This is a genomic window from Peribacillus sp. TH27 (assembly GCF_016650915.1).
Taxonomy (GTDB): domain Bacteria; phylum Bacillota; class Bacilli; order Bacillales; family DSM-1321; genus Peribacillus; species Peribacillus butanolivorans.
In genome coordinates this window covers 4915316-4972986 of record NZ_JAEKEV010000002.1, presented here as the reverse complement: position 1 = coordinate 4972986, position 57671 = coordinate 4915316, and the positions used below count along the sequence as shown (strand labels likewise).

63 protein-coding genes and 2 riboswitches (2 of these 65 running past the window's edge) are annotated in these 57671 nt (G+C 38.6%); of the genes, 15 read left to right on the top strand and 48 right to left on the bottom strand.

All coding sequences use genetic code 11. The annotated features are described in order from the left end of the window. The 3 genes in view from gcvPB to gcvT are tightly spaced (at most 18 nt apart) and all read right to left on the bottom strand, a layout consistent with a single transcriptional unit that may run on beyond the window. Positions 1-618 carry the 5' end (the start) of an aminomethyl-transferring glycine dehydrogenase subunit GcvPB gene (gene gcvPB / locus JFU24_RS25370; RefSeq protein ID WP_201223658.1) on the bottom strand. 840 nt of this gene lie to the left of the window's left edge, so the window shows 618 of its 1458 coding nt (coding positions 1-618); its start codon is at positions 616-618; its stop codon lies beyond the left edge, outside the window. Next, entirely contained in the window at positions 611-1957 is a 1347-nt protein-coding gene (gene gcvPA, locus JFU24_RS25365; protein ID WP_201185789.1) for an aminomethyl-transferring glycine dehydrogenase subunit GcvPA, read from the bottom strand. The genes gcvPB and gcvPA overlap by 8 nt, the downstream gene beginning before the upstream one ends. Before the next feature lie 18 nt (positions 1958-1975). Beyond that, the gene (gene gcvT / locus JFU24_RS25360) at positions 1976-3082 is read right to left on the bottom strand and encodes a glycine cleavage system aminomethyltransferase GcvT (RefSeq protein ID WP_201250675.1); all 1107 of its coding nucleotides are present in this window, start codon (positions 3080-3082) and stop codon (positions 1976-1978) included. A gap of 153 nt (positions 3083-3235) precedes the next feature. Continuing rightward, positions 3236-3319, bottom strand: a riboswitch (glycine riboswitch). 3 nt (positions 3320-3322) lie between these two features. Beyond that, a riboswitch (glycine riboswitch) is annotated at positions 3323-3410 on the bottom strand. 370 nt (positions 3411-3780) lie between these two features. Between gcvT and JFU24_RS25355 the strand changes: the two genes are divergently transcribed. Together JFU24_RS25355 and JFU24_RS25350 are read left to right on the top strand one after the other, a co-directional pair. After that, positions 3781-5469 (top strand): DEAD/DEAH box helicase, encoded by a 1689-nt coding sequence (locus JFU24_RS25355; RefSeq protein WP_190271218.1) that lies wholly within the window; start codon positions 3781-3783, stop codon positions 5467-5469. Next, positions 5447-6244, top strand: a complete 798-nt coding sequence (locus JFU24_RS25350; protein WP_201223654.1) for a YqhG family protein — start codon at positions 5447-5449, stop codon at positions 6242-6244. The genes JFU24_RS25355 and JFU24_RS25350 overlap by 23 nt, the downstream gene beginning before the upstream one ends. Positions 6245-6335: 91 nt before the next feature. Here JFU24_RS25350 and JFU24_RS25345 read toward each other — a convergent pair whose 3' ends face one another. The 9 genes from JFU24_RS25345 to JFU24_RS25305 all read right to left on the bottom strand — a co-directional run bounded on the left by JFU24_RS25345 (position 6336) and on the right by JFU24_RS25305 (position 11355). Continuing rightward, positions 6336-6536 carry a YqzE family protein gene (locus JFU24_RS25345; RefSeq protein ID WP_053346940.1) on the bottom strand — a complete coding sequence of 67 codons (201 nt, stop codon included), beginning with the start codon at positions 6534-6536 and terminating at the stop codon, positions 6336-6338. 231 nt (positions 6537-6767) lie between these two features. After that, entirely contained in the window at positions 6768-7154 is a 387-nt protein-coding gene (gene comGG, locus JFU24_RS25340) for a competence type IV pilus minor pilin ComGG (RefSeq protein WP_056526035.1), read from the bottom strand. After that, positions 7147-7626, bottom strand: a complete 480-nt coding sequence (comGF, locus tag JFU24_RS25335; RefSeq protein WP_116820708.1) for a competence type IV pilus minor pilin ComGF — start codon at positions 7624-7626, stop codon at positions 7147-7149. The genes comGG and comGF overlap by 8 nt, the downstream gene beginning before the upstream one ends. Next, on the bottom strand, positions 7574-7912 hold the full coding sequence (locus JFU24_RS25330) for a hypothetical protein (RefSeq protein WP_056526040.1): 339 nt from the start codon (positions 7910-7912) through the stop codon (positions 7574-7576). The genes comGF and JFU24_RS25330 overlap by 53 nt, the downstream gene beginning before the upstream one ends. Beyond that, complete coding sequence (gene comGD / locus JFU24_RS25325; RefSeq protein ID WP_201250674.1) at positions 7899-8357, bottom strand: competence type IV pilus minor pilin ComGD; 459 nt, start codon at positions 8355-8357, stop codon at positions 7899-7901. The genes JFU24_RS25330 and comGD overlap by 14 nt, the downstream gene beginning before the upstream one ends. Next, entirely contained in the window at positions 8350-8658 is a 309-nt protein-coding gene (gene comGC / locus JFU24_RS25320; protein WP_053346945.1) for a competence type IV pilus major pilin ComGC, read from the bottom strand. Before comGC ends, comGD begins: the two co-directional genes overlap by 8 nt. A 108-nt stretch (positions 8659-8766) precedes the next feature. Next, positions 8767-9825 carry a competence type IV pilus assembly protein ComGB gene (gene comGB / locus JFU24_RS25315; protein ID WP_201250673.1) on the bottom strand — a complete coding sequence of 353 codons (1059 nt, stop codon included), beginning with the start codon at positions 9823-9825 and terminating at the stop codon, positions 8767-8769. After that, positions 9785-10870: a competence type IV pilus ATPase ComGA gene (gene comGA, locus JFU24_RS25310; protein ID WP_053346947.1), complete on the bottom strand. Its 1086-nt coding sequence runs from the start codon at positions 10868-10870 to the stop codon at positions 9785-9787. The genes comGB and comGA overlap by 41 nt, the downstream gene beginning before the upstream one ends. A 122-nt stretch (positions 10871-10992) precedes the next feature. After that, positions 10993-11355, bottom strand: a complete 363-nt coding sequence (locus tag JFU24_RS25305; protein WP_201185796.1) for a Spx/MgsR family RNA polymerase-binding regulatory protein — start codon at positions 11353-11355, stop codon at positions 10993-10995. Between the two features lie 216 nt (positions 11356-11571). On the opposite strand from JFU24_RS25305, the gene JFU24_RS25300 reads away from it, so the two are divergent. Together JFU24_RS25300 and JFU24_RS25295 are read left to right on the top strand one after the other, a co-directional pair. Continuing rightward, on the top strand, positions 11572-12273 hold the full coding sequence (locus JFU24_RS25300; RefSeq protein WP_201250672.1) for a helix-turn-helix transcriptional regulator: 702 nt from the start codon (positions 11572-11574) through the stop codon (positions 12271-12273). 85 nt (positions 12274-12358) lie between these two features. Continuing rightward, positions 12359-12601: a DUF2626 domain-containing protein gene (locus JFU24_RS25295; protein ID WP_053346950.1), complete on the top strand. Its 243-nt coding sequence runs from the start codon at positions 12359-12361 to the stop codon at positions 12599-12601. Positions 12602-12657: 56 nt separating this feature from the next. Here JFU24_RS25295 and JFU24_RS25290 read toward each other — a convergent pair whose 3' ends face one another. The 3 genes from JFU24_RS25290 to JFU24_RS25280 all read right to left on the bottom strand — a co-directional run bounded on the left by JFU24_RS25290 (position 12658) and on the right by JFU24_RS25280 (position 15847). Next, positions 12658-13755, bottom strand: a complete 1098-nt coding sequence (locus JFU24_RS25290) for a class I SAM-dependent methyltransferase (RefSeq protein WP_201250671.1) — start codon at positions 13753-13755, stop codon at positions 12658-12660. 118 nt (positions 13756-13873) lie between these two features. Then, the gene (locus JFU24_RS25285; RefSeq protein WP_201250974.1) at positions 13874-15046 is read right to left on the bottom strand and encodes an amidohydrolase; all 1173 of its coding nucleotides are present in this window, start codon (positions 15044-15046) and stop codon (positions 13874-13876) included. 174 nt (positions 15047-15220) lie between these two features. Beyond that, positions 15221-15847: an MBL fold metallo-hydrolase gene (locus tag JFU24_RS25280; RefSeq protein ID WP_201185800.1), complete on the bottom strand. Its 627-nt coding sequence runs from the start codon at positions 15845-15847 to the stop codon at positions 15221-15223. Positions 15848-16080: 233 nt separating this feature from the next. Between JFU24_RS25280 and JFU24_RS25275 the strand changes: the two genes are divergently transcribed. Further along, positions 16081-16254: a DUF2759 domain-containing protein gene (locus JFU24_RS25275; RefSeq protein ID WP_082527590.1), complete on the top strand. Its 174-nt coding sequence runs from the start codon at positions 16081-16083 to the stop codon at positions 16252-16254. 41 nt (positions 16255-16295) lie between these two features. Here JFU24_RS25275 and JFU24_RS25270 read toward each other — a convergent pair whose 3' ends face one another. The 5 genes from JFU24_RS25270 to JFU24_RS25250 form a co-directional block, all read right to left on the bottom strand. Further along, complete coding sequence (locus tag JFU24_RS25270) at positions 16296-17468, bottom strand: YqgU-like beta propeller domain-containing protein (protein ID WP_201185802.1); 1173 nt, start codon at positions 17466-17468, stop codon at positions 16296-16298. 170 nt (positions 17469-17638) lie between these two features. Continuing rightward, the gene (locus JFU24_RS25265; RefSeq protein ID WP_201250670.1) at positions 17639-18805 is read right to left on the bottom strand and encodes a M14 family metallopeptidase; all 1167 of its coding nucleotides are present in this window, start codon (positions 18803-18805) and stop codon (positions 17639-17641) included. Between the two features lie 155 nt (positions 18806-18960). Continuing rightward, positions 18961-20811 (bottom strand): LTA synthase family protein, encoded by a 1851-nt coding sequence (locus JFU24_RS25260; RefSeq protein WP_201223649.1) that lies wholly within the window; start codon positions 20809-20811, stop codon positions 18961-18963. A 225-nt stretch (positions 20812-21036) separates the two neighbouring features. Next, positions 21037-22008, bottom strand: coding sequence for an ROK family glucokinase (locus JFU24_RS25255; RefSeq protein WP_201250669.1), 972 nt, complete (start codon positions 22006-22008; stop codon positions 21037-21039). A gap of 13 nt (positions 22009-22021) precedes the next feature. Then, on the bottom strand, positions 22022-22231 hold the full coding sequence (locus JFU24_RS25250; protein WP_053346956.1) for a YqgQ family protein: 210 nt from the start codon (positions 22229-22231) through the stop codon (positions 22022-22024). Between the two features lie 238 nt (positions 22232-22469). Here JFU24_RS25250 and JFU24_RS25245 point away from each other — a divergent pair, with 238 nt between their 5' ends. After that, complete coding sequence (locus JFU24_RS25245; protein WP_201223647.1) at positions 22470-23327, top strand: hypothetical protein; 858 nt, start codon at positions 22470-22472, stop codon at positions 23325-23327. On the opposite strand, the gene JFU24_RS25240 is transcribed toward JFU24_RS25245, so the two are convergent. From JFU24_RS25240 to JFU24_RS25220, 5 genes are all read right to left on the bottom strand, one after another. Then, positions 23322-24857 carry a rhomboid family intramembrane serine protease gene (locus tag JFU24_RS25240; protein ID WP_201250668.1) on the bottom strand — a complete coding sequence of 512 codons (1536 nt, stop codon included), beginning with the start codon at positions 24855-24857 and terminating at the stop codon, positions 23322-23324. The genes JFU24_RS25245 and JFU24_RS25240 overlap by 6 nt on opposite strands. A 176-nt stretch (positions 24858-25033) precedes the next feature. Next, complete coding sequence (locus tag JFU24_RS25235) at positions 25034-25222, bottom strand: hypothetical protein (protein WP_053346959.1); 189 nt, start codon at positions 25220-25222, stop codon at positions 25034-25036. Positions 25223-25300: 78 nt separating this feature from the next. Beyond that, a complete protein-coding gene (locus JFU24_RS25230) occupies positions 25301-25873 on the bottom strand; it encodes a 5-formyltetrahydrofolate cyclo-ligase (RefSeq protein ID WP_053346960.1) in 573 nt (190 codons plus the stop codon). 202 nt (positions 25874-26075) lie between these two features. Further along, complete coding sequence (gene rpmG / locus JFU24_RS25225; RefSeq protein WP_028391797.1) at positions 26076-26225, bottom strand: 50S ribosomal protein L33; 150 nt, start codon at positions 26223-26225, stop codon at positions 26076-26078. Positions 26226-26334: 109 nt separating this feature from the next. Further along, a complete protein-coding gene (locus JFU24_RS25220; RefSeq protein WP_201185815.1) occupies positions 26335-26949 on the bottom strand; it encodes a hypothetical protein in 615 nt (204 codons plus the stop codon). A 429-nt stretch (positions 26950-27378) separates the two neighbouring features. On the opposite strand from JFU24_RS25220, the gene JFU24_RS25215 reads away from it, so the two are divergent. Further along, the gene (locus JFU24_RS25215; RefSeq protein WP_201223643.1) at positions 27379-27771 is read left to right on the top strand and encodes a hypothetical protein; all 393 of its coding nucleotides are present in this window, start codon (positions 27379-27381) and stop codon (positions 27769-27771) included. Then, the gene (locus JFU24_RS25210; RefSeq protein ID WP_201250667.1) at positions 27764-28255 is read left to right on the top strand and encodes a hypothetical protein; all 492 of its coding nucleotides are present in this window, start codon (positions 27764-27766) and stop codon (positions 28253-28255) included. Before JFU24_RS25215 ends, JFU24_RS25210 begins: the two co-directional genes overlap by 8 nt. Positions 28256-28325: 70 nt before the next feature. Here the strand turns inward: JFU24_RS25210 and phoU are convergent, their stop codons facing one another. From phoU to JFU24_RS25165, 9 genes are all read right to left on the bottom strand, one after another. Then, complete coding sequence (gene phoU, locus JFU24_RS25205; protein WP_053346964.1) at positions 28326-28979, bottom strand: phosphate signaling complex protein PhoU; 654 nt, start codon at positions 28977-28979, stop codon at positions 28326-28328. A 19-nt stretch (positions 28980-28998) separates the two neighbouring features. Continuing rightward, positions 28999-29832 carry a phosphate ABC transporter ATP-binding protein PstB gene (gene pstB / locus JFU24_RS25200; protein ID WP_053346965.1) on the bottom strand — a complete coding sequence of 278 codons (834 nt, stop codon included), beginning with the start codon at positions 29830-29832 and terminating at the stop codon, positions 28999-29001. Positions 29833-29848: 16 nt separating this feature from the next. Further along, positions 29849-30727 (bottom strand): phosphate ABC transporter permease PstA, encoded by an 879-nt coding sequence (gene pstA, locus JFU24_RS25195; protein ID WP_201223641.1) that lies wholly within the window; start codon positions 30725-30727, stop codon positions 29849-29851. Between the two features lie 3 nt (positions 30728-30730). Then, positions 30731-31669 carry a phosphate ABC transporter permease subunit PstC gene (gene pstC / locus JFU24_RS25190; RefSeq protein ID WP_376181771.1) on the bottom strand — a complete coding sequence of 313 codons (939 nt, stop codon included), beginning with the start codon at positions 31667-31669 and terminating at the stop codon, positions 30731-30733. Positions 31670-31757: 88 nt separating this feature from the next. After that, on the bottom strand, positions 31758-32723 hold the full coding sequence (locus tag JFU24_RS25185) for a PstS family phosphate ABC transporter substrate-binding protein (RefSeq protein ID WP_053346968.1): 966 nt from the start codon (positions 32721-32723) through the stop codon (positions 31758-31760). Positions 32724-33079: 356 nt separating this feature from the next. After that, a complete protein-coding gene (locus tag JFU24_RS25180) occupies positions 33080-35248 on the bottom strand; it encodes a peptidoglycan D,D-transpeptidase FtsI family protein (protein WP_201185825.1) in 2169 nt (722 codons plus the stop codon). A gap of 198 nt (positions 35249-35446) precedes the next feature. Further along, positions 35447-36661: an MFS transporter gene (locus JFU24_RS25175; RefSeq protein WP_201250666.1), complete on the bottom strand. Its 1215-nt coding sequence runs from the start codon at positions 36659-36661 to the stop codon at positions 35447-35449. A 415-nt stretch (positions 36662-37076) separates the two neighbouring features. Next, complete coding sequence (gene sodA, locus JFU24_RS25170; RefSeq protein ID WP_053346971.1) at positions 37077-37685, bottom strand: superoxide dismutase SodA; 609 nt, start codon at positions 37683-37685, stop codon at positions 37077-37079. Between the two features lie 141 nt (positions 37686-37826). After that, positions 37827-38312, bottom strand: a complete 486-nt coding sequence (locus JFU24_RS25165; protein WP_056528682.1) for a DUF456 domain-containing protein — start codon at positions 38310-38312, stop codon at positions 37827-37829. 163 nt (positions 38313-38475) lie between these two features. On the opposite strand from JFU24_RS25165, the gene JFU24_RS25160 reads away from it, so the two are divergent. The 3 genes from JFU24_RS25160 (at position 38476) to ispG (ending at position 41224) form a co-directional block, all read left to right on the top strand. Continuing rightward, positions 38476-39237 (top strand): DUF1189 domain-containing protein, encoded by a 762-nt coding sequence (locus tag JFU24_RS25160; RefSeq protein WP_201185827.1) that lies wholly within the window; start codon positions 38476-38478, stop codon positions 39235-39237. 332 nt (positions 39238-39569) lie between these two features. Continuing rightward, the gene (locus JFU24_RS25155) at positions 39570-39902 is read left to right on the top strand and encodes a LysM peptidoglycan-binding domain-containing protein (protein ID WP_201185828.1); all 333 of its coding nucleotides are present in this window, start codon (positions 39570-39572) and stop codon (positions 39900-39902) included. A 209-nt stretch (positions 39903-40111) separates the two neighbouring features. Next, the gene (gene ispG / locus JFU24_RS25150) at positions 40112-41224 is read left to right on the top strand and encodes a flavodoxin-dependent (E)-4-hydroxy-3-methylbut-2-enyl-diphosphate synthase (RefSeq protein ID WP_201225126.1); all 1113 of its coding nucleotides are present in this window, start codon (positions 40112-40114) and stop codon (positions 41222-41224) included. A gap of 183 nt (positions 41225-41407) precedes the next feature. Here the strand turns inward: ispG and JFU24_RS25145 are convergent, their stop codons facing one another. Next, the gene (locus tag JFU24_RS25145) at positions 41408-41863 is read right to left on the bottom strand and encodes a DUF308 domain-containing protein (protein WP_201185829.1); all 456 of its coding nucleotides are present in this window, start codon (positions 41861-41863) and stop codon (positions 41408-41410) included. Positions 41864-42031: 168 nt separating this feature from the next. Here JFU24_RS25145 and JFU24_RS25140 point away from each other — a divergent pair, with 168 nt between their 5' ends. Then, entirely contained in the window at positions 42032-42616 is a 585-nt protein-coding gene (locus tag JFU24_RS25140; RefSeq protein WP_056528677.1) for a 5' nucleotidase, NT5C type, read from the top strand. A gap of 33 nt (positions 42617-42649) precedes the next feature. Here JFU24_RS25140 and JFU24_RS25135 read toward each other — a convergent pair whose 3' ends face one another. Genes JFU24_RS25135 through JFU24_RS25125 form a run of 3 tightly spaced genes read right to left on the bottom strand, consistent with a single transcriptional unit; the run spans position 42650 to position 44708 of the window. Then, on the bottom strand, positions 42650-43075 hold the full coding sequence (locus JFU24_RS25135) for a Fur family transcriptional regulator (protein WP_201250665.1): 426 nt from the start codon (positions 43073-43075) through the stop codon (positions 42650-42652). Positions 43076-43088: 13 nt separating this feature from the next. Further along, complete coding sequence (locus JFU24_RS25130; RefSeq protein ID WP_053346978.1) at positions 43089-43922, bottom strand: metal ABC transporter permease; 834 nt, start codon at positions 43920-43922, stop codon at positions 43089-43091. A 21-nt stretch (positions 43923-43943) separates the two neighbouring features. Continuing rightward, positions 43944-44708, bottom strand: coding sequence for a metal ABC transporter ATP-binding protein (locus JFU24_RS25125; RefSeq protein ID WP_116820721.1), 765 nt, complete (start codon positions 44706-44708; stop codon positions 43944-43946). A 214-nt stretch (positions 44709-44922) separates the two neighbouring features. On the opposite strand from JFU24_RS25125, the gene JFU24_RS25120 reads away from it, so the two are divergent. Next, positions 44923-45183 (top strand): DUF2624 family protein, encoded by a 261-nt coding sequence (locus JFU24_RS25120; protein WP_053346980.1) that lies wholly within the window; start codon positions 44923-44925, stop codon positions 45181-45183. A gap of 107 nt (positions 45184-45290) precedes the next feature. Here JFU24_RS25120 and JFU24_RS25115 read toward each other — a convergent pair whose 3' ends face one another. Next, entirely contained in the window at positions 45291-46187 is an 897-nt protein-coding gene (locus tag JFU24_RS25115) for a deoxyribonuclease IV (RefSeq protein WP_098176713.1), read from the bottom strand. 15 nt (positions 46188-46202) lie between these two features. Continuing rightward, positions 46203-47516, bottom strand: a complete 1314-nt coding sequence (locus JFU24_RS25110) for a DEAD/DEAH box helicase (RefSeq protein ID WP_201185830.1) — start codon at positions 47514-47516, stop codon at positions 46203-46205. A 546-nt stretch (positions 47517-48062) separates the two neighbouring features. Here JFU24_RS25110 and vrrA point away from each other — a divergent pair. Together vrrA and JFU24_RS25100 are read left to right on the top strand one after the other, a co-directional pair. Beyond that, positions 48063-48755, top strand: coding sequence for a VrrA/YqfQ family protein (vrrA, locus tag JFU24_RS25105; protein WP_201185832.1), 693 nt, complete (start codon positions 48063-48065; stop codon positions 48753-48755). A gap of 115 nt (positions 48756-48870) precedes the next feature. Next, the gene (locus JFU24_RS25100) at positions 48871-49815 is read left to right on the top strand and encodes a 4-hydroxy-3-methylbut-2-enyl diphosphate reductase (protein WP_201223637.1); all 945 of its coding nucleotides are present in this window, start codon (positions 48871-48873) and stop codon (positions 49813-49815) included. Positions 49816-49860: 45 nt separating this feature from the next. Here JFU24_RS25100 and JFU24_RS25095 read toward each other — a convergent pair whose 3' ends face one another. From JFU24_RS25095 to JFU24_RS25060, 8 genes are all read right to left on the bottom strand, one after another. Then, positions 49861-50979 carry a Nif3-like dinuclear metal center hexameric protein gene (locus JFU24_RS25095; RefSeq protein ID WP_201185842.1) on the bottom strand — a complete coding sequence of 373 codons (1119 nt, stop codon included), beginning with the start codon at positions 50977-50979 and terminating at the stop codon, positions 49861-49863. Next, the gene (locus JFU24_RS25090) at positions 50976-51683 is read right to left on the bottom strand and encodes a tRNA (adenine(22)-N(1))-methyltransferase (protein ID WP_201185846.1); all 708 of its coding nucleotides are present in this window, start codon (positions 51681-51683) and stop codon (positions 50976-50978) included. Before JFU24_RS25090 ends, JFU24_RS25095 begins: the two co-directional genes overlap by 4 nt. A gap of 222 nt (positions 51684-51905) precedes the next feature. Further along, on the bottom strand, positions 51906-52271 hold the full coding sequence (cccA, locus tag JFU24_RS25085) for a cytochrome c550 (protein WP_098177900.1): 366 nt from the start codon (positions 52269-52271) through the stop codon (positions 51906-51908). 234 nt (positions 52272-52505) lie between these two features. Continuing rightward, complete coding sequence (locus JFU24_RS25080) at positions 52506-53036, bottom strand: hypothetical protein (protein WP_201185847.1); 531 nt, start codon at positions 53034-53036, stop codon at positions 52506-52508. A 289-nt stretch (positions 53037-53325) separates the two neighbouring features. Beyond that, on the bottom strand, positions 53326-54459 hold the full coding sequence (gene rpoD, locus JFU24_RS25075; protein WP_053346989.1) for an RNA polymerase sigma factor RpoD: 1134 nt from the start codon (positions 54457-54459) through the stop codon (positions 53326-53328). A 39-nt stretch (positions 54460-54498) separates the two neighbouring features. Continuing rightward, entirely contained in the window at positions 54499-56307 is a 1809-nt protein-coding gene (gene dnaG / locus JFU24_RS25070; RefSeq protein ID WP_053346990.1) for a DNA primase, read from the bottom strand. A 48-nt stretch (positions 56308-56355) separates the two neighbouring features. After that, positions 56356-56811: a YaiI/YqxD family protein gene (locus JFU24_RS25065; protein WP_056528775.1), complete on the bottom strand. Its 456-nt coding sequence runs from the start codon at positions 56809-56811 to the stop codon at positions 56356-56358. 532 nt (positions 56812-57343) lie between these two features. Next, on the bottom strand, positions 57344-57671 hold the 3' end of the coding sequence (locus JFU24_RS25060; RefSeq protein ID WP_235566106.1) for a pyruvate, water dikinase regulatory protein. It continues 494 nt past the right edge of the window; the window shows 328 of its 822 coding nt (coding positions 495-822); the start codon falls outside the window, past its right edge; it ends in the stop codon at positions 57344-57346.

The window sequence follows — 57671 nt, the reverse complement described above, 5'->3', positions numbered from 1 at the left end:
CACGCGCTTTAAATCTTCAAGGTCAACTAAGCCATTTTCATCTGATTTTACCGTAATCGTTTCGAGCCCCGCAACAGTGGCGGAAGCTGGATTCGTACCGTGTGCCGAATCAGGAACTATCACTTTCGTCCGTGCTGTATCGCCGTTTGCTTCATGGAAGGCACGAATCATCATTAATCCTGTCCATTCACCATGTGCACCTGCTGCTGGCTGTAAGGTCACTTGATCCATCCCTGTGATTTCTGTTAAATGTTCTTGCAAGTCAAATAATAGTTCCAAGGCTCCCTGTACAGTCGCCGGATCTTGATATGGATGGATATGGGCGAAACCGTTAAAACGCGCCACATTTTCATTTATCTTCGGGTTATACTTCATCGTACAAGAACCGAGTGGATAAAAGCCCGAATCCACCCCGTGATTCCGTTTGGAAAGAGCTGTATAATGACGCATGATATCTAATTCCGATACTTCTGGAAGCTCAGCCTCTTCTTGACGGATGTATTCGGCAGGAAAAATCTCTTCAAGTGAAATTTCTTCAACATCCATTTCCGGTAGACTGTACCCTATTCGACCGGACGTACTGATTTCAAAAATGAGTGATTGATCTTGATTATTCATGTTGATCCCCCAATTCCTGCGCAAGTGCATCAATTTCTTCTTTTGTTCTAAGTTCTGTTACAGCCACAAGCATATGGTCTTTCAGCTGTGGATAAACAGTCCCTAAGTCGAAGCCGCCGATAATTTCTTTTTCAAAAAGACTTTGATTAATTTCTTGGTAAGATGCCGGCAGTTTAATGACAAATTCATTAAACGATGGTCCCTCAAACACCACTTCTATTCCTTTTTCCTTTATAGCTTTTTTCGCATAATAGGCTTTTTGAATATTATTCACTGCCATTTCTTTGACACCCTTTTTCCCAAGTGCGGTCATCGCAACAGAAGCTGCCAAAGCATTTAACGCCTGATTGGAACAAATATTGGATGTGGCCTTGTCACGACGAATGTGTTGCTCACGAGCTTGAAGCGTCAGCACAAATCCCCGTTTACCATCTTCATCCACTGTTTGCCCGACGAGACGGCCTGGCACTTTACGAACAAGTTTGTTCGTGACCGCAAAGTATCCGCAATGCGGTCCGCCAAAAGCTGCTGGAATACCGAATGGCTGAGCATCGCCTGTTACGATATCAGCACCAAGGGCACCTGGAGGGGTCAATGCACCTAGTGCAAGCGGGTTACTCGAAACGATAAACATGGATTTCACATCATGAATGATTTCTTCCATTTCTTTCAACGGTTCAATACGTCCAAAGAAGTTTGGATATTGCACAATGACTCCCGCAATATCGTCTTTCGCCAATTCCTTTAAGGCAGCTAGATCTGTCACACCATCTTTAAATGGAATTTCAATGACTTCCACTCGCTGACCTTTCGCATACGTCTTAACGACTTCTCTTGATTCAGGATGTACTGCCGCTGAAATTAGAATTTTCTTACGTCGTGTATGACCGGATGCAAGCATCGCTGCTTCCGCTAATGCCGTCCCTCCGTCATACATGGAGGAGTTGGCTACATCCATGCCTGTCATTTCACAAATCATCGTTTGATATTCAAAAATGGCCTGAAGCTCCCCCTGTGAAATTTCTGGCTGATAAGGGGTGTAGGCTGTATAAAACTCCGAGCGGGAAAGAACATGATCAACGATGACCGGTGAATAATGATCATACACGCCCGCACCAAGAAAGGAAGCATAGTTTTTAAGATCAGCATTCTTAGAAGCAAGTTTTGATAATTCTTTCATTAAGGCTGGCTCTGATTTAGCTGGTTTAATGTCATATTCGCCTTGAAAGCGGACACTTTCAGGAATATCGTTGAAAAGGTTCTCAACAGAAGGGACCCCTATTACCTCCAGCATTTGTTGTTTATCCTGCTCTGTCATGGGTAAGTAACGATGTTTCATCTTAATGACCATTCCTCTCTATTTACGTGGTTTTTTATAAAAAGGTGTTTGTATAATAACAGCTTTCAATCGTTTTGAACGAATTTCCACTTCGACTTCAGAATTCATCACCGAAAAGTCTTTATCGATAAGTACCAATCCTACATTTTTCTTCAATGTTGGTGATTGAGTGCCAGTCGTAACTTCACCAATGACTTTATCCCCACTGTATACCTTATAGCCATGACGAGGAATGCCGCGGTCAATCATTTCAATTCCGACAAGCTTACGTTGTGCCCCTTTTTCCTTTTGTTCAGTAAGAACGGCTTTCCCGAAAAAGTCGGCTTCCTTATCCACTTTAACCGCAAAACCAATCCCGGCTTCAATTGGGGTAATATCCGGTGAAAGCTCCTGTCCATAAAGCGGAAGTTTAGCTTCAAAGCGGAGTGTGTCACGTGCCCCTAAACCTATCGGCTGTATCCCTTCTTCTTTTCCTGCATCTAGAATAGCTCTCCAAAGGGCCGGGCCATTTTCACTGTTGCTATATATTTCAAAACCATCTTCACCCGTATATCCTGTACGTGAAACCATCGTGGAAAGCCCATTTATCAGGACATTTTCCTTGAATTTAAAAAAGCCAATTTCACTCAAAAGTGTATCATTAGATAGTTTTTGTAATATTTTCTCTGCCAAAGGTCCCTGCAGTGCCAACTGTGTATAATCGCTTGATACATCCGAAAGTTGGACATCCTCTGAACAATTAGCTTGTAGCCAGTTAAAATCTTTTTCTGTATTGGCGGCATTGACCACGAGCAGATAGTCGTCTTCTGCCTTTTTATAAATGATAAGATCGTCAACAGTACCGCCGTTTTCATAACACATAGCCGTATAAATTGCTCCGCCCTGTTTTAGCTTTGATACATCATTGGTCATCATTTTTTGTAAAAAGGCAAGACTCCCTGGGCCCTTCACATCAACCTCACCCATATGGGAAACATCAAATAAGCCAGCTTTTGTACGAACTGCTTCATGTTCGTCCTTGATACCCGAAAATTGGACAGGAAGTTCCCAGCCGCCAAAATCGATCGTTTTTCCTCCGTATTCACGATAAACCTCAAATAGTGGCGTTCTTTTTAAATTGGTCAAAAAATGACCCCCCTTAGATTTTTTAGATTTACTTTGCTCACTTTTCTAAAAGCTTCTTTCCATTTTGTCAGATCTTCTTATACTTCTCAGCCTGATTCATAATGTGGAAAAAAGGGCACAAAAAAGGACAGAGAAAGCCCTAAAGAGCTTTTTCTCTGTCCTGAAACCTGAAAGTTTACCTATATAATAGGTTTTCCCCTTTGGTGGCCGTCCTGCAACGAGCGGCGCTCTCCAGAGTTGCGTCCAATAAGAGTTCTTTTGCCTGAGAGATTCACTGCTAAGTTTGCTCCTTCGGCGCTACATTCGTAGTCTCTCCCCTTATCTTCACCCGCATATAAATGTGTCTCCACCAATTAGGAAAGTAATTAATCCTACTGATAGTTAGTAAAACCTCTGTGCATTTACAAAATGCTTTCTCTACCAACTCTCCTTAAAACTTCAGAACTTAATGAATGATCTCTAGTCTGTTAATCTGGGATAAAGTAAGAGGCGGTTGCCCATACTATGAAAAACATGAACTACATTCATCTTTTAAGCGTTTTGGGAAATTGGAATTTTCTAAATATACTTACATCCTACCTTAAGAAACTTTTCTCTGCAATATCTTTTACAGAGAAATATTTTTCTTACTTCACATATAAAATGTTCGGGTTTCAACCTTAAATAAGAAAATTATGATTTTAGAAGGAGTAGTTTCAATGAAAATTAATATATCCTTCAGTTCTGATTGGAATGACGAGTTTCTACAAAAGATGGAAAATGACGGTCCATGGGGTAATTGGGAGCTTTATAAATTGGCTGTTCAAATGGAAGAAAACCTCATTATTCCTGATTTTGAAGGTTTACAGGCACCCAAGCATCTTCCACAGCTCACCCCGCTTCCCCACCAATTGGAAGCGGCAAAGCAGGTAGTTGAAAAGATGAATGGAAAAGCCATTTTAGCTGATGAAGTAGGTCTCGGGAAAACAATCGAAGCTGGCTTGATTCTAAAAGAATATATGATCCGTGGTCTTGTTAAAAAAGTATTAATTCTTGTCCCCGCTTCACTTGTAAGTCAATGGGCTTTTGAATTGAATACCAAGTTTCATATTCCGGCTGTTGTTCAAAGAAAAAGCTATGTGTGGGAATCATGCGATGTTGTTATATCATCCATTGATACAGCGAAACGAGCTCCCCATCGAGATATCATTTTTAATCAGCAATATGACTTTATCATTATTGATGAGGCTCATAAACTTAAAAATAATAAAACGAAGAACTATGAATTTGTCCAAAATCTGAAAAAGAAATTTTGTTTATTGCTGACAGCTACGCCAATTCAAAATAAAGTCGAAGAAATTTTCCATCTTGTTTCGTTATTGAAACCGGGACACTTGGGAAATGCAACACTCTTTTCTGAGAAATATAAAGGCAAAGGCCGAAATGTTATTGAGGATGAGCACCTAAAGGAACTCGTCAACACTGTTATGATTCGGAACCGACGGGCTGATACTGGAATTGAATGGACAAAAAGGCAGGTGGAAACAATCATCATTGAATTTTCTCCAACTGAACAAGCCTTGTACGACGCTGTTTCCAAATTTAAGCCTATTTCAGATGGATCGAAGGGAAGTTCTTTTTCAGCACTCACCCTCCAAAGAGAAGCATGCAGCAGCAGAGAAGCCGTTTTTTATACATTGAAAAACATGAAAGCCAAATATGAACAGCCTTCCCCTGACTTTTTAGCAAAGCTAGATGAGCTGTTTGAGAAGGTAAATGAAACAGAACAAAACTCCAAGGCTGAAAAAGCTTTAGAACTCATCAAGAAAATTGATGACAAAGTGATTATCTTTACCGAATACAGAGCCACTCAGCTATATTTACAATGGTATTTACAACAGAATGGAATTTCCTCAGTTCCCTTCCGCGGCGGCTTTAAGCGTGGAAAAAAAGACTGGATGAGAGAATTATTCCAAAAGCAGATTCAAGTTTTAATTGCTACCGAAGCCGGTGGGGAAGGAATAAACCTTCAATTTTGCCACCACTTGATTAATTTTGACCTGCCATGGAATCCAATGAGACTTGAACAAAGAATTGGACGGATTCACCGACTTGGCCAGGAAGAAGATGTCATGATATATAACTTTGCAACGAAAAATACAGTTGAAGAACATATTTTGAAATTATTATATGAAAAAATCCATTTGTTTGAAAAAGTAATTGGTGAATTGGATGATATTTTAACGAAGCTGGATATTACCAACATCGAAGAATATTTAATTGACGTGGTCGGCGAGTCCCGAACTGAGGGTGAAATGAAAATCAAGATGGATAATTTTTCATCGATGATTCAATTCGCTCAAACTATGAAGGAAGGTGAGATTCATGCAGCAACAGGAAATTCATGATTTTTTAATAACTTTCTTTGAAGCTAATGATTGTGAAGTACTAGAGAATGCCCCATCCCATATCACTGTTCAACTGACGATTGAAATGGATAAAGAGTTAATGAACCGTCCCTTTTATTGGCATTATCTTGAAAAAACGGGCGGGATTCCAAACCCAGCCCAGATTACTTTCATTACTAATCCTGATCAGGCTCCACCCAATATGAAAGGAGAACGAATTCACTTTGGTTCGCCCCGTCTCCATCAAATTATCGAATCAACAAAAAGGCTGGCTGGATATACTAGACTTTTCGAGGATACACTCCCCTCAAATGGTCGCCATAATCCATTGTTCCCCTGGCTTACACTAAATGTTAAAATATCTTATCAATGTGATCGAAAAAAAGATACCTTTATGTCTGTTGGATTGAATTTAATCTCCGGGGAGATCATGGAAGGATTTCACAATCGTGTTTTACCGGTTAAAGTCACCCCAAAGATACCGGATTACTCCTTCACCCTCTCACCATTAATCATGCCAAAGAGTGGGTTAGCAAGACTTGATACATATATCCGAACCAGCTTCGAGAACGATGACCATTCTTGGGCGGAAGAAGCCATGGAGCGCTGGCAGAATGACTTAAATTTATTGGAGCATTTTTATAAGGATATGGATGAAAAAAGCGAAAGTTATTTCACTGAAAAACAGGCATTACAGGCCCAATATGAGCCAAATATCCTAATATCAATCATCAATGGCGGTTTATTTTACTTATCAGATAGAGCGTTAGGATAAATGGATCTATTTTTTCAGAAATGATTTCTCTACTACAACCGCCTAGCTAGGTTTTTCCTGACTAAACAAAAAAAAACAGATGTCCAAAAGCTTAGGACATCTGTTTTCTTTTTTTGATTTTTTTTCTTACAAACATCGACAAAGCGAAAGGGACAATACCAAACCAGTGGGACACACCAGTATTTTTATCCTCTTTCCGATGACGACGTTTTTCTTTCCGTTCTTTCTTGGTCAAATTAAAATATTCGACAAGCTGCTGTGTAAGATATTTGATATAAGCGTTAGTAGACATACAATATCACCCTAAATAAAGTATGCCCTGCTTATGCTTCTTTTATTCTTTCTAGTTTACCCGAGATGGTTACTATTTGGGCCTGCTTGTTGTATCGATGGTAAGTTCTCCACTTCCATTTAGGGGAAGCCTGACATTAGTCTAATCATTCCGTTCGATACCCCATTCACAGTCAGCCAAAAACGTTTTCATCCTTCCTGAATCCGCACCATCAGGTTGCCTTCATACGTGTTATACGGACTGTTTTTCTATCCATTCTACAACTCTACCTAACTCTTTGTCATATTGAATAATGATTCTACCAACTCGGTTATCTTTAGTCGAGGAAGCAAATTCAATAAAGGCATAACGGGCATCTTGTTTCGTTAATATATAATGGACATCACCATTGGGATATGAGATATCCCCCTGAAGGTTCTTCGGTATATCTTCACCCCATCCAGCTGTTACCTCATTAACGGCTAGATGCACTAAATGATCGGCCACAAGCGTTTCTTCCACTTCTTTATAAAATTTTTTATCGATGACAAATTGATCGATCATTAATATCGTGAACATGATAAAAACACTCGCTACAATCATGACCATCGGGAAAACGACCCCTTTTTGATTATTCATCAACTTTCGTCTCACTTTTAAAGAAAGGATGAAACCTGCGAATAACAGTATTCCCTGCTTTATCCGTTATATTTAACACAATGACGTTACCATCCTTCTCAACCTTAAATTTTGAAATGTTCTGCAGGATGACCTCATGACCTTTTCCATTCACTCGCCTGCGGAGCTTATCTTCATATTGTTCAATAAAAGATAACTGGTCACCTGAAAGTAAATATAATTTATTTTCTATTACATCCTGACTTTTAGCACCCCTGACCTCCTGTTGCATTTGCATCGTAAAGATCTCCCACTCTTTAGGATGCAATTTGTCTTTTGATTCCAACTGTGTGTGAATAATTGAAAAAAGTTGTAAGATGAAAATAGAGGTGGTCATTAATATCATTAAAGAAAAAAGCATTTCAATTATTGTAAAGCCATCATTTTTTCGCAGCATCACAAATGGATTCTGATTTACCCACTTCATTTTCATATCGTACACATCCTTCAATCATACCTGGGAAATCCTTCTGTTCCTTCCATGTTAGTTCATACAATCTTTTCTGATAATGGATTTCCTGGTCGACAGCATTTACCTCCCCATCCATGAAGGCAGTCAATCTTTCATATAACAAATAGTGGGCTTCTGTCCTTAAGACAACATTTTTCCGATTGGTCATTATCTCCTCAAGTATCGGCAGAATCGAAATGACCAAGACTATACAAATCGAAAAAGCGGCTATCATTTCTAAGTAGACGTAACCTCTACTGTTTCTCAATCCTAAACCTCCCTTTACCGATATTAAGGATTAACTTGTACTTCCCTTTTGTCGTATCAATCATCATCGTCCCTGCTTTTGAAGCATTTCCATACTGATTAAAATGAAACGTAAGTCCTAATGTTCCACTTAAGAACTGTATATCCTTTGGTATGCTTCTCTCAAGCACAACCCCCTCCTTATAGGATGTTACCGTGTAAATCCTATTCGTATTATCCATATGAAGGTAAATCAGACTTTCATGGCTGATGGCATACTGCTGCGCATAGAAAATGTCCTCTTTCAATTGAGAAATGAAAATCTTATTTTCCATTCCTTTAATAAAGCTTGGATATAAATTTAGACCGATGCCACTTAGCAGTACAAAAATAACGAGGACGATGAGGGTTTCTGACAGGGTATAACCTCCACAGGAAGGCCGCACAATCAATTTGCTGCTATTCAATTACCGTAACCTTTCCCTTGTTATCCAGACTAATACCATCCCCATTCGGACATGATTTTTGTTTAAGATACCCTTGACTTTCCATTTCATCAATACTAGCAGGAAGTTTGCCATTATCTATTTCATAGGCTTGCACCTGTGCTTGAGCCATCTTAACAAACGCTTCACAACCTTTAGAGTGAATCGTCGATTGATGCTTTGTTATATTTGGGATTGTAATAATCAATAGAATGGAAATTACGAGTAAAACAATAAGCATTTCAATTAATGTAAAACCTCTTTCATTCAACACTTTCTTCATATCATTCTGCTTCTAAATAAATGAAAATAGATTAGAAATTTCACACACCTATCCTATTCCCAAAATTATTTCAGCGCAGATTCACCTCCAGAATTTATTAAGAATATTCTATATCCCCTCGAGCAGAGAAAACATTGGCAGTAAGACCGCTAAATAAATGGAAACAATCAGCAGACCAATCAATAAAAACATAAGAGGCTGAATGATTTTCAAAATTGAATTCATTCTTTCTTCAATTTTCTCTAGCAAAAAACGACTGTAATGAAGTAACTCTGAATCAAGCCTGCCGTACTTTTGACCATTTGCGGCTATTAATGGTAAATTTCTATCAAAGTAAGGCAGCTCCTGAAAAATCATTTCTAGCGATCTGCCTTCAATTAAATCATCTTTAATAATTGAGCAAAGTTTCTGGTAAAAAGGCTGCTGCTGATTTATGGAGAATAATTTGATGCTTTCGTTAATGGAAAGCCCTCCAAAGAGTAAGCCACTGAATTGGCTTGCAAAAAAATACGTTTCATATAACTTAATGAATGTGCCTGCGAGAGGAATGTTTAATAATATTCTTCGCTGCCTTAAGGGGCATAACTTGTTAAACCAAAATTGTTTGAGTAAAAAAAAGAAAAGGAGCAATGCGAGCAAGATGAAGGGGATGACAGGGAGGATAACTGAAGAGGCTACCAGTAATTTCAGGATGATATTCTGTTCAACATCCATCGTAATAAAGATTGTCTGGAATTTTGGAAGGAGGACACTCTGCAGGATATAAAACACGATGTTCACAAAAAAGAATAAGAAAATTGGATACACCATCAACTTTTTCACTTTATCCAAATCTTCCGTCCTCTTCTTCCAGTATCTACCTCCTTCTATCAACGCCCTATTGAGGTCGCCGCATTGTTCTCCATAAAATATATAACTTACAAGTTGTGGATGAAAATTAAGATGGGTTAACACTTGATGCAGCGGATGCCCGTTCCTTAAATCCTGAATAGCCTGAGTAAAATCCTCAGCTTTCTTCTTTGATTCCTGAAACTCCAGAAAATGTATCGCCTCGGCTAAGGGATAGCCATGACTTAATAATTCCCCCAGCTTCGAGATAAAGACCGCTTGTTCTTTTATCCTCCATTTACTTTTTGCCTTCATCGTATACCAGCCGTTCAAATTCATGTGAATCCACATAGCCCATTGCCACCGCTTTTCCTATCTCATCCTTTAATTGGCGGTAGGAGACCGTCCCCTTCCCTTTTTCCTCTTTCGTCATCTTCAATACTTCTGCCAAGCTTTTTCCATATAGCAGTTCATACACACTTGCCCTTTTATTACGAGCAATCATTTGGCAAGCAGATGTACAAACCTCTTTACATTGCAGACATGTTAGTTCAACTAGCCGCTGAGCGGTCACACCAATCAAGCTCTGTTCTATCTCAAGCAAGCTGATTCCAAATTCGAGCAACCTAGAGATAGCTCCTTGTGCATCCCTTGTATGCATGGTCGTGAGGATTAAATGACCCGTTAATGCAGCACGAACTGCAATTTTTGCTGTTTCAGAATCCCTGATTTCCCCGACCATAATCACGTCAGGATCATGCCTAAGCACAGCTTTTAGACCAACAGAGTACGTAATACCTGCCTTTTCATTAATTTGAACTTGTAGGACCTTTTCTGACACATTTTCAATGGGATCTTCAAGGGTAATGATGTTCCGGTTGATCATCTCTTTTGAATGATGAAGCAAGGAGTATAATGTCGTGGTTTTCCCACTACCAGTCGGACCGGTAAATATGAGCATGCCATGGGAATGTTTCAGAAGGGCAACCAGTTTTTGAACGGTGTTTGGAAATAGGGATAATTGTTCTAAAGGAAGGATATTCTGCTGGGGAATCAAGCGGATGACCAAACTTTCGAGATGTGCAGTTGGTAATGTGGAAAGGCGAAGTCCAACCACTTTTTTTGATAAATTGACGGTAATTGAACCACTCTGAGGTCTTCTTTTCTCACCTATATCCATAGCGGCAAGGAACTTTAAATGGGAGATCAGTCGTTCCGTTTCAAAGAATGACAATGTTTCCTGAGGAACGAGTTTGTTGTCAATCCTGAATTGAATGAGAGGGCCCTCTCTGCGTGGTAAAACGTGAATATCCGATGCCGATAATTGAATGGCACGGGAAAGGATTTTTTCTGCTTTCTTTTCAATCGATATCAAATCTTTCATCACCTCCTAAGTATCTTGTAGTAGTGTTTCGACATTGCACGACAAATTCCTCCTTATAAAATAAAAAAATCCCCGAAAAAAGATTCGAGAATAAACCATATGCTCATTTTCAAATTTTGCTTTTATGAAACCAAATTTCTTAACGCATCTTCATTATGTCCAACCACAAGCTTTTCTCCATAAATGAGGATGGGTCTTCTTAATAATTTAGGTTCTTTTGTTAATAATTGGATGACATCAGAAAGTAGCATTTCGTCAATATTAACATGTAAGCATTTATAGGCTTCACTCCTTGTTGCTAAAACCTCATCAAGTCCTTCCGTTGTCAATTCAAGGATTCTCTTTAATTCTCCTTCTGTTGGAGTTTCTTTGAATAAATGACGTTCATCAAAGGATACTTGATTGGTTTTTAACCATTTTTTTGTTTTTCGGCAAGATGTACAGCTTGGGTATGAAAAGAAAGTTAAACGTTTTAACCGTCCCATTCTTAACACTCTCCGTTCACATTTTGTTTTTTAAAGATTCTATAAAACAATTGTATAACATTTGTTTAAGTTTTGTATATTCATTTGTACTATATCTCTGTTTGAAATGTGAACTTTTTCTTAACTTAAGGGAGATTGCTGTTTCTGTTATTCCATTTTTTTCTGCCTGTATTATAATGGAATATAGTTAAACTATTGGAACAGCAGGAGGGTATAATGGAACAAACGTTAAGAATTACAAACGTGTTAGCAGATCCCACCCGATATTATATATATCAATATATCGTTAACAACCATCAAGATGTATCTGTACAGCAAATTGCCGATTCTTTTAAAATTCATCCAAATGTAGCACGACTACATTTATCTAAACTTGAAGATGTGGACATGCTTACCTCGGATGCACGTAAGACAGGGAAAGGGGGTCGCCCTAGCAGGCTTTATCGATTATCCGATAAAGTCATTCAACTTCATTTTCCATACAGGGACTATCAGCTTCTTTCAAGAATTGCCATTAAGACGATGATGTTATTAGGAGAACAAGGAAAAAAGGCTCTTTATGAAACAGGGAAGGTATTTGGCGAGGAATTAATGAATCAGCAGCTAACCCTAAGCTCAACGTCGATTGACGATCTGACTTTTGATGAAAAAGTCAGCATGCTTAAAAATGCAGCTACCATTGCTGGGTTCTCGCCTGAAATACAGGCAAGCGAAGAAGAAAACAGCATTCTCTTTCGAATCTTCAATTGTCCTTTTAAAGAAGTTACCAATGTCGAGCCTAGTACGATCTGTGCAATGCACAACTCATTCTTAAAAGGTATGTTTGAAGCATTGTTTGACAATGTCAAGATTGTGGAATTAGGAAATATGATGGGAAATTGTGTAACATGTTCTTATCAGGCTTCGGTTCTCGCATAGAAACAAAAGGCATCCTTTACATTACCTTACAATTTCATTTATAATTATTTTGAATGCACACGACTAGACAAAAGGAGGGATTCGGATGGAACGCATGTTCAGAGTATGTGGTTTTTGGACAGGAATTATGGCAATATTCTTTTATCTTGGCCATATGCATCAAACTTCTTTACTTTTCTTCGCACAAACCGGCTTTTTTGTACTCTTAAGTTATTTAAAATTATCTGAGCGCATGTATATTTATGTTTTTGGCGCCTATCTTACCGTTTTCTTTGCAGGATTTTCCTACTGGAGCGTATTTATGATGACGCCAGGTACTGCACATTAAGGAACAGAGCAATATACATAACCCATGAATCTTGATTCATGGGTTTTTACATGTCCTTATTCAGGAAATAGTCTCACTTTCTCGGCTAAATTCTTCGATTGCAGCAACACCCTAAAATACTCACTATGGCCACCAGGAACAATTAACCCCCGTATTGCTCGGTTCCGCTTTGCTGTTTTTGAGAAAGGATCCGTCTCTTGGTGGTCTTTCAGTTCTTCAAGAATCCCTGTTTTGAGTAAAAATTCATTTTGCTGAAATAGTCCTTCCATAGAAAAATTCACATTTTTTCCGCTTTCGATTAATGTGTCAAAATGAATATGTGATGTCAGATCCATCTCACCCGGATACTCAAGTACTTTTTTCATCATTTTATGCTGATAATACCCTCTTAAGCTTCCCTGAAGATGGGCTGGTTCCTTCCACTCCTGTTCCGTATAGCCATAATCGATTGTAAGAAGAACACCTGATTGAATATGCGAAACGATTTTCTCATATTCTTGTATCATTTTAAGTGGTACTTCATAGCGCTGTTTTTCATTTAACATGATATTCTTTTTTGATAGGTAGTTAAGAATATCTTGATTTTTCAAAGGTTCCTTTATTTCTACTAATTGTCCTTCCTCTACAGTGATAAATACCTCTACTAGCGCTCCCTTATACATTTCAATGACATGTACAGGCAACGCATCAAAAAGTTCATTAGAGAAGACAATTCCATTTACATTCGGCAAATTTTCTAAACTATCCATAAAAGCAACCTGGTTAAACACCCCTACACGCTCTTGCTGAACCTTTCTGTGGTAAGGGCTACTGTCTACTAGGATATAGGTGAGTGAGCTCCACAGCACCGGCTCTGTTTCTTTTATAAAGGCCAGGATATCATAGGCAAGCTTCCCATCCCCTGCACCGATTTCGATTATTCTCGGAGGCAATCCGCATTCTTTTATCAAATAGATAAACCACCTGGCTAGTGCCCTCCCAAATGCATCCCCAACATTACCAGATGTATAAAAATCCCCAGTTGTACCGATTTTCTCCTTTTCACGCATATAATAACCTATATTTGGTGTATATAAGACGGCTTCCATATAATCATGATAGGAAATTCTATCTTGGGGACTGTTTACAATCATTTCTTTCAGGAGATTTTTCATTTTAACACCTCTTCTTTGATCCCCTTCCACAATAAGCTCATGCACAAAATAGTTTTTGACTATATTACTTCTTTGTTCAATAAACGTGTAATTTAATCTGCTCCAAAAAAAAGCAAACTCAGAACATATCTTTTGATACTATAGCTATAAAAGCCTTCCCCGTATCTATTAGTGCGATTTCGTCAAAATCAAATCGAGGATGGTGATGAGGAAAATGGGTGTTGTCATCCTCATTTCTTGCACCGATTTTAAAATATGTACCTGGTTTCTCTAGTAAGAAATAAGAAAAGTCCTCTGCTCCCATGGAAGGGGAAAATTCAACTACAGCTTCTTCAGAAAAAGTATTCACAAAAATGTTTCGAACCATCTTTGTTTCCTTCCTATGGTTGTATAAAGCAGGATAACCATTCAGATAGTCAATTTTATAGGCTGCATGATTTGCCTCGGTAATCCCTTTCACTATCGAGCGAATTTCTTCTTCGATTTGGAATCTTACTTCTTGATTGAATGTACGTACAGTCCCTTCGAGTTTGGCCGTATTCGCGATGATATTAAAGGCCGAGCCAGCATGAAAAACTCCTATAGTTACAACCGCAGATTGTAGAGGGCTTATTCTTCTGCTCACGATTTTTTGCAATGCTTGGACAATCTCACTTCCAATCACAATCGAATCAATGGCTTCCTGAGGTCTAGCCCCGTGACCGCCCTTTCCTTCAATGGTGATTTCAAATGCGTCCACTGCAGCCATTTTGTACCCGCTACCCACCGCTATTTTCCCTACAGGTATATCTGTGGCTAAATGCGCCCCATAAACGGCATCCACGCCCTCTAAGGCCCCATCTCCCAGCATATCCTTCGCACCGCCTGGTGGCTTTTCTTCTGCATGTTGGAAAACAAAAATAACACGCCCCTTTAATTTTTCACGGAACTTGCTTAATGTTCGGGCTGTTCCTAATAGAGCCGCAGTATGACCATCATGACCGCACGCATGCATAACTCCTGATTTTAAAGACTTATAGGGTGTCTCTTTTTCATCCTGAATGGGCAATGCGTCAAAATCCGCTCGCAATGCAATGGTTTTACCAGGATTCTCTCCGGATAATATGCCTATCACACCATTACCACCAACATTTTTCCTAACTTCTATTCCAAAACTAATTAGTTTCTCTGCAATAAAATGCGAGGTTTCCGTTTCTTGAAAAGATAATTCAGGATACTGATGCAAATGCCTTCGCCAATTTACAATGTCAGTAAAACCACTTTCTAAATCTAACAAGGCCTTCTCCAATATACCTTTGTTCTCACTCTCCATAATCCCAACCTCCTTTCATGTTTTTAAAACCTAGAAAACAGCACGATTTATTTTAATATTCAGTATAATTGTGAAAGTAATATTTTTCAATAAATTTACATTTTTAAATTCAACAATAAAAAAAGGTGCCAAACCTGGCACCTGCAAAAGTTTTTATCTCAAAAAGGGGTTTGTATTCTTTTCATCTAAGATCGTCGTAACTGGCCCATGACCAGGAAAAACAATAGTATCATCAGAAAGCGTTAGCAGTTTTGTATCAATGCTTTTTAAAAGCACTGCTTCGCTTCCGCCAATTAAATCGGTTCTGCCAACACTTCCCTGGAATAAAACATCCCCGGAAAAGAGCAACCGCTCTTCCTTCGCATAATAAGACACGCTGCCCGGTGAGTGCCCAGGGGTTTCGAATACTTCAAAAGTGAACCCACCAATAGTAAGTTCCTGCTCATTTACGAGAATATGGTCGGCCGGCTTCATCCGCATTGGGTTTTCCGGGAACCACTTCTGTGAACCATTTAATGCAGGATCAAGCAACCACTTTGCTTCCTTTTCATGAATATACGCAGGTATCTCATAATAGTCGCGGATTGCATCAAGTGCTCCGATATGGTCAAAATGAGCATGTGTTAATAAAATCGCTAGCGGCTTTAACTTTTTAGTTTGTATGTACTGAATAATTTTCTGCGGCTCCTCACCCGGATCGAAAATAATGCAGTTCTGTCCATCGGAAACTACATAGCAATTCGTTTGCAGCGGGCCTAAAGGAATTTGAGTCCATTTCATTTTCATCAACTCCATTATGATTTTCTACCCTTATCTTACACCAATTTAGGCTGCTATTGTTAATCCAGTTTACTCAAGCCATGGAAGTGTCACCTTTTAAACCTCGACAAACAATTGAAAAAATATTAAAATATTAACAAATGCAATCTTTTCTACATATTTTTGGTAGTTACTTTATTCTCTGGGTATATTATTAGAGATTAGGTTTTCATTACTTAAAAGGGGGTTTTGATATGATATTAATGGTTGTTTTCGGACTTGTGGCTATCCTAGGTGCAGCAGCAGTGGTTACCTCATTAAAACACAGAAACTTCTTAGGATTCATTTTTGCAGCAGGTAGTGCAGTCGTGTTTGGTTGGTTTACTGTTATGACTGTCATCAACAGCGGTTTTCCTGTTGCACATTAAAGAAAAAAGCTCGCCATGCGGCGGGCTTTTGTTTTAGGTCATTAACTTTCTTTAAATAATCTCTGTATTTGATGGGTTTTCATATCAATGATTTTCTCAAATTGATATCCATATAAGCATAGGCTGCCATCAAGCGAACAGCTTAATGGTTCATTTTCCATGTCCTTCATCAATTCTTCTTGTGTGCCTTTTTCCCAATTTAATTTAGTTAAGGTAAACCTGCCATCATATTGGTCAACATCTTTTGATTCATTAGGAATAAAGGTTATAAATTCCTTATTTTTTTCAATGAAATCATAGGATGGAATCACCCAATCTGAAAAGCTTTTCAATAGCGGTACGGAAAAAGAGTGGATCGGTTTGTTTGTCTCATCATAAAAAGCATATGTACCCCGATCTTGTTTTTCTGTCTCCACTTGAATCGTCATTAGCGCCTGTTTCATTTTTTTAAAGTGAATAACATCGAGCATTAGGCTTTCTACTCCATCATCATTCAGCGCTTTTCTTTCTAAAGGAGCCGTCAAAGCGGGTTCTTCCCTATTCCAATCAAGAAACATCAGTTCTTTTTCACTTGACCACTGAGCAAATGGCTGCGGAAAGTCGAGCGTTTCCATTGTTTGCTTTTCTGGATTTAACACATAACTGCTGTATGTCCAGTCTTCATTAAAACTAGATAAAAACAACATGCCATCTTGATATGAATTCCACTCATAAGTTAATTCATAGGCTGGTATTGCCACAGAATACAGCGGATTTCCTGTTTGATCAAGGATCGCTATTGATGCTTTACCTGAAGACGTGAAGGACGATACCAAAATATGCGTACCAGCTGGACTGATTGATACTTCAGAAAGCGCAAAAGACGGCTGATAAAAAATGGAAGTATCATTCGTTTCCAAATTCCATACCATCAACTGTGATAAATCATTACCATCCTGCTTCACAGAATATAAAATGGTTTTAGAATCAAGCCATCCATAAATAGCTTCGATCTTTTCTGTTTTTGAAGCTGGGATCTTTAATGTGCTTAATGAAGTTTCTTGGTTAGATTGGGAGTGTTCTTTTTCCGTATCATTTACGGGTTTACTAAGGTCCTTGGAAGGCTCACAAGCCGAGATAAGTAGGATAGTGGAGATAAATAATGCTACGAAACACAACATCTTACAGATAGACAGCTGCTTACAAAGAGCTGCTTTGGATACTTTAATCTCCACACACCTCCCACTTCAAAACTAAAACGCCTGGCATATGTGAGCGAGACATTAGAAAGAGTAAAGATTTCCAATCGAAACCCTTACGACTTTCATTATAAAGTAAAAAAGAGAAAATGTGGCGAATAATTATCTTATATTTTCGTGGAAGTATATTCCTTCGAAAATCGTCATCACATATACAGCCCTGCCATTAAAATCTTCACTGAATCTTCATATATGGTAGGCATATGCGATAGTGGAAGTGGATTAATTCCCTTACCCAATTCAATTGTGAATCCTACCCGCTTGAACTCCTGAATAAACCAATCCTTATACCCTGCATGGCTGTCAACATATTGGACAGCACGGTATCCGCTCCTCTCCTCAAACTCTTTTGCTATATTTGCTGCCTGCTCTGGTTCATGTCCTTCATATCCCCAATAAAACTCTTTTCCCTGTGTATGAAGCGCTATCACTCTTTCAAAATTTCGTCTTTCAGCCAACTCCTTCATGGCCACTGCTTCTGGCTCTGATAAACAGGTCTCTCCTGGAAAATCCCTCGGTGCAGGCGCCTTTGGAACCTTCCTCTTCTTTTCAATCTCCCAATTAGCTGGATATTGATTATTCAGATCTACTCCACGAATATTGGCTTTCCAGGCATAAAATGCAGGGTTATCATTATTTATTTTCAGCACATCAACCTTTTCCTCTGCAGCCACTGCCCCCTTAAGAACAAGATCAACCCCATCCGGGTTTACCATTGGAACCATCGAAATAGTCACATCTCTATAGAAGGGCAGGCAATCCATTCCGCAAAGAGAACTACCATTCGTAACTGAAAGTAGCAAATCATTCAACCATTTCATCAAGACCGCCGATGTAATCCATTCATTTGCATGAAAAGAACCGTTGTAATGAATAACCTTATCACCTTTACCTATTCTTACTTCAAGGAGCTCTTTCCCTAACACACTCACACCAATCGATTCAACTTTTATAAAAGGGTAATGAAAAGATAAAATTTCTAGGTCATCAAGAAGCGACTGATAATCATAGAGCTTTTCGGTGACAAGGAGAGGTTCCATGATTCGAACGGGTACAGAAAATGGTCTTTGTTCAACATGATTTACCATTAATAACGCATCAATAGGCAGTTGATATTGTAAAGCAATAGCTGCTAAATCGATATCTAGCCGGGTTTCCTTCTGAAGAATGAAACCGGGAATTTCCACATCCAGGCCTTCTGGCAAAATTCCTTCATGAATATCGGGATTGGCATCCTCAATTAATTCTTTTGGAATTTGAAACAAAACACTGTAATACGCCAACCTATCACCGCTTCTGCTCACAACTCTCATAGCCTTCGCCCCTTTCATTGTTTAATCTTTATGAAACGAAAAGCCGAAAGATGTTCACCAAGCTCCAGCGTTTTATAAAAGGATACGGTTATCCTGAATTCCAGTTGAATTATCTTTGAAAAACAAAAAACCTGGTTTTCACCAGGTTCCTTACATCAATGCTCATAAAATCGAAGCAAATCTCCGTATATGATTTTGTCTGAGTATTCAAGCTCTTGCTTTGCCTTTTCCAAATACCTTTCACATGATTCCTTTTCCGTAGGCTCTCCGGTTTTTTTATCATAGCAGGTATCCATAGTATAGAGATAATTCTTCATGATGAAGCTGCTATCGCGAAGAACGGTAAAATCAATTTTCTCCTTAGAAAATAAGTCTTTTCCGAATTCGATATAATCATCATTTTCAATACCCAGTAAATGAAGGAGAGTAGGCCTTACATCAATCTGACCAGAAACGGTGGAAATGGTTTGTCCCTTCTCCCCAGGAATATGAACGATCAATGGGACACGCTGAAGTTGAATGGATTCGAACGGCGTGATCTCTTTCCCAAGGAACTGGCTCATCGCTGAGTTGTGATTTTCCGAAATTCCATAATGGTCGCCATATAATACAATAATAGAATCTTCATATAAACCGTCACGTTTCAAATCCGTGATAAATTGTTCTAGCGCTTCGTCAGTATAGCGGACAGTCGGAAAATATTGATTCAATGTTTTGGAATTAGAATTGTATTCTTCCAGTGTCCTGTCTTCTTCATTCAATGTAAATGGGAAATGATTGGTTAAAGTTATGAACTTTGCATAAAAAGGCTCCGGCATTCCCTTTAAGTGAGCAATTGATTGCTGGAAAAATGACTTATCATTCAAACCCCAATTGACCGAATTTTTTTCTGAAACCTCATAATCATCACTATTATAAAAACGCTGGTACCCAAGAGATTCATACATCAAATCACGATTCCAAAAACTTTTGTTATTGGCATGCAAGGAAGCTGTATAGTAGCCATTTTCCTTTAATATTTCAGGAGTAGCTTTGTATTCATTCTGGGCATGTGTAAAAAATACCGCGCCTCGTCCTAATGGATAGAGAGAATTTTCAATAATGAACTCGGAATCGGACGTTTTTCCTTGACCAGTTTGGTGATAAAAGTTATCAAAGTAATAGCTCTCTTTAATAAATTTATTCAAAAACGGGGTGATTTCTTCACCATTCACGGTTTTATTGATGACAAAGCTCTGGGTGGATTCCAATGATACAAGAATCACATTTTTTCCTTTGGCAAGCCCATAGAAGTCATCATTCTCTGCTTTATGATTGGCGCGAACATAATTTTCAATCTCAGTCAATTCACTGCCATCTGCTAAAGCACGCTGAGCCGATGATTTTGTCTGTAATATTGCATCATACAGGTGGTAATGGTACGTACCGATGTTTTTAACGAGGATTTCACGGTCAAAAGTACGAGTAAGGAGTTCAGGACGCTCCGCTTCTGCTAACGCTAGGTTAAAAAACGTAATTCCTATCGTCATTAGTAAATAGAATTTCCGATCCTGCAGATTGTTCGCTCGATTATAGAATAATTTCGGTTTGGATTTTAAAAGTATTATCAAGAAAAGAAGATCAACAAAATACAAAAGGTCACTCGCATTAATCAGTTCATGAACACTGCTTCCAAGGTCGCTCATATTGCTCGTCTGAAAAAGCACTGGAATGGTTAAAAAATCATTAAAAAAGCGAAAAAAAACAAGGTTGGCAAACAGTACTAAGGTAATTAAGAAACTCATGGTTAACAAATAGGCTGTTCGTCTGGTTTCTTTCAAAAAAATATTTACGCCAAGAGCAAGCAAAAGGAAGCTGACCGGATTAATGAATAATATGATTTCCTGAATCCAATTTTCAATATCTATCTCAAAACTTGTTTTATAAGCGATGTATGTTTTAAGCCAAAGTGATAAAAACACAACCCAAAATAACGAATATTTCTGTTTCTTGAAGTCCCTTTTCAATCTGGTCCCTCCTAATAAAAAAAGCGTTGGAGCTATAATCTTTTACTTCCAAACAACAAAACACTTTCCATCACGATTCATTGTTCACTTACAACTGATAGTTAGTAGAAAAATTGAACTTCATAACTGAGATGAAGCCTTACAATTTGTTAGATGCACAAACTTATTTGAAAATTGCATTAATCAACCTTATAACCCTGTTTGTACAGGGTTATAAGGAAAGAATCATGGATTTAATTGATTTTTAATAAGCCAAGCTGCTCCAATTACCCCTGCATCATTGCCTAGTGTTGCAAGGCTAATTTCCGTTGATTTACAAACCCGCTTAAATGAATATTTTTCAAATGCCGAACGGACATTGGCGAGCAGAATGTCTCCGGCTTGTGAAACGCCTCCACCAATAACGATTTTATCTGGATTCATGACATTCCCAACATGTGATAAGGCTAACCCTAAGTAATTGCATACCTTATCTACCACAGCTTTAGATAGAGGATCACCTGCATTTGCACATTGGAATAACAATTTAGAAGAGAGCATAATTCCCTCGTTGATTTTCTGCTGAAGAAGGGACATTTGCTCGGAATTGTGCAAAGCCTCTAAAGCCAGTCGGACGATTCCTGTTGCTGAAGCAACCGTTTCCAAACAACCCGTTTTCCCGCAATTGCATGGAGCTCCACCATCTGTTACAACGGTTATATGTCCAATTTCACCCGCCGCCCCACTTGTACCATGGACGATTTGCCCATTATGGATGATTCCGCCACCTACACCTGTTCCAAGAGTAACACATACAAGGTCCTTGGCTCCATTACCCGCGCCTTTCCACATTTCCCCCAATGCTGCCATATTGGCATCATTATCGATTACAGCTGGAAGAGATGTCTCCACTTCCAATAGATCTTTTAAAGGATAGTCTTTCCATCCTATATTGATGGCTTCATAAATGGAACCGTTAACAAATTTCACAGGACCAGGGGCGCCCATTCCTATACCAAACACCTTACTCTTCGGTTCATTGAGTTCTTCAAGCTTCGCATCAATCGCTTTGGCTATGTTCATCGTAATGAATTTGCCATTTTCGGAGATGTCAGTGCTGATTTCCCATTTATGAATAATCTCTCCGTATAGATTAATTAGAGCAAGCTTGGTAGTTGTACCGCCTAAATCGACACCCATCAGCCACTTTTCCATCATTCTCACCTTTTTATCAATTTTTTTTCTGCTTTTCCCTTTCAAGAGACAATTGCTGCCTAATTAAAAGTATCGCCATTTGATAATCTTTTGTGTCCATCATCTGCATTCGATGAATTTCTCTGATTTCTGCTTCCATCAGTTCAAGCTCGGCTAAACGATCACCAATATAAATAAATGTCCCGAATCTTTTCAAATATTGTTGAAGATCATAAAATGTTTTCATAATAAACCTCTTTACTCTATTCTATAGGAAAGTATAACGAATCCGCCGCTATGTAACAAGCGCAGATTTCCCCTTATGATAATTTTTCCCATCCCCTCATAGATGTCCAACTCTATTCATATGATGAAACATTAGGAAAGTGAACGTTCATTGAAGGTCTTTTGAAATTTCCATATTTCATTATTCGAACCAACCTAGTATTTTGAACAGACATCATACGTTAAAACGGAGGGGAAAAATGAAACTACAATTGAAGTATACTGCTTTATTAGTATTAACTACCATTTTTGTCATCCTTTATTTTTCAAATAAAAATCAGGTAGAGGAAACCATTATTTATTTTCCTATCGATACCTCTCTCCATTTTGAACAAGCTGCCACTCATTTGACGCCGAAAAAAACAGGAGATTCAACATACTCTATAACTTGGAAGGTCAATTCTTCGTTGGACCGGTCTGCCTACCTACGCCAAGATGTCTCCCTGCTATACAAAAATGGGAAATTGACTGGATCTTTAAAAAATTGGAGACAAAATAAACAAGGACTCTCCCAAAAAGCTAAATCCAAAGAAAGCGAAAGCGGGCGTTATGAAGCCGTAACTTTTCACTATGCCGAGGTACACCCAACTGAAACCATTTTTACCAGTGCTCAACAACTAAGTAAAGATAAACTTTATACCGTAACTACACCAACTTTTCAATATTTCCATAGACCTCTTTCCGAAGTACAGAACGAATGGAAAAAAACGCTGGACAACTTGACCGATGAAATTACTCAAAACAGTTTGGAGGAAGCTAGTAATACATTTCAAATTAATCAAGATCAGTACAAAATTATCTCATTAACCGAGTTACCCTCAAAAAAAAACCAATGGCTTTCTGCCTTTCCCCAATTCCAACGTGAAGAAATTGTAGGAAAGCTTTGGGAAGGACTTTATAAAAATTATGTGTTAGGCGTAAAAAAGGAGGACGGCTCTACTGTGAGTTCACAAGGTAGCACCATCCCCCAATTGCTTGTAGCAAAGAATCAAAGTGAAATACTTGTCTTGTTTACACTGGAAGACGGTACCCCTATTATGCTACGTCAGAAGCTATAGTTGATTTTCAATTTCTGTTAACAATTTAGTATATGATTTTTTCTCTGGAGCAAGCTCAATTGCCTTTTGAGCTTGTTCTTTAGCTTGATCATACAACCCTAGATTCACATAAACTAAGGCCAGATTGTAATGGGCTTCATGTAATTCAGGGTTTTGTTCAATCGCTTTTTCATAATAATCACGAGCCTGATTTATATCCTCTGCACCAAAAGATAAATTTCCTAGTATAAAAAGTGAAAGCGGTGCGTCAGAATTTTCATTCACATATTTGACCAATAAATCCTCCGCTTTATCTTCTTCTTCATTGTCAATGTATTCCAGGGCCAACCTAGCCATGGTTTTATCATCTATAGCTGCACTATTCTGATGGTTAAAACCGAATTGCAGCAAGATATATGTCAGTATTGCCGTTCCTATTAAAAAGGCCAGCTGACGCAAGAGATTTTTAGCTTTTGGAAGGTGGACCACTCCAGCAGCCAAGAAGCCGCCAATCAATCCGCCAATATGCCCTGCATTGTCAATGCCTGAAACAGTGAAACCATAAACCAGATTAATAATAATTAAAACGATGACCGAAGAGCCCATAGATCGCATAAATAATTTCGGATATACAATTCCAAAATACAGAAGTGCCCCAAAGCAGCCGAAAATAGCACCGCTCGCTCCTGCTGAAAGATTTGGTGTCATAATAAAGCTGCCCAAAGTCCCGGCAAACCCAGCAAAAATATAAATGAATAAGAACCTGGCGTTTCCATAAATCCTTTCTACTTCAGCACCGATTAAATACAACGAAAATGTATTCATAAGTAAATGGATAAAGCCAATATGAACGATCATCGGGCTAAAGAATCTCCACCATTCCCCTTGCATGATGTAGGGAGAATATTTAGCTCCAAACTCAATCAGCGTCTTCGAATTGGTGCTTCCACCATTGAACTCCATCAAGATAAAAACAGCTATTTGTATCGCAATGAATATATATGTAAAGAATGGTTTAGAATTTTGAAACACTTTTTGCTCAGCCTTAGTCTTTTTAACGGATTCCGTGATGGCGGCCTGCTTTAACGTGAGAACTTTTTCTTCATCTAAATCTTCAGCTTTCAGATCGTGAATGATTAGCGGTTTTTTTAGGACATGCTCAAGATTTTGTAACGAAGCGGGAAACGTTTCACAAGCTAAAATAAACGTGTTAACCTTCGTTTTTTGAAATGATGCAGGCTGCAAACTAAATTCATAATCATCTACTGGAGCAAATTTACTCACGTAGATACTTAATATCGAAATAGGTTTTTTGTATAATTTCCTTCGGATTTTTTCCCCATTCTGTAAGGTTCGGTCAATATCGCGTTTCAGCCAGTTTGCCCAATCCAAATCATGACGAATAAGTCTGATGACCGGGAACTCCTTATTTTTATCGCTTTCGAGCCAAATCTCCTGATGGTTTTCCGTGACAGTGATCATTCGATAATCATATTGGGTTGACAACTGCCTTACAGTCTCCCAAAACAAATAATCCTCTTTAAATCCCAATACCTTCCCCACTTTCCAATGAATCTTTTCCTTCTAAAATTCCTGTTTCATTTAATTAAAACTATAGACGAAATTAAGAAAAAAGTAAAAAAAGAGACTGTTTAATTCCAATCTTTATCTCCTTTTAAATAAAAAAGGAACCCTTATTCAGGTTCCTTTTTAAAAGGCTGACATCATCATTTGGTCTGACTGAACATGCTTTGCATCATTTTATCCCTGACAATTGGCATATCCAAGGATTTGGTCACTAGAAACCTTCTTACTAAGCCGTTAGATAGCGCAACATTTATCAAGCGATACCTGTTTTGATAGCCCGCATAAACCACTAATCCAACCAAGAAAATCTGAACAATTAATCGAAGCATAACAATCCCTCCTACCGTTAGTGTGATACAGGATAGGATTTTTATGAGCTAAAAATGATAATTAATGAACTTCATCTTCTAATGGGCATATGTCCGTAAAACCTTTGTTGGGGTAATAAGTTTACCCACCGCGATATCATGCACCTCAATAGGCAGATCATCTATTATTTGAACTTCGTATGTAAGAGCTAATGTAGCTCCTCGGTAATAAGAGAGAAAACGGTCATAATAGCCGCCCCCAAACCCCAGTCGATATCCTTCTTTTGTAAAAGCAAGACCTGGTACAACTAATACATCTAATTCCTCAATAGTAGCTTTATTTGTTTCAGCTACAGGTTCAAGTAGTCCATAATAAACAGATTCCAGCTGATTAAAGGACATAATCTTTTTGAACTCCATCGTCTTCTTTTCAGGGTCACATTTTGGAACGGCTACTTCTTTTCCCTCACTCCATGCTTGCTCGATAATACGGACAGTTGGAACTTCCGGAGGAATTGAAATAGTAATCCCAATGGTTTTAGCTTTTTTCCATTCATCAAGGGAAAATAAGTTTTCAGCAATTTTATTCGATAATTCTTCGTGCTCCTCTTTGGTTAGCTCCATTAAACGAGATCTAACTTCCTGCCGGAGCTTTTTCTTATGTTCTCTCATCTTTTCCGACTCCTTTAGTCTACTTCTATTATTATCTCATAATATTTATTCATTTACTAAATACGAAGTAGAAAATTGTCGAATTATTCCGTGCATATTAGAAAAAGGTTTAATAAAAGGGGCTAGATTCTTTCAAAAATCGAATATTAAAGCGGAGACAATCAAAAAAGCATAAAAAAAACAACAGGAAAAATCCTGTTGCTTACTTTGTTTCACGGTGAGTGGTGCTGCGTTTTTCTCTTGAGCAGTATTTTTTAAGCTCAAGACGGTCTGGATTGTTACGTTTATTTTTTTTAGAAATATAGTTACGGTCTCCACATTCAGTGCAAGCTAACGTAATATTCACGCGCATGTGTATTTCCCTCCAAACATATTGACTTTTTCACATAGGACTTTTCTATAATAGCATTATTTGTTGTGAATTGCTAGTATGTTTTCGGGAAATACAACATAAACTTTTTTTATAGTTTATTACCCATGTTTTGCATCGCCAGGAGAAGCTGATTATTTATGATTTTCGCTTCTTCTCTAGTTTCAGCATGAATGGCCCAAGCGACTGCCTCTACACATTCCTTCGGCAAGATCTCCGTCTCTAAGGTAAACATACTCGTGACCTCTCCCTTGGCAAGCGGTGAATAGGCAAGTAGTCCTTCTTTCAGTGATTTAAAACACCCCTCTTGATAAAGGCTTCCTTTACCTTGAATGCAATATTGCGAGATACTTTTACCCTTTACCAATCCCCCTAATAAAGCAATCGATTGAGGAGCAACATGTAAAATTGCCCTTTCATTTGGACTGTAAAAAGCCACTGCCTGCCTTTCGAAAGCGTTTTCATAGTGAAAAAACACCTTCGGATGTTTAGGCTCAAATGAGGTATTCCTTATCGTAAACTTTGAAAAGGTTACCTGTCCCTGAGTATAAGTTTGTACAAGCGTCCGTATCTCCCCATTAGGATGACTCATTATATCCTCTTCAGGATACCAATCAAAACTCTCGTCCATCCATAGCCCAGCCTTTAACCCCTTTCGATATAATTCCTGGTTATCCTGCGGCATATACGCGGATAGTGAACTCATACAATCATCCCTTTCTCTAATTAATTTATATATAACTTATCGTTAGGCGCTGACAGCGAAACTATCCTTTTTAGATTCTGCACACCATATTCTTCTTTGGTTTTCACTTATAATTAACTATTCAAAATATTTCGTCTTTTCTTTTTATTCTATCTTCATGTTAGCATTGAATTGGCTTATGGACAATAAACACATTTTGTCGAATTTTATTTAAGTTGGCTAGCAAAGGGTTTTTCCATGTTTTAAAATCAAAAATTTTCCACCTCAGTAAAAGGCATCATGCTTTTCGACAAAAATTCGATACAAAAAAAACTTAATATGAAGTTACATGTTATTTTAGTTGATATAAAAATATGAAAATCACCAATTTTTTAAAAAATATGTGTAAAATATAAGTAAATGTCGAAAATTCTCTTCTGAGGTGAAAGCATGGAAGCCCTTATTATTCTATTATTCTCATTAGCCATCGTTATACTTATGATATCTTTTTTCAAACAAGATAAGATTGCCAAGTTAGAAGAAGATCTAGAGCAAATGACCTTAACCTATATGCAGGATATCTACCAATTAAAGAAGAAAGTGAAGATTCTTGAGGAGGAATTTGTTATTCAGGATGAGCTGATTAATCCTGAATCCAAATTCCAACAAGCTGTTTCTACCAATGAATTGGAGCCTATTCATAAAATTTTAAAAAGCCAGGTTCTTTCTTTATACAGCCAAGGCCTTTCTTTGAATCAAATCGCTAAGCAATCCTCTTTAACAAAAGAACAAACCATCTCTGTCATCGAACAACATAGATTGCGGGGAAACGAAGATGAATAAAGCAACACTGCAGGGTCTTTCCGCCGGTATCATTTTTTCCACCGCAATCTTTGCTGGCTTTTATTATGGCACAGGGGCGAATGCAGGCCACGCTCCGACTACGGAGGAAGCTAAGGAATTGCTCGTAAAAAAAGGATTTATCGTGTCATCTCCGACGGATGAAGGCGAAATAGCGGGCAAGCCGTCGAAGAGTGAGGACAAAGAAAAACAGAAAAAACAAGATGTAAGTCCGATTCAGGAAACGAAAGAGAAAGAGGTTTCCAAAAAGGAAGACACAATCGTCCCCTATACTTTAAAAGTGAAATCGAATATGACCGCTACAGAAATTACCCAGATTCTAGCTAAAGAGAAAATCATCGATGATGCTGCTGGCTTTGAAGCTTATATGAATGAACATGATTTCTCTAAAAATGTTCAAATCGGCGTCTTTGTCGTTACTAATAATATGACATACAGACAGTTGGCCCATACTTTAACTCATTAAAAAAAAGAGAGACTTTTTAATTGGACTTTGTCCGAAAAAAAAGTCACTCTTTTTCCATTTAGGAATGTATTCATTCATTCCTGCCAATATATCTCCCTCTTACCAGAAAGTAGATATTTTCAGCTATATTCGTTGTATGGTCAGCCGTTCTTTCTAAATAACGGGCAATTAAAGAAAGCTGTGTGATCTGCTGAAGGTTTTTTTCATCTGAAAGTCGAAGGAGACTTCGAATCATCTCTCCATAAAAGCGATCGACCTCATCATCCATTTCAATGATTTCTCTTGAAAGAACAACATCTTCCTTCTCAAATGCATCTATCGAAAGTTCAATCATCTTTAATGTAATATCATGCATCTGCTTTAATGGTGTTAAAGGCAGAATAAATGGCTGGTCACCGATTCGGATGGCTGATTTAGCGATATTGACGCCAAAGTCCGCCATCCTCTCAATATCTGAAGCTATTTTTATAGCAGCAATTATTCTCCGCAAATCAATCGCAACCGGCTGTTGCTTAGCAATCAGTAAAATCGCAAAGTCATTAATTTCCTCTTCTAATAAATCAGCTATTGTATCATTATCAATAACTTCAAGAGCCTCTTCAAGATTCTTGTTTTCCAAAGCGGTGAATGATTTTGATATCGCACCTGAAGCTAAATTAGCCAACCTCACTATTTTCTCTTGCAATTCTTTTAATTGAAGCTCAAAATTTTCACGAACAACCATTGTCGCATCTCCCTTTCATTCAGCCAAAACGTCCGGTAATATAATCTTCTGTTCTCTTATCATTCGGGTTCGAAAAGATAGTGTTAGTGTCTGAATACTCGATGACTTCCCCATTTAAGAAGAAGGCCGTTTTATCAGAGATACGAGCTGCCTGCTGCATATTATGAGTAACGATGATTATACTGAAATCTTTTTTTAGCTCTTGGACTAATTCTTCTATTTTCAAAGTGGAAATAGGATCAAGGGCAGAGGTCGGTTCATCCATTAAAATGACATCAGGTTCAATCGCCAGACAACGAGCGATACAAAGGCGCTGTTGCTGTCCACCAGAAAGTCCATACGCATTTTCATGCAGACGGTCTTTCACTTCATCCCAAATGGCTGCCCCTTTTAAACTCTTTTCTACGATTTGGTCTAGAATCTTTTTATTTTTGATACCGTGGATTTTTGGTCCGTATATAACATTTTCATAAATTGATTTAGGGAAGGGATTAGGTTTTTGGAAAACCATACCAACCTGTGTCCTTAAATCTTCTACCTTGTAAGACTGATCTAGAATATTGCGGTTCCTATATTTAATCTGCCCAGTCGTTTTAACATCTGGAACAAGTTCAATCATCCGATTTAACGTTTTGATGTAGGTAGATTTTCCACATCCTGAAGGCCCGATAATGGCGGTCACTTCATTTTGATACATATCTAGGTTAATATTTTTTAAAGCATGGTTTTCACCGTACCATAAATTGAGATCTGACGTTTCATACACCGTTTCCTTTAAGAAAACAGAATCTGCATTTTCATTTTCTATTCCAACTGTTGGAGCCTTTTTGGGTCCCGTTAATGTCATATTCATTCTTTCCTTCCTCCAATCAGTATCTTTTCTGGAACTTGTTACGGATTATGACAGCTATCGAATTCATTAAAATTAACAGGGCAAGTAAAACGATGATACCTGCAGCCGCAACCTGCTGAAATTCTTCCTGTGGTCGGGATGTCCAGTTATAGATTTGCATCGGTAGCACCGTAAAAGTATCCATGACCGATTGCGGTAAAAAGGCGATGAACAACGGGATACCAACCACAACTAATGGAGCCGTTTCCCCAATCGCCCGGGATAAAGCTAGTATTCCACCTGTCAAAATACCAGGTATCGCAGCTGGAAGAACCACTTTTAAAATTGTCTGCCACTTTGTTGCACCCATTCCATAAGAAGCTTCCCTTAAGTCACGCGGTACAGAACGTATGGCTTCCTGAGCTGCAACAATGATGACTGGCAAGACGAGTAGGCTCATCGTCAAACCTGCTGCCAACACGGAGCGATCCAAGGCTAGAGCCCTAACGAAAACCGTTAAACCGAGCAATCCAAATACAATTGACGGAACACCTGCCAGGTTGGATATATTCAGCTTTATAAAAGATGTGATCCAATTCTTTCGTGCATATTCCTCTAAATAAATCGCCGTTCCCACACCGAGAAGAAGGGAAACTGGGGTAACGACGGCCATTAACCATATCGAACCGATAAGAGCTGCCTTTACACCAGCCTCTTCCGGTCTCCTTGAAGCGAAATTCTGGAAGAAATCTAAATTTAAATGACCAATTCCTTGAGTCAATATCCGATAAAATAAGATGGCCAATACCAGAAGGCCAAATAAGGTTGCTAAGAAGAATAATCCTTTACATATCGAGTTAACCGCCAGCCGAGTGGGCATTTTTTTTACAACATGATTTTTGTTTATCAGTTTCATGTTTTAATATTCCTCCCTGAACTTGCGGGAGATGAACTGCGCCAATAAATTCATAATAAGCGTAAAGACGAACAGTGTCATTCCAACCGCATATATGCTGTAGTAAATCGTTGTCCCGTACCCTGCGTCTCCAGTACTCACCTGTACGATATAGGCAGTCATCGTTTGAATAGAATTTGTGACGTCCATACTCATACTTGGAGTCGATCCACCTGCGACACTTACGATCATGGTCTCTCCAATTGCTCTGGATAAAGCCAGGACAATTGAAGCAACGATACCGGACATGGCTGCTGGCAATACCACTTTAATCGTCGTTTCCAGCTTTGTAGCTCCTAGAGCATACGCACCTTCACGAATCGATTTCGGTACTGAGACAAGTGCATCTTCCGATAAAGAGGCAATCATCGGCATGATCATGATTCCTACCACAATCCCAGGACTTATAGCATTGAACATGTCAAGGGAAGGGAATATATCCCGCAATACTGGCGTTACAAAGGTTAAGGCAAAGAAGCCGTAAACGATAGTAGGGATTCCAGCTAAAACTTCTAAAATCGGCTTAATGATTCTCCGTGTTTTCTCTGATGCATATTCACTCAAGAAAATGGCGGTTGCAAGACCTATCGGAACTGCAACTATCGCCGCTATTACCGTTACCTTTAATGTTCCAACAACAAGTGGCATAACCCCAAATGAAGGCGTGGATGCAAAGGGTAACCATTTATGTCCTGTTAAAAACTCCACGATGGACACTTTCTCAAAAAATATAAAAGTTTCGAAAATCAACGTAAGGACTATCCCAATGGTAATTAATACAGAAATTACCGCTGTAAGGAACAACAGCTTAGGAATGAGTTTTTCTATATTCCATCTTTTTTTGCTTTTCTTTTCTAGAATTAATTGCTGTACAGAATAGGTATCTGTTTGTTTCGGTTCCAACATGTATCCTCCATTTCAGACACGCAATATTAAGGGGCTACCCAATCCCTCTATTTATACTAAGAGATTGGGCAGCCTGTTAAACTGATTATTTTTTTAGTTCGTTCAATTTTTCAAGATCCTTCTTGTACTCTTCTTCCGGTAAGCTGACGTAGCCTACTTCTTCAGAAAGCTCTCCAGCATTTTCAATGACGAATTGAGTATAATCAGCCACTTGTTCTTTTTCAGCTACACTTTTATTGGATACATATGTGTACAAAGGACGAGACAGTGGTGCATACTCTCCGCTTTTAATCGTTTCATGTGTAGGCTCAACAGCACCCTTACCGTTATCGATGGATACAACTTTTAATTTATCCTTATTTTCTGCATAGTAAGCAAATCCGAAGAAACCAATCGCATTTTTGTCACCTTCTACCCCTTGTACAAGAACGTTATCATCTTCAGAAAGAGTCGCATTTTCGACCATTGGTTTTTCCTCTAAAATAACTTCGTTGAAATAATCATATGTGCCAGAATCAGTTCCCGGAGAGTAAAATTTAATTTCTTCCTTCGGCCATTCCGGACGTATATCAGACCATTTCTTCACTGATCCATTGTCAACCCAAAGCTTTCTTAGTTCGTCAACTGTCATTTTATCGATGAACTCATTATCTTTATTGACAACGATAGAAATACCATCAAACGCAAGCTTCATTTCTGTATACTTAACTCCCTTTTCATCAAGTAACGCACTTTCTTCGTCTTTGACTGGTCGGGACGCATTAGTTAGATCCGTTTCTCCAGCGATGAATTTTTTAAATCCTCCACCTGTTCCCGATGATCCTACAGATACTTTAACATCAGGTTGTGCCGCCATATATTCTTCAGCAACTGCTTCCATGATTGGAAATACAGTCGATGAACCATCCATAATCACTTCGCCCTTGAGTTTATCTGAAGCCGTTTCATTTCCTTTACCGCTGTTTGAAGTATCATTAGATCCACATCCAGCTGCCACTGCTATTACTCCACCCATTACTGCAGTCATTGCCATAAATTTGAAACGTCTCATTTGTAAATCCCCCTAAGAATTTTATATGAATATTTTGTCCTACAAACACATCATACGTTTTGACTGTAAATTCCGTTTAAAGCAATTGTAAACATTAAGTAAATAATTGTTTATATATTGTAAAGGTAGTCAGAAAGTAATATGGTACTAATTAACAACAGTATCTTTTCCATTAATCACTCTCTTATTTTGTGCCCAGTGCCTGTTTACATGAGAGGGAAATTACTCCAACTCCAACTGAAGTGATTATAAGTCTTTTTCATATGTGGAAAGTGCAAAGGTCGAGGCAGAGCAATTTTACTTTATGACAAAAAAACACGCTTTCGGTTTTACCCAAAAACGTGTTTTATGACTTTTTATTCATTTTCCTGACTATTTCTTATTTCAGCCTGCTCTTTTTGAACGTCTTTACCATTCTCTACCTTCAACTCAGTCGTTTCTTCAGTCTTCCCTTTCTTAGCACGCTCTTTTTTCAGTTTGAAATAAGTATCCATAATCTCTTCGCCAATTTCTTTACTCATATTATGTCCCGAATGGCCCTGGTACGCCCACGGGACAACAACAGCAAAAGCAACTTCAGGGTTTTCAGCAGGTGCATAGCCGACCAACGTGATATTCATCGTATCTTGAGGTTCGCTATAATCCGCTCGGTTCGGACCATCATAGAACGCTTGCGCCGTCCCAGTTTTAGCCGCTACCGTATATGATTTATTCCCAAAGTAAGTATATGCTGTTCCGCCTTGTTCCATCGAAACTTTCTCGAAACCGCTCTGCACACGTTCTATCCATTCTTCCTTCATTTCAAGACGATTAAGGACAGTTGGTGAAACGTCTTCCGCAACAGGACCCAATTCCTCATTATTATCAACAGGATCACGGATTTCCTTAACCATATGCGGCTTCATACGATTTCCACCATTCGCAATGGCTGAAACATACTGCACAAGCTGCATCGGTGTGTACGTATCATACTGTCCGATTGCGAGGTCAAGCAGCTTACCTGGTGACGTTTCCGAACCTTTGAATCCACTCATTTCATTCGGTAGGTCAATCCCCGTACGGACACCCAAGCCAAACTGGGCAAATGAATTACGCATGGTTGAAAATGCGCTTGAACTTATATTTAATGGTTCGTTCGGAACATAATTTGCACCTGCAATATTAATCGCTGTCCTAAACATATAAACGTTCGAGGATACTTTTAAGGCGGTTAAATCATTAATATTCCCGAAGTTACTGTAAGAACCTTTAGGCTTGGTACCTTTGATTTTCAACTTCGTATCATAAAAGTATGTACCCGGTTGGATAGCTCCTTGCTGATAACCTGTTAAAACGGTAGCACCTTTTACTGAGGAGCCCATCGTATAGGAAGTCGTAATATTCCCTAATGCAAAGTCCTCTATGGAAGATTTCCCTGTTTTTGAATCCTTCTCATATTTCTTACCAGCCATCGTTAAAATTTCCCCTGTATTAGGATCCATCATAACGACAAAAGCTCTATCCAAGAACTTAGTGTTGCCCATTCTTTTCTTGGCAATCAATTGCTTTTCAATGATTTCCTCTGTTGCAAGTTGTAAATCCATATCAACTGTCAATATAAGATCTTTTCCTCGCGAACCTTCTGTAATCACTTCGGAATCCACAATGTTCCCTGATTTATCGGTCACATTCCTTACCTTAGCTTTCTGTCCTTGAAGAATATCCTCATATTGCGCCTCAATATAACTCTTACCAACTCGGTCATTCCGACTATAATCACGTGCTAGATAATAGTTCAAACTCTCACTAGGCAATCCTTCTTCAGAGGAAGAGACCTTCCCTAACACAGACTTGAGTGTTTTATTATACGTATAGAAACGATCCCAATCCGTTGATACATCAACCCCAGGAAGCGAATCAAGGTGTTCACTCACCTTTGCAAATTCTTCCTTCGTTACTTTCTTGTTTTTCACAATTTGCGGAGTCAGAGCATATCCGCTTGCGAATTCTCTATAGATAGCAAGGACTTCCATTTCTTCTTTAGGAATCTCCATTTCTTTCTCAGTAATTCGATCAAGCTGAAGCTTATACAAATCACCTTCTTCAAGCTCGCCCTCTTCTACTTGTTTTCTCTCTTTATCCGTAATCTTTTTCTCGGCAAGCTCTGGATTATTTAAAATCCAAAAATCCTTTTTATCACGATCCGTCACTTTATCCGTTTCTTTATCAATCAACTTCGCAAGTTTCTCAGCCGTTTCGACCATTTCTTTTTGTTTCGTACCTTGCTTTCTTGTATATGTAATTGCATCCAGTGGTTGGTTGTCGACCATCAGTTTTAAATTACGGTCATACATTTTCCCACGGGGCACCGAATTATTCACGGTCACTTCCTCTGTTCTTTCAATCTCGCGCCGGTAATCATCACCATACACAATCTGTACAACACCCAAACGCAAAATTAAAGCAGAAAACAAAACAAATACTAAAAAGAAAAGAATATTCAATCTGAAAGGCACATGCGTCTTTTTCTTTTTCTTTTTATTCACACTAAGCCACACATCCTTTTTACATAGTCATAATAGTCCTATACCATTCTATAGAACATTTATATTTTTTTCTACCTTAGTGTTCTAGAAATATTAAACATCTAACGAACTTTACATAAAAAGTGACTTACGGCTCATAATTTCAAAAATCGTAAGTCTTAGATATTGAAAAGAGGCCTCAAAGGCCTCTTTTCAATTTTAGTCATTGATGTCGATTTTCCGCACAAACCAATAAATCATAGTATGCCCCGCCCCGACGATTAGCAGATATATTGGCAGGATCTGTTTTAGATCGAAAAACTTGACTGACAGAATAAATCCTAATATAGAAACGATTCTTCCAAAATGAACGAACAGCTCACGAACTACGATATATTCAATTCTCATTTCTGCGGCATTCCAAGCACGGCCTATAATATCATAAGTCAATGATATATACGGTACGAGTAGAATTGGGTAGGCGATTGCAACGATTGCCCCATAAATGAGAATCTTTCCAAATGTGATATCAAAAGCAATTAGCAAGATTCCTGCATACAACAGGATTCCCCCAACAAGAATTGCTTTTTTTCGCATCGGCTGTTTTATATATCGAGAAGCAACAAAATAAGCAATAAAAGATATAGCTGAATTTAAGAGCCCATAACTGCCCAAAGCAAGTTCACTATCCGTCTGAATAAAAACAATAATCGAAATGATAAACATGAATGTTCCTTCTCGTATCCCCTGAAAAAAGTGAGCACGAGTTATTAAAAGCCAATTGCGATTATTTTTTCGTTCCTCCATTATCCGTATGAAAAAGTATTTCCCATGAGCCGGACGCCTTTTTAATGAAAAGCTGAGAAACACTGCTATTGAAAACAAAAGTAACGATAATCCGAAAACAATAGAATAACCTGTGAATTTCTCGAGCCTCGAAATGATAAACCCTGAAAGAATGGGACCAATCATCCCTCCAAATGAAGATAAAATCCCTAAAAATCCATTGAAGAAGTCTCTTGTTTCTGGTTCCGTAATCTCAAAAGTCAACACATTATAAGCAAGCCAATAGAACCCATACCCAATCCCTAACAGTGCACCAAGTAGCCAAATGAAATCCGTGGCCCGTGTGCCGACCAAAAGAACTGATAAATAAAATAGGGCCAAAAAGATAACACCCAAACGCAGGACAATAATCCGGTCTACTTTTTTCGCTAATCTGCCAGCGAATACAAAGGTTAGCGGTTGAAAAAGCACCACGGTTAGATTATATACGGCAATATCAACAATTTGACCGGATTGTTTCCACAGATACACATTAACGAATGTATTGGATAAAGCGATACTGAGGCTGTACAGGCCGCCAATCAGCAAGAGGAGATGCAAATCCTTCTTCGCTCCCGCTTCACCCATCCATCTCTCTAAAATACCCATTGTTTTAACTCTCCTTTAAATTCCACTCTAGTGTTTGAAAAAACAAGGGTATTTATGTGGAAAAAAGTAAAGAAAACTCATCGATTGGCTAGCCTGTAAGGCGTAGACAGAGATGTAGTTGCCCTTACACTTGTTACCTTAACCCGTTACTTCCTCGAATTCCCTTCCCCACAACGGGTTATAAGAAGTGTAAAGAAAACTCATCGATTGGCTAGCCTGTAAGCCGTAGACAGAGATGTAGGTGCCCTTACACTTGTTACCTTAACCCGTTACTTCCTCGAATTTTCTTCCCCACAACGGGTTAGAGCAGTGTAAAGAAAACTCATCGATTGGCTAGCCCGTAAGGCGTAGACAGAGATAAACAAAAAACGGGAATCCCCGTAAAAGGGATTCCCGTCTTTTTAATTCCTACTAATTATTTAGCTGCGCTGTAACGTTTTGCAACTTCATCCCAGTTAACAACATTCCAGAAAGAATTGATGTATTCAGGACGACGGTTTTGGTAGTTTAGGTAGTAAGCATGCTCCCAAACATCCAATCCAAGAAGTGGAGTTTTACCTTCTGATAATGGGTTGTCTTGGTTCGGTGTGCTTGTTACTTCTAACTCACCGTTGTTTACAGCAAGCCATGCCCAGCCAGATCCAAAACGAGTAGTAGCCGCTTTAGCGAACTCTTCTTTAAAGCTGTCAAAGCTGCCAAATTTAGAAGTGATAGCATCAGCTAATTCACCAGTTGGTTGTCCGCCACCGTTTGGTGAAAGGATTTCCCAGAATAATGAGTGGTTAGCATGTCCACCACCATTGTTACGTACAGCTGTACGAACAGCTTCAGGTACTGCATCAAGATTAGCAACAATTTCTTCAACGCTTTTGCTTAGAAGTTCTTGGTTGCCTTCTAGAGCATTGTTCAAGTTAGTCACATACGTGTTGTGATGTTTAGTGTGGTGAATGTTCATTGTTTCTTTGTCGATGTGTGGTTCTAATGCGTCATATGCATACGGTAATTGTGGAAGTTCGAAAGCCATAATAAAATTCCTCCCTATGTAAGCTGTTTTTTTGAGGGCTCTAGTTCTCTTAAGATACCTAAAGCTCGCTAGCAATAGAGTATCAAATTTTTGAAACGGTTTCAAACCTTATGCCTCATTTTTTCAATTCATTTCTATTTCCTATGAGAATACCACGAATAAAAAATACGCAATCATCAAAAGTTGGATGATACCTTTTGTAATCACACTGCTTATAAATCCGATAACGGAACCAAGGCCGATTTTAGATGCAGTAATAGGGTCTTTTTTATGGACTATGATTTCTGCCAGGAATGCGCCTATAAAAGGCCCGATTAATATCCCGACAAATGGTATCACAAATGGTCCGACAAGAAGCCCGATTGTACTGCCCCAAACCCCCGCTTTGGTCCCTCCATATTTTTTGACCCCGACCATGTTTGCGATATAATCTGCTGCGAATAAGAGAATGACAAATAAAATTTGGACTGTCCAAAAGAACCATCCAAAAGGTTCAAAGGAATAAAATAGCCCATATAACAAAATCCCCCCAAATATAAATAAAACGCTTGGAATAACTGGAAAAATCAATCCGACAAAGCCCACTATGAACATCAGGACTATAATTATCCAAAATATTGTATCCACAATTAAAACGCCCTTTCACATTTCATTTATAATTTGCCTCTATCTCTTCATAATTACCTGTTTACAGATATGTGAAACCATTGAAGTAGAATACAGGTTGTTTTATTTTTACCATGTAGTTAAAATTGGATAGGTATATTACAATAGATAGGTGCTGAAAACATTGAACATATTCAAACAACTATGGGTAAGCTTGTATTCACCTAAAGATATCGCTTCCTTTCAAAACCAAGGAATTGGAAAAACGATTCTATTTGTATTTTTATTAAGCCTTGTTGCCTTTCTCCCTTCAGCTTTTTACTTCGGTACAATGGTTGCGGATGGGATTGATGCGATGCACGAAACAGTATCTGAAGATTTGCCGGAATTTGAAATTAAAAATGGCACATTAACGTCTGAAAGTAGCGAGCCATTTATCTTGAATAAAAACGGATACCAAATTTTTGTAGACGGTTCAGGGACCTTGACCCCAGAAGATGTGGGCTCTAAAGCCGATGAGGCAATCGCCCTTTTAAAATCTGAGCTGGTTTTCGTTTCTGGTGGTAACGTTCAAACTTCTCCTTATTCCCTTTTAGAAGGAAATAATCAGGACATATCCATTTGGCTTGATTCAGTCGATTCTGTGCTGCCGATTATCCTTTCGCTACTGCTTCTCATATTATACCTGTTTACTGCTTGTGGAACATTCATTAAAGTGACAATTCTAGCCGCTTTTGGTCTTCTTTTCAAAAGCACTCTTGGTCGTTCGCTTGCTTATAGGCATCTATGGAGAATTGGTGCATACAGTATTACACTTTCCACTATTTTCTTTACCATCATGGACATCTTTAAGGCAAATGTTCCATTTGCTTCGCTCCTTAGCTGGTTTGTGACATTAATTATGATGTACTTATCGATTAAAGAAACATCAGCTGTTAAGGAATAATGAATTATATGCTAATGAATTGCAAAAACCCGCGCCGATAAGGCCCGGGTTTTTACTTTGGAAATATCACTGTTAAACAATCACTCAGTTGTTATTTATTAGGTTTATTAACCTTTAATCTTAATAATAGGGCAAAAAAAGATTGATCTGACGCCAAAGGAAATCCGCTACTTTCTTAACACCAATTCATATAAAAGGGCTTTTACACTACAAAATAAAAAGTCGTACAAGCAAGTACTAATTTTCATTTGAAAAATCTGCCCAATTTTAGGCATAATCTTTAAACCTTCCAAGTATATATGTATTAAAGACAAGCTTGGGAGGATGGAAAAATGAAACGGCTACTGCTTTTTATCTCATTCTGTTTCATTATATTTATTATTTATTTTGATTTAACAACAGGTACACTGCCGGATTCCCATCCATCAACCACTTCAGTCGAGCCATCTGTTCCGGCAAGTAAGCCTGTATCTGTCCCTTCAGTGGCTTACAATGAAATCACCATCAAACCTGGTGATACATTACTCTCCATCGTTGAAAAGGAAATCGGCGCATCAAACCAGCCGATTGAGACAATTATATCTGACTTTCAAGGACTGAACGAAGGGTTGAAGCCCGAACAAATGCAAATTGGCAAAACATATAAAATTCCTGTTTATAAATAACTATCAAAGGGTCCACGGTTTCAAAAAGCGCCTTAGACTTGTCGTAAAGCATCCAAATACACCAAAAACGGAATACTTTCTTGATACAAAAAAAGATAATACATCCTATTCCTTGTAAAGCGGTATGTACATTGATACAATATTTTAGAGAAATAAATTAAAAATCAAAACTGATTTTTTCCTAAAGGAGAGAATTCCACTTGAGTGAAATCATACATCGCACTAAGACGCGGCCAATTAAAGTCGGAAACTTAACAATTGGCGGCAATAATGAAGTTATTGTACAAAGCATGACTACAACAAAAACACATGATGTTGAAGCAACAGTTGCAGAAATTCTTCGTCTTGAAGAAGCTGGTTGCCAAATCGTACGTGTGGCCTGCCCAGATGAAAGAGCAGCTGATGCCATTCCTGAAATAAAAAAACGGATAAACATCCCACTTGTAGTTGATATTCATTTTGATTATAAGCTGGCTCTTAAAGCAATAGAAGGCGGAGCAGATAAAATCAGGATTAATCCTGGTAACATCGGACGACGTGAAAAAGTTGAAGCAGTTGTTAAAGCGGCGAAAGCAAAAGGAATTCCGATTCGTATTGGAGTCAATGCTGGTTCTCTCGAGAAGAAGATCCTCGATAAATATGGATACCCAACTGCCGATGGCATGGTTGAAAGTGCCTTACACCATATCAAGATCCTGGAAGATCACGATTTCCATGACATTATCGTTTCCATGAAGGCTTCTGATGTAAATTTAGCCATAGAAGCATATGAAAAAGCTTCAAAAGCATTCGATTATCCTCTACACCTGGGGATTACGGAATCAGGTACACTGTTCTCCGGAACTGTAAAAAGTGCTGCCGGACTAGGTGCCATCCTAAGCCAAGGTATCGGAAGCACGATGCGTGTTTCCTTAAGTGCTGATCCTGTCGAAGAGGTGAAAGTGGCAAGGGAGCTTCTAAAAGTATTTGGACTTGCTTCTAACATGGCTACTTTAATTTCTTGTCCTACATGTGGACGTATCGAAATTGATTTAATCTCAATCGCTAATGAGGTTGAAGAGTACATCCAGACGATTAAAGCACCAATTAAGGTATCTGTTCTAGGTTGTGCGGTAAACGGCCCTGGTGAAGCTCGTGAGGCGGATATCGGCATTGCTGGAGCACGTGGTGAAGGTTTACTGTTTAGAAAAGGACAAATCGTACGTAAAGTGCCTGAAGAAACGATGGTCGAGGAACTGAAAAAGGAAATTGACAAAATCGCTGAAGAGTACTATGAAAAACAAAGAGCAGAAGCTGCTGCTGCTGCAGCCTTAACTAAATAAAAAAAGTCCCGAATTTTATTTTCGGGACTTTTTTCTTTTTAAGCACTAAATTCAAATAAATATAACTCACCATTAGTCGATAAGCCATTAGAAAAGTGTTAAGCATAAAATTTGTACTGATTACAAACAAAAAAAGCGCCTTCAATGTCATGAAAACGACATCGAAGGCAAGCATATGCTCCTTTAAAAGAACGGCAGAATAAATATGCCGACAATGATGGAGACTGCACCAATAACTATGGCCCATGTACCCATTTTTGATCCTCGAACGCGAGCAAAAATACCGACAATTATCCCTAAAGCCCCTAAGATGAAGGGCATCATAAATAACGATATTATGGAGATGATTAAGGATATAACTCCAACAACGTTTCCTCTTGAAGTTATCCCTTCAGAATCAACCGACTCGTCATTATATCCTCTGCTTCGCTGAGGTGGTGTTGATATTTCGGCAGAAGTTTCTTCACGATAGCGGTTATCCGTCTTTACATTAGACTCCCGATTTTCATATCGCCTGTCATCTGCAGCTGTATCTTCATTATAATAACGCTCATGATGCTGATCATCTACAACTGCTGGTACACTTTCCTCTTTAGATCGCATCTCATCGTCAATACTGGAGTATTCATCTTTTTCCATTCGTGCATCCCTCACTTTCATTTGTAGGAGCATTTATAGTGTATGTACAATCTAAAGAAACTACCGTGAAAAAGGTTTCATGTCTTGGAAATAAATATGGTTTTTTTCCATTGCTAAGTTGGTATATGGTACACTATTACAAGTATTGAAAATGAGGAGAGATTCATCATGAAAAAACGTTTTGGCATTGATATAGATGGGACTGTTACAAGACCTGATACCATGGTCCCCTATTTAAATAAAGCTTTTCAACTGAATTTAGCTTATGAAGATATTACTGAGTATGACTTATTCCCTTTTGTAAATGTACCAAAAGAAGACTTCACCAAATGGTTCATAGAAACCGAGCCACTCATTTATTCCGAGTCTATATTGGCTGAGGGAGCAAAAGATATATTGGAAAAGTGGACAGACCAAGCTGACTTATATTTTATCAGTGCCAGAAGCAACCGCCTGCTAGATGTAACAAAGAATTGGTTTTCAACGAATAAGGTCATTTATAACCACCTAGAGTTGGTTGGTTCACACGATAAAGTTGCTACAGCCAAAAAATTTGCCGTCGATCTCTTTTTGGAAGACAAGCATGATAATGCGGTGGCCATTTCTGAAGAGTGCAAAATACCCGTAATTTTATTTAATACCCCTTATAACCAAGATCCTGTGCCCGATAGAGTGATACGAGTCAACAATTGGCAAGAAGCCTCTCACTGGGTGAATAATTGGATGGCAGAAAAGCCCCTTACTATAAAATAAAAAGAAAAACCATTGACTGAAGTCAATGGTTTTTTACGCTTCTACAAAAACACTACATGCAGGACAGCGTCCGTAAATTTCAAATTTATGTCCCGAAACATCATAGTCCTTCAAACTTTCCTGAAGTTCCTGCATCGGGCATAATTCGATTTCCTTCGTTTTACCGCAATTCAAACAGATGAAGTGGTGATGGTGTGAAGAATGTCCGCATGTAAAGCGAAAATGCTTTTCTCCTTCCAACTCGGTCGTCTCAAAGATTCCGAGTTCGACAAACAAGGAAAGATTACGGTAAATCGTATCGAAGCTTAAGCCTGGATATTCCTGTTTCATATTCTCCAACACATCTTTAGCGGTTAAATATTTATCACTGGAAGAAAAAAGCTGAAGCATTTCTTCTCTCTTTCCTGTATGTTTAAAGCCTTTATCTTTTAGTAATTGCATGGCAGTTGTTACGTTCAAAACATCACCCCATCTATCGATTTTTCCACTTATCAAACAAAATTGACAAGATGAGAATTAGCACTGCGATAATAACAATTGTCCCACCTGGAGCGAGATTAAGGTTGTATGATAAAAATAATCCGCCGACAACGGAAATTTCACCGAATAATACGGAATAAACAATCATCTGCTTAAAACCCTTCGCAAAGCGGAGGCTAGCTGCAACTGGTAGCGTCATGAGCGATGAGACTAGCAATATTCCAATAATTTTCATCGAAGCAGCAATGACCAATGCTACCATGACAATAAATATAAAGTGAATCGCTTTATAAGGTATTCCAGAAGCTTTAGCATGCTCTTCATCAAATGATAACAGAAATAGTTCTTTATACAATAGGGTAAGCATCAAGGAAACTACTATTCCCACTGCCAAAATGACATACAAATCTGAACGGCTGACTGCACTGACACTTCCGAATAAATAACCATATAAATCCGTATTGAAACCATCCGCAATTGAAATAAAAATTACACTCAGACCCATGCCACCGGACATAATGATTGGGATTGCAAGTTCTTGGTAATGCTTGTACACCCCTCTTAATTTTTCAATAAATAAAGAACCCCCTACTGAAAAAGCCATCCCTATATATAGCGGATTCAATCCAGCAAGTGATAGAAAGCTCTTTTGAAGCAATAAACTAAATGCTATTCCAGCAAGCGCTACATGACTAAGTGCATCGGAAATCATCGACATCCTTCTTACCACGACAAAAACGCCTACTAATGGCGCAAGCGCTCCGATGATGATTCCAGTCAAAAAAGCGTTCTGCAAAAATTCAAATTGCAATATCCCCGATATCATTGGGCTATCCTCCAAAACATTTTAATGATTATGATTTAACAGTTGGACGCCGTGCCCATAAATTGATGACAGTTCTCCCTCATCCAAATCATTATATTCACAGGCATCCCCATGAAAATGAAGCTTTTTATTCAAGCAGGCGACATGTGTGACTTTATCGGTCACCGTACCAACATCATGAGTGACTAAAATTAGGGTAATTCCTAATTTTTCATTTAACATTTCCAGCATTTCATAAAATTGGTGGACGTTCTTTGAATCCACTCCGACCGTAGGTTCATCCAGGATCATCAATTCCGGCTCACTGACAAGTGATCGGGCAATGAATACCCTCTGCTGCTGGCCCCCGGATAATTCACCGATATTGCGGCTCTGATAATCGAGCATGTCCACAGATTCCAAAGCTTTCTTTACCTTTTGCTTATCCTCTTTACTTGCAAATTTAAATAAACCGATTTTTTTGGTCAAACCGCTTTGAACCACTTCAAATACAGTTGCAGGGAATCCTGAGTTAAAGGAGTTCGCCTTTTGTGACACAAACCCGACCTTTTGCCAATCTTTAAAGCGTCGTATATCTTCCCCAAATATTTCAATTTTTCCTTTTTGGAGCTTAAATAAACCAAGTAGCAACTTCAAAAGCGTGGACTTACCGGATCCATTTGGTCCGACAATTGCTAAAAAAGCCCCTTTAGGGATTTCAAGCGAAACATGTTCCAACACTAGATCTTTTGTATATTTGTAAGATATATCTTCTAATTTAACAATGGGGTTTACTACATTATCCAAAGAGATCACCTTTTTTTTAAGAATCATTACGATTAACAATGGTTAGTATAAATCAAAGAAGTTCAGATGTAAAGAATCCGGCTCTCTAATCAAGAGCTTTTTCGCCCTGAAATACTAAAATTCATTATTTAAATCAATTTCTCGAGAATCAAACAAAGTTTCATGTTCACATACGTCTACCTTCTTCATATGTTTTAAAAAAGGAGGAGATCGTATGAAATTATTTGAAATGATGGTTAATCATAAAATTAACAATATACGACCCGATGAACTACTTTCCCTTGCGAGGCAGCACCAGGTTTCACTAACTCAAAAACAAGCACAAGATATCAGCGCACTTCTAAAAGGTAAAAACATTAACATTTTTGATATACGTCAAAGACAGAACGTTCTTGGTCAAATTACTAATGTTGCCGGAGCCAGCACAGCTAGGGAAATTGAAACCCTCTTCAACAATCTTACTTCCAATTTTTAAATAACTCTGCCGGCTGTCTGACTTAGTTACCTAGGCATTCGTCCACATTGTAAGTAAAATGAAAGGACGATTCATCGTTATTTCGATGAATCGCCCTTTCAACATTATTATTTTTGTAACATGATCTTTTCCAATAAATCTTCTTCGAATTGATTGTTCTTAAACATATCAATTTCAAATTTATAAGGTGCCTTTTTGTCTTTCTTGTCTTCTCCTACATAAGGTGTTTCCAGTATTTTCGGAACATCGCTTAATTGCGGATGATGGACAATATAATTCAACGCATTAAAACCAATATGGCCAAAACCAATATTTTCATGGCGGTCTTTACGCATACCGCGTTCGTTTTTGCTGTCGTTGATATGAAGGACCTTGATGCGGTCAATACCGACTAGTTTATCAAATTCATTTAGTACACCATCGAAATCCTCGATGATATTATATCCAGCATCATGAGTATGGCATGTATCGAAGCATACCGATAACTTATCATTATGGGTTACACCGTCGATGATCATCGCTAACTCCTCGAAAGAACGGCCACATTCAGTTCCTTTACCAGCCATCGTTTCAAGGGCAATTTGAACTTTATCATCGGCAGTGAGCACTTCGTTTAAGCCTTCGATGATTCTCTTGATTCCGAGTTCACTGCCTGCACCAACATGTGCACCTGGATGAAGAACAATCTGTCTTGCACCTAACGCTTCTGTCCGGTCGATTTCACTACGTAAAAAGTTGACTCCCAGCTCATATGTGGCTGGATTCGTCGTATTTCCGATGTTGATGATATAGGGGGCATGGACCACGATATCACTAATTCCATTTTCCTCCATATGCAATCTACCGGCTTCGATATTTAAATCCTCGATTTTTTTACGTCTTGTATTTTGAGGGGCTCCCGTATAGATCATGAATGTGTTGGAGCCATATAAAACCGCTTCTTGACTCGCAGCAAGAAGCATATTTTTCCCGCTCATTGAAACATGCGATCCAATCTTCAGCATCTAATTACTCCCTTATTATTTCTTTCTCTGTATACGACGTTCACGTTTTTTAAAGTTTTCCACATCACGTTGAATTTTCTTCTTGTAACCAGGCTTAACTTTAGTTGGCTTCTTAACATGCCTACTTGCTTTGACATCAATATCAGATTTTTGTTTCTTACGGTTTTTCCGTTTATTACGCTCGTCTATATTAATCCAATCGCCGTTTTGGATATCGGCATCATGAAATTCGATTCCCATTTTTTCAAGACGGTTCAATGAATCTTCATCAGATGTATCATAGATCGTTGCGGCGATACCTGAATATCCTGCACGAGCTGTTCTTCCTGTTCTATGGATATAAAAGTCCAAATCTGATGGCAATTCATAGTTAATGATATGGCTGACACCTTCAATATCGATTCCACGCGAAGCCAAATCTGTCGCAACAATAAATTGATATTCCAAATCTTTAATTTGCTTCATCATTTTTTTACGCTCACGCGGTGTTAAATCTCCGTGAATACGACCGACATTCAACCCTTTTTCAATCAAAGAATTAGCCACATGATCTGCCATTTTTTTGGTGTTTGTGAAAACAATCGCCAAATACGGATTATAACGAACAATGATATCATGCAGTAACTGCTCTCTGTTACGATGGCGGAGCGGAATTAAGACATGTTCAATTTTTGCAGCAGTCGCCTGTTTAGGGTTCACTTGAACATATTTCGGATTCTCCATATATTTATTCAAAAATGGCTTTAATTTTTCTGGTATAGTTGCCGAGAAAACAAGCATTTGAATTTTTTCAGCCATACGTGAAGCAAATAAATCGACATCTTCAAGGAATCCCATGTCAAGCATTAGGTCCGCTTCATCGACTACAAGCATTTTTGCTGTATACACTTGTAAGGCCTGAGCTTCAACCAAATCCTTAATCCTACCAGGAGTCCCAATAACCAGTTGTGGCTGTATCTTTAATTTATCAATCATTCGCTGTTTATCAGTACCACCGATAAAGCAACGGACTTGAATCTGCTCATCCTCTGGGAAATGGTCTGCAATTTTCAAAGCTTCTTTGTAGATTTGGTTCGCTAACTCACGGGTTGGTGCGGAAATAATCGCTTGAACTTCATTTTTACCAGCATCAAGCTTGTTCATAATTGGCAGCAAATAGGAATGTGTCTTACCCGTACCTGTCTGCGACTGTCCTATTAAGCTACTTCCCTTTAAAAGCGACGGAAGCACACGTTCTTGAATTTCCGTCGGCTTATCGAACCCTAAAGTACGAACCGCATCTAGAATGTAGCTTTTCAAATTAAATCGTTCAAATTGGTTTTGTTTCATCAAAAAACTCCTTTATCCTTGTCAGTCAATAGACATGTCCTATTATTATAATAAATTTTATACAAAAAGCGCAAGCGCCTTGGGTAGCTCGTGAAGAAAATAGAGATTGACCCATAAGGCGATTTTTGCCTTTTGAGGTCCATCATCTTTTTCACAACGAGCTAGGCGCTGAAGCTAGATTATACAAAAAGCGCAAGCGCCTTGGGTAGCTCGTGAAGAAAATAGGGATTGACCCATAAGGCGATTTTTGCCTTTTGAGGTCCATCATCTTTTTCACAACGAGCTAGGCGCTGAAGCTAAAAAAAAATAAAAAGCGCAAGCGCTTAGGTTAGTTCTCTTAAATGGACTCTTGCAAACGAAAAGCCCCTGTCCTGGCCATAGCGTATCCCCCGCAGACATGGAGCTAAAAGACTACCGTTACCATCTTACCTTCTTTCCGGTTACTTCACAACAGCCCAGTCATTCTTTCCTCAAACCTTTTTTGTTGAACTGCATAATTTATATAGAAGAAAACACCAGCATATAAACTTAGAGGAGGTGAAACCTATGTTCCCAGGTAGAAATCGGCCACCCGGACCCGGTTTTCAACCACCTAATGGAAGGCGAATGCCGCAGCCACCAGGCCCATTTAGAGGACCCCAGCAGCAAAATCCAAACGCTTTTCAACAGATGCGTCGACCTGTTGCACCAAATAGACCTCAACAAATACCTCAAGGTTTCCGTGGCCCATTCAATCAGCCACAGAGGCCGGAACAGCCACCTGCGAAGAAAGAAGGATTGTTATCAAGAATTCTGGGTAAGTCCAAACAGAATGCAGCTTCCCCAAACTTATTTGCGCCAGCTGCTTCTTCTACCAACCAAAATTCTTCAAGAAGTAGTGGAGGTGGGATTTTAGAGACATTAAAAAACCCTGATTCCCTGAACAATATGCTCAACAACACGCAAAAAGTGCTGCAGGCAGCCGAACAATTCACTCCAATGGTAGAGCAATATGGCCCAGTTATTAAAAACTTGCCGTCCATGTGGAAGGTTTTCCGAAGCATATCATCCAGTGATGATACAGTGAAATCAGAAGGTGAAAGTGAAGTTGAAACAAAAGCAAAAGATGTGTCACCAAATACCAATGAGATAAAGGAGGATACAACTAAACAAGAAACCGTTACCCCTGAAAAACCAATCTCTAAAGTTCGTCCTGAAACCACAAGGGTAAGGTCTTCTGGCCCTAAGCTTTATATTTAAAATTCGAAAAAGCTAATTTTAGGCAAATAGGATGTTTTGTAATATCATCTATGGTCTTATATAATAGAAAGGTATAAATAGTGAGAGTTTCTTGCCTTTGAAGGAGGACACATAGATGAAAGTGATTAAAATTTCCCCGCGCGGCTATTGTTATGGCGTTGTCGATGCCATGGTCATCGCCCGAAATGCGGCTTTAGATAAAACCTTGCCACGTCCTATATACATTTTAGGTATGATTGTTCATAACAAACATGTAACTGATGCTTTTGAAGAAGAAGGAATCATCACGTTAGATGGCAGTAACCGTAACGAGATCATCGAACAAGTGGACAGCGGAACCGTTATCTTTACTGCTCACGGTGTTTCCCCTGAAATTCGGAAGATTGCTGAGAAAAAAGGGCTTGTTACACTCGATGCTACTTGCCCTGATGTTACCGCAACACATGACTTAATACGGGAAAAAGAAGCTGAAGGGTATCAAATTATCTATATCGGCAAAAAAGGCCACCCTGAACCAGAGGGCGCAGTTGGAGTTGCCCCCGATGTCGTTCACCTGGTTCAAAAGGATGAAGATGTTGAAGCCTTAACTTTGAACAGTGAAAAGATTATTGTGACCAATCAAACCACCATGAGCCAATGGGACGTATTGGATATCATGGATAAGGTTAAAGAAAAGTTTCCACACGCTGAAGTCCATAAGGAAATCTGTTTAGCCACACAGGTACGTCAAGAAGCAGTTGCCCAGCAAGCTGGAGAAGCCGATGTTTTAATCGTTGTTGGTGATCCGAAAAGTAACAATTCTAATCGTCTTGCACAAGTATCCCAAGAAATTGCCAGCACAACCGCTTATCGCATTGCTGACATTTCCGAGCTGAACCTCGAGTGGCTAAAAGGTGCAGAAACCGTTGCTGTTACTTCTGGTGCTTCTACACCAACACCGATTACAAAAGAAGTTATTGCATTCATAGAGCAATATGACCCAAATAATGAAGAGACCTGGAATACGGAAAAGAAAACACCATTGCATAAAATTTTACCTAAAATTAAAGTAAAGAAATAAATTCTCAAAAAAAGGCAGCCATAGTGGTTGCCTTTTTTCGTATGTTTAAATAAATCGAAAAGGGTCGGTATTTATCTCAGATGGAATGAACTCTACATCGAAGTTTCTTTCGTGACACATTTCTTTTAGGATTCGCGCAACGCCTTTTTTCATCACTTTTTCAACATTGTGGCCAGGGTCCACAATATTCAAACCAATCATCATCGCGTCATGGGCCGTATGATAATACATATCACCTGTAACATACACATCAGCACCCTTAAATTTCGCGGTGGTAAAGTATTTATTACCGTCTCCTCCAAGAACTGCTACTTTTTTTATCGGACTATGCAAATCTCCGACGACACGTACCTTATCAACATCTAGTGTTTGTTTCACATGTTGTGAAAATTGCTCAAGTGACATTTCTTCTGCAAGCACACCAATTTTACCTAATCCAAGTGATTCTCCTTTGTTCTCCAGCTTATAAATATCGTAAGCGACTTCTTCATACGGATGGGCTTTAATCATCGCAGAAAGCACTTTCTTCTCGATATTTTCCGGGAATATCGTTTCAACCCGAACTTCAGCAACCGCTTCAAGCTTCCCTAGTGAGCCAATTGCCGGTTCACTGCCTTCACCTGGTAAAAATCGTCCAGTACCTTCACCTGAAAACGAACAATAGCTGTAATTTCCGACTGCTCCTGCTCCAGCCTTACCTAAGGCTTCTCTTATCTTTTGTTCATCAGCCTTAGGCACATACACGACCAATTTCTTTAGAGCTGTTTCATGAGTAGGAATAAGTACCTCTGTATCCTGTAATTGAAGAGCATCTGCAAGTAAATCATTTACCCCGCCCTTAGCAACATCCAAATTAGTATGTGCAGCATAAACAGCAATATCATGCTTGATCAGCTTTTCTATGATACGTCCGCCAGCAACGGTTGTATCTATTTTCTTTAATGGACGGTAAATAAGGGGATGATGGGCAATGATTAGTTCCACACCACATTCAATTGCTTCGTCCACAACCTCTTCTAGCACATCAAGGGCAATCATCACTTTTGTAACCGGCTTATTCAATTGTCCGACATGTAATCCGATTGGATCTCCATCCATCGCATATTGCTTTGGAGAGAACTGTTCAAACATCTCAATGATTTGAAAACCATTTGCTGTCTTCACCCTTTAAGCACCTCCTCAATTACAGAAATTTGAGCTTCTAATTCATTACGCTTCGATTCTAAGCCGCTTCGGCCGCTTTCATCCAATTGTTCGATGATTCTTTCCAAATGTCTTTTCTCAAGCTGCCATTTTTTTATGAAAGTGTCACTGAATTGCTTTGTCAAGAACGGCCCAAACATGAGGCCAATTTGCTTATTTACACGATAAGGTTGAAGCGGGTCCCCCTTTTCAGCAATTAAGATTTCGTAGATTTTTCCATCTTCCTCGAGGATTTCTTCTCCAGTTAATTCCCAGCCGTTATCGATTAGCCAGCTACGAACATTTGCTGCACCAACATTCGGCTGAAGGATAAGCCTCTCTGCCTTGCCCAGTTTTTCTTTTCCACTTTCCAATATACTTGAGATTAATGTCCCGCCCATGCCTGCAATCGTAATGCATGTAGCTTCATCAGGATTCAACACCTCAAGTCCATTTCCTTTACGGACCTCAATCTTGTCCTGAAGCCCTGTTATAGCCACTTGCTTGCGAGCTGACTGATATGGTCCTTCTACAACCTCCCCGGCTATAGCCTGGTCACACAGTCCATTACTCACTGCATAGCAAGGCAAGTACGCATGGTCTGAACCAATATCTGCAAGGATGCTTCCTTTTGGTATATGTATAGCAACACGTTCTAATCTCATCGATAGTTTTTCATGATTCATATTATCAACTCTCTTAACTCAAATAATGTCTTACATAGTTTAGTTTCCCATTCGATTATAACAAGTTCTATGGAAAAATTACAGAACGAGAGAAATATGGCTCTCTCTCAATCACTAGACAAAGGACAACTTCCATCATTGGAATCTTTGTTTTGCGGAAGAAAAGAAAAACTGACTCAAAAAGCTCGCCTTCCAACGATTTTTTGAGTCAGTTTTCATAAATTATTTCAGTCCGTGAATATACTCGGCCATGGCATCAATGTTTTGCTCTTCGACTAAACCTGGTGGCATGGCACCTCGTCCATTAGTAATTACATTTTTAACTTCGTCTACTGATAGACGATCGCCAACTCCTTTTAGAGCTGGACCGACACCACCCTGATAGGCATCACCATGACAAGAGATACAGGTCTGCTTATAGATGTCTTCAGGTGATGCTGAGGCACTTTCTGTTTCTTCTGTCTTTGCGCCGCCTTCTTTTTCCTTAGCAAGATCTTTGGCATCACCCAAACCTTTAAACGAAAGTAAAAACATAAGTCCAATACCAAAAACCATGATAATAATAAAAGGCATTACTGGATTTTTCATAGTATTTCCTCCCCTATGTAGAACCTAAACCTACCATATTTAATATTATATACAAACAGCTATATATTATTTTACTTGAAAAGAGTTTCAAGTAAAAGCCCAAAAATAGAAGATATTATATAATTTCTTAAAATTGTCAAAAACTTATGTATATTTCCAAACAGTTTTTTCTTTTATATATATATTCCATAATACCCTAAAATTTCTATTAAAACACTTTATTGTCCATTTTAATTATATTAATAAAAAGTAAATAGTGATAATAACCCCTAGACACCCCGATATGGAGAAATAGATCAGCTTTAGCTTTTTCCCTATTAAAATCCAGAGCCCGCAATGGATAAACAAACAAGTATTAAGAATACTTTCCTTGCCAGGGGCAATTAATTCAGTCAATTTAACTGTAAATAAAAGCATTAATAATGCCATTCCTATTAACGTCAATTGAAAAACAATCTTTTTGTTAATAAAGCGGCGAACTAAAAACCCAAAGATGATGATAGAAATTGTTGTCACAACAATTTGCATTCTTATGGGTATTTCAGTAAAATAATTCAAAAATACAATAAATACAAAAAAGGCTCCTATTATCAGCCCTGAAAGAATGTCTTTTTTATCGCTTCCGGTTTTATTCGAATAAGCAGGTGGTAATTCTCCTTGACAGTATAATGCAAGTAAGTAATTACAATATTGCTCCGGAATCATATGACTTTCCTTCCAGGAGTTAATTTCTTGAATGATAATTTTCTTTCTCGTCTCATCCATGAATACACATCCTCATGCCCGTTTGTTCTTTATATCGGCTAATAAAGCGATTCATTTAAGATTGATTTTAACATTTTGCTCGGCACTAAGGGGAACGTTCGTACGATACCAGTGGATACCTATGTTCCGATTATTAGATATTTAATGTACTGAATCTCGTCTCCATTATATAGATAAGTACATAAATATTGTCCTTATATGTATATTTTTACATTTAATCACGTGAAAAAAAGCCACTCCCGAACGCTTGGCATTCAAAGAGTGGCTCTTGTGAAAGGCATATTTATTTCTATTCTAAGAAGTCTTTCAAGCGTTTGCTGCGACTTGGGTGTCTCAGCTTACGTAATGCTTTCGCTTCAATTTGACGGATACGCTCGCGGGTAACTCCAAACACTTTACCTACCTCTTCAAGCGTCCGTGTACGGCCGTCATCAAGTCCAAAGCGAAGTCTCAAGACATTTTCTTCACGATCTGTCAGTGTGTCTAATACGTCTTCAAGCTGTTCTTTCAATAGTTCATATGCTGCATGTTCAGATGGAGAAGTCGCGTCCTGATCTTCAATGAAGTCACCTAAGTGGGAATCATCTTCTTCACCGATTGGCGTTTCCAAGGAAACAGGCTCCTGAGCTATTTTCAAGATTTCACGAACTTTTTCCGGAGTTAAATCCATATCCTCTGCAATTTCTTCTGGAGATGGTTCACGTCCAAGATCCTGAAGAAGCTGCCTTTGAACACGAATTAATTTATTGATGGTTTCAACCATATGCACCGGGATTCGAATCGTTCTTGCTTGGTCAGCAATGGCACGAGTAATGGCCTGGCGAATCCACCATGTTGCATACGTACTAAATTTGTATCCCTTGCGATAATCAAATTTTTCTACCGCTTTGATAAGTCCCATATTACCTTCTTGAATAAGGTCAAGGAAGAGCATACCGCGTCCAACATAACGCTTAGCAATACTGACAACTAGACGCAGGTTGGCTTCAGCTAAACGGCGTTTTGCTTCTTCATCTCCTTCTTCAATTCGCATCGCTAAAGAGATTTCCTCTTCGGCTGATAAAAGGTCAACGCGACCAATTTCCTTTAAATACATACGGACAGGGTCGTTAATCTTTACGCCAGGAGGAACACTTAAATCATTTAAGTCAAACTCTTCTTCTTTTGCAAGTTTCTTCTCATCGGGATCATCTTCATCTTCGTCTTCCTCACCATCAGTGAGTATTTCGACTCCGTTTTCAGTTAACACCTCATAGAACTCATCCATTTGATCGGAATCTAACTCAAAACCGCCAATTTTTTCTGCGATTTTTTCTAAAGTTAAAGAGCCCCGTTTTTTACCTAGCTCTATTAATTTTTCTTTCACCTGCTCAAGGCTAAATTCATTATCAACTTGTTTGGAACGTGCTGGTTTTTCAGCCATTAGTTCCCCTCCTTCCAGGACTTACACCTAAACAACTTACTACAACAATTTACGCAATTTGATGATTTCCATGGCAATTTGTGCAGCAGTTACATAATCACTACGTCTGACTGCATCTTTTTCTTCAACTTGTTTTTCTTTTATCTTTAACAACTTTTCATATTTCAACACTTGATTTATACAATCGGTCAGTTCTTTTTCGGTAACTTCCTCATTCACTGACATCATTTCTATTTCCGAAACGATCCTTCTCAAGTTTGGATCCGGTAAATAAGTAAGGAAAAAGCTTGTATCCGGCTCGTGTCCATCTTCATAGAACGCATATAAATAGGTGATGATTGCCTGATGTTCATCTACATGAAAGACTGTTTGCCCAAGCAACTGCTGAATTTTGAAAGTCATATCCCTGCTTTTCAGCATATGGGCAATTAACTTAGTTTCAGCATTATGGTGAGCTGGCTTTAACTTATGCTCATATTGCAGGGTCATTTTCTTTTGTATTGCAGGCTGCGGCAGTGTCCCCTTCTTGCGTTCTGCAAAAAATACCTGTCGCTGCTGCTGTTCCAACGCATCCAATGATAGAGAAAATTCAGAGGATAACTGCCGGAGATAATGATCCCTCTCCACAGCATTGGGCAATCGCGAAATTTCTCTAAGAACTTCTTCGATATATTGAATTCGATCTCCTTCATTATTTACGTTTTTTCCTCGTCGTAAATAATGCATTTTGAATGCCATGTAGGTTAAACTGGCCCCTATTACTTCAGAAACAAAGCTTTTTTCACCGAATTCCTTTATGTAGTCATCGGGGTCCAAGTTATCAGGCATCAGCGCGACCTTAACTGTAAAATCGTTGTCCTGTAACATATTAACTGCACGGTTTGCCGCATTCAATCCCGCAGAGTCCGAATCGTAGCAGATTAGTATCTGATCAGTATTTCTTTTTAATAGCTGGATATGCTGATCGGTTAGGGCGGTCCCCATCGTAGCGACCGAATTCTCTACACCCGCACGAACAGCTGAAATACAATCGGCAAAGCCTTCAAAAATAACTACTTGTTCTTTCTTTCGTATGTGAGGTCTTGCATGATGAAAATTATATAAAGTTTTACTTTTATTGAAGATTGGCGTTTCGGGACTATTCAAATATTTGGGCTCATCGTCCCCCATTGCTCTTCCCGAAAACGCAATCGTATTCCCTTGGTGATCCATAATTGGAAACATGACTCTATTTCTGAAACGGTCAAAATATGACTCGTCTTTTTCCCTAAAAATAATTAGCCCTGCTTGCTCCATAAATTCCGCTGGAAACCCACGTTTTAAAAGAAACTTGGAGACAAAGTCCCATGAATCCAATGAGTAACCAATTTGGAACTTTTCTATCGTCTCTTCTGTAAATCCGCGTTTAAGAAGATATTCAAGAGCTTCTTGACCCTCCTTCGTATTTACGAGGAGATGGTGGTAAAACTTTCGCAACAAGTCATGTGCTTCAAACATTTGCTGCGAGCCAGCAGGCATATTAGAACGCTGGGAGTCCTTATTTATTTCAACATCTAAAGGAACATTTCCTTTTTCAGCTAAAACTTTCGCAGATTCCACAAAATTGTAGCCTTCTATATCCATTAAGAAAGTGAAAATATTCCCGCCTGCCCCACAACCGAAACAGTGAAAGATTTGCTTTTCAGCTGAAACGGAAAACGACGGCGAGTTTTCACCATGAAAAGGACAAAGGCCAAAGTAATTTCGCCCTTGCTTCTTCAGCTGTACATATTCTCCAATTAAATCAACAATGTCAACAGCTTCACGAATTTGGTTTATTTTCTCATCTTCTATACGGCCATTTGTCATTTTTCCACCTTGCAATTTTGGTGATAGTTTCTAATTCGATACCGACTTCTAATTCCCTGCAAAATTCGACAAAGTTTTCAAAAGTTTATTTGTAAAACATGTTCGATCTTCCTTTGTGAATGCTTTCGGCCCTTTCGTATGTTTACCCTGCCTGCGAAGTTTCGCTGACTGATAACGCATATCTAGGAGCATAAAAATATTCTCGTCTGTGTATTCTTTTCCCCTCGGTGAAAGAACATAAACGCTTTTTGGAAGCAGGGTTCCAGCCAATCCAATATCTGCAGTTACAACGATATCACCCTTTTTTACTGAATTTACTATATAAAGATCGGCCGCTTCTTTGTCCGCATCGACATATACCCATTTACCTTCAGGGTTGTTCATCATATTTTTATATGACGCAACAAAACAGACTTCGACATCGTGCAATCGTGCACAATGAAGGATCTCGTCTTTCACCGGACATGCATCGGCATCGACGTGTATGGTTGGTTTATTATTCATACCTTTTAATTCTACATCTTTCTGCATAATCCTTTTTCTCCCCTAAACTTTATCGAGATATAATGTAACTTTCAGCCATGGGTCAGAGAATATTCTCTAAAAGAGCCAACCTTTTTAATTCAAGGAATCTCTTCTTAGTAAAGTTACAATGCTGCTTTTACCTTGATTCAGAGTCAGCCAATTTAAAATTATACGGAACATGTCGAATTATTTTTATGATAAAAACCTTGACTTCTCATTAACCTTTAGTTTATTCCTTATTAATTAAGTCTAAACCTTAAGATTACTTTTTTCTCACAATTTTTTATTATAGTCTATTTGATTAGAAGATGCCAACATTTAAATTCCGATTCTTATTTTATACAAATCGATGGAATTTCAAATGTAAAAAGAGAAGAAATTTATGTAATTATTTCCTATTTCTGTGCGAAATTCCCTTAAATCCCCTTAGCATTAAAATGTGAGCTGACACTTAAAGTGTCTAGCTCACATTTTGGTTTACCTTAATTTAAGAATTAAATAAATCCACCTATCAACGATCTTTTTTTTGAAGGATATTGATAATCAAATTGGCTGTTTCTTCAACAGCTTTATTCGTAACATCAATGATTGGACAATTCAACCTCGAAATGATTGTATCAAAGTACGTCAGCTCTTCTTTTATCCGTTCCACATTTGCGTAAATAGCATGATCATTAAGCCCCAGGGACTTTAATCGCTCTTTACGAATATGGTTCAGCTTTTCCGGACTAATCTTTAAACCAATACATTTTTCAGGTGGGACCAGGAATAATTCTTCTGGTGGTTCCACTTCAGGGACTAAAGGTACATTAGCCACTTTATAACGTTTATGGGCCAAA

Coding starts and splice junctions, on each gene's coding strand:
- gcvPA (WP_201185789.1), bottom strand. CDS start 1,957: ATGAAACATCGTTACTTACCCATGACAGAGCAGGATAAACAACAAATG.
- JFU24_RS25355 (WP_190271218.1), top strand. CDS start 3,781: ATGAAAATTAATATATCCTTCAGTTCTGATTGGAATGACGAGTTTCTA.
- JFU24_RS25350 (WP_201223654.1), top strand. CDS start 5,447: ATGCAGCAACAGGAAATTCATGATTTTTTAATAACTTTCTTTGAAGCT.
- JFU24_RS25345 (WP_053346940.1), bottom strand. CDS start 6,536: ATGTCTACTAACGCTTATATCAAATATCTTACACAGCAGCTTGTCGAA.
- comGG (WP_056526035.1), bottom strand. CDS start 7,154: ATGAATAATCAAAAAGGGGTCGTTTTCCCGATGGTCATGATTGTAGCG.
- comGF (WP_116820708.1), bottom strand. CDS start 7,626: ATGAAAATGAAGTGGGTAAATCAGAATCCATTTGTGATGCTGCGAAAA.
- comGC (WP_053346945.1), bottom strand. CDS start 8,658: ATGAAGAAAGTGTTGAATGAAAGAGGTTTTACATTAATTGAAATGCTT.
- comGB (WP_201250673.1), bottom strand. CDS start 9,825: ATGAATTTGAACGGCTGGTATACGATGAAGGCAAAAAGTAAATGGAGG.
- comGA (WP_053346947.1), bottom strand. CDS start 10,870: ATGAAAGATTTGATATCGATTGAAAAGAAAGCAGAAAAAATCCTTTCC.
- JFU24_RS25305 (WP_201185796.1), bottom strand. CDS start 11,355: ATGGGACGGTTAAAACGTTTAACTTTCTTTTCATACCCAAGCTGTACA.
- JFU24_RS25300 (WP_201250672.1), top strand. CDS start 11,572: ATGGAACAAACGTTAAGAATTACAAACGTGTTAGCAGATCCCACCCGA.
- JFU24_RS25295 (WP_053346950.1), top strand. CDS start 12,359: ATGGAACGCATGTTCAGAGTATGTGGTTTTTGGACAGGAATTATGGCA.
- JFU24_RS25290 (WP_201250671.1), bottom strand. CDS start 13,755: ATGAAAAATCTCCTGAAAGAAATGATTGTAAACAGTCCCCAAGATAGA.
- JFU24_RS25280 (WP_201185800.1), bottom strand. CDS start 15,847: ATGAAATGGACTCAAATTCCTTTAGGCCCGCTGCAAACGAATTGCTAT.
- JFU24_RS25275 (WP_082527590.1), top strand. CDS start 16,081: ATGATATTAATGGTTGTTTTCGGACTTGTGGCTATCCTAGGTGCAGCA.
- JFU24_RS25265 (WP_201250670.1), bottom strand. CDS start 18,805: ATGAGAGTTGTGAGCAGAAGCGGTGATAGGTTGGCGTATTACAGTGTT.
- JFU24_RS25255 (WP_201250669.1), bottom strand. CDS start 22,008: ATGATGGAAAAGTGGCTGATGGGTGTCGATTTAGGCGGTACAACTACC.
- JFU24_RS25250 (WP_053346956.1), bottom strand. CDS start 22,231: ATGAAAACATTTTATGATCTTCAACAATATTTGAAAAGATTCGGGACA.
- JFU24_RS25245 (WP_201223647.1), top strand. CDS start 22,470: ATGAAACTACAATTGAAGTATACTGCTTTATTAGTATTAACTACCATT.
- JFU24_RS25235 (WP_053346959.1), bottom strand. CDS start 25,222: ATGCTTCGATTAATTGTTCAGATTTTCTTGGTTGGATTAGTGGTTTAT.
- JFU24_RS25230 (WP_053346960.1), bottom strand. CDS start 25,873: ATGAGAGAACATAAGAAAAAGCTCCGGCAGGAAGTTAGATCTCGTTTA.
- rpmG (WP_028391797.1), bottom strand. CDS start 26,225: ATGCGCGTGAATATTACGTTAGCTTGCACTGAATGTGGAGACCGTAAC.
- JFU24_RS25220 (WP_201185815.1), bottom strand. CDS start 26,949: ATGAGTTCACTATCCGCGTATATGCCGCAGGATAACCAGGAATTATAT.
- JFU24_RS25215 (WP_201223643.1), top strand. CDS start 27,379: ATGGAAGCCCTTATTATTCTATTATTCTCATTAGCCATCGTTATACTT.
- JFU24_RS25210 (WP_201250667.1), top strand. CDS start 27,764: ATGAATAAAGCAACACTGCAGGGTCTTTCCGCCGGTATCATTTTTTCC.
- phoU (WP_053346964.1), bottom strand. CDS start 28,979: ATGGTTGTTCGTGAAAATTTTGAGCTTCAATTAAAAGAATTGCAAGAG.
- pstB (WP_053346965.1), bottom strand. CDS start 29,832: ATGAATATGACATTAACGGGACCCAAAAAGGCTCCAACAGTTGGAATA.
- pstA (WP_201223641.1), bottom strand. CDS start 30,727: ATGAAACTGATAAACAAAAATCATGTTGTAAAAAAAATGCCCACTCGG.
- JFU24_RS25185 (WP_053346968.1), bottom strand. CDS start 32,723: ATGAGACGTTTCAAATTTATGGCAATGACTGCAGTAATGGGTGGAGTA.
- JFU24_RS25175 (WP_201250666.1), bottom strand. CDS start 36,661: ATGGGTATTTTAGAGAGATGGATGGGTGAAGCGGGAGCGAAGAAGGAT.
- sodA (WP_053346971.1), bottom strand. CDS start 37,685: ATGGCTTTCGAACTTCCACAATTACCGTATGCATATGACGCATTAGAA.
- JFU24_RS25155 (WP_201185828.1), top strand. CDS start 39,570: ATGAAACGGCTACTGCTTTTTATCTCATTCTGTTTCATTATATTTATT.
- JFU24_RS25145 (WP_201185829.1), bottom strand. CDS start 41,863: ATGGAAAAAGATGAATACTCCAGTATTGACGATGAGATGCGATCTAAA.
- JFU24_RS25140 (WP_056528677.1), top strand. CDS start 42,032: ATGAAAAAACGTTTTGGCATTGATATAGATGGGACTGTTACAAGACCT.
- JFU24_RS25130 (WP_053346978.1), bottom strand. CDS start 43,922: ATGATATCGGGGATATTGCAATTTGAATTTTTGCAGAACGCTTTTTTG.
- JFU24_RS25120 (WP_053346980.1), top strand. CDS start 44,923: ATGAAATTATTTGAAATGATGGTTAATCATAAAATTAACAATATACGA.
- JFU24_RS25115 (WP_098176713.1), bottom strand. CDS start 46,187: ATGCTGAAGATTGGATCGCATGTTTCAATGAGCGGGAAAAATATGCTT.
- JFU24_RS25110 (WP_201185830.1), bottom strand. CDS start 47,516: ATGAAACAAAACCAATTTGAACGATTTAATTTGAAAAGCTACATTCTA.
- vrrA (WP_201185832.1), top strand. CDS start 48,063: ATGTTCCCAGGTAGAAATCGGCCACCCGGACCCGGTTTTCAACCACCT.
- JFU24_RS25100 (WP_201223637.1), top strand. CDS start 48,871: ATGAAAGTGATTAAAATTTCCCCGCGCGGCTATTGTTATGGCGTTGTC.
- JFU24_RS25090 (WP_201185846.1), bottom strand. CDS start 51,683: ATGAATCATGAAAAACTATCGATGAGATTAGAACGTGTTGCTATACAT.
- cccA (WP_098177900.1), bottom strand. CDS start 52,271: ATGAAAAATCCAGTAATGCCTTTTATTATTATCATGGTTTTTGGTATT.
- JFU24_RS25080 (WP_201185847.1), bottom strand. CDS start 53,036: ATGGATGAGACGAGAAAGAAAATTATCATTCAAGAAATTAACTCCTGG.
- rpoD (WP_053346989.1), bottom strand. CDS start 54,459: ATGGCTGAAAAACCAGCACGTTCCAAACAAGTTGATAATGAATTTAGC.
- dnaG (WP_053346990.1), bottom strand. CDS start 56,307: ATGACAAATGGCCGTATAGAAGATGAGAAAATAAACCAAATTCGTGAA.
- JFU24_RS25065 (WP_056528775.1), bottom strand. CDS start 56,811: ATGAATAATAAACCAACCATACACGTCGATGCCGATGCATGTCCGGTG.